The organism is Prevotella herbatica, from assembly GCF_017347605.1.
GTDB lineage: Bacteria > Bacteroidota > Bacteroidia > Bacteroidales > Bacteroidaceae > Prevotella > Prevotella herbatica.
Map to the genome: position 1 here is coordinate 2,699,217 of NZ_AP024484.1, position 57,671 is coordinate 2,756,887.

48 protein-coding genes, 1 pseudogene and 1 CRISPR repeat array (2 of these 50 cut by a window edge) are annotated in these 57,671 nt (G+C 38.5%); of the genes and pseudogenes, 19 read left to right on the forward strand and 30 right to left on the reverse strand.

Features of this window, described 5'->3' with window-relative positions:
• On the forward strand, positions 1-267 hold the 3' portion of the coding sequence (locus prwr041_RS10070) for a hypothetical protein (RefSeq protein ID WP_207153661.1). The gene continues 189 nt to the left of window position 1, outside the view; the window shows 267 of its 456 coding nt (coding positions 190-456); the start codon falls outside the window, past its left edge; the stop codon is at positions 265-267.
• A 236-nt stretch (positions 268-503) separates the two neighbouring features.
• On the opposite strand, the gene thiL is transcribed toward prwr041_RS10070, so the two are convergent.
• The 4 genes from thiL to sppA are packed head-to-tail and all read right to left on the reverse strand — an operon-like array spanning position 504 to position 5,296.
• Entirely contained in the window at positions 504-1,622 is a 1,119-nt protein-coding gene (gene thiL / locus prwr041_RS10075; RefSeq protein ID WP_207153662.1) for a thiamine-phosphate kinase, read from the reverse strand.
• 32 nt (positions 1,623-1,654) lie between these two features.
• Entirely contained in the window at positions 1,655-2,464 is an 810-nt protein-coding gene (locus prwr041_RS10080) for a purine-nucleoside phosphorylase (protein ID WP_207153663.1), read from the reverse strand.
• On the reverse strand, positions 2,346-3,524 hold the full coding sequence (lpxK, locus tag prwr041_RS10085) for a tetraacyldisaccharide 4'-kinase (RefSeq protein ID WP_207153664.1): 1,179 nt from the start codon (positions 3,522-3,524) through the stop codon (positions 2,346-2,348). The genes prwr041_RS10080 and lpxK overlap by 119 nt, the downstream gene beginning before the upstream one ends.
• Positions 3,525-3,529: 5 nt before the next feature.
• On the reverse strand, positions 3,530-5,296 hold the full coding sequence (gene sppA / locus prwr041_RS10090) for a signal peptide peptidase SppA (RefSeq protein WP_207153665.1): 1,767 nt from the start codon (positions 5,294-5,296) through the stop codon (positions 3,530-3,532).
• A gap of 118 nt (positions 5,297-5,414) precedes the next feature.
• Here sppA and axeA1 point away from each other — a divergent pair, with 118 nt between their 5' ends.
• The gene (gene axeA1, locus prwr041_RS10095; protein ID WP_207153666.1) at positions 5,415-6,854 is read left to right on the forward strand and encodes an acetylxylan esterase AxeA1; all 1,440 of its coding nucleotides are present in this window, start codon (positions 5,415-5,417) and stop codon (positions 6,852-6,854) included.
• Here the strand turns inward: axeA1 and prwr041_RS10100 are convergent.
• Entirely contained in the window at positions 6,799-8,130 is a 1,332-nt protein-coding gene (locus tag prwr041_RS10100; RefSeq protein ID WP_207153667.1) for a threonine/serine exporter family protein, read from the reverse strand. The genes axeA1 and prwr041_RS10100 overlap by 56 nt on opposite strands.
• Positions 8,131-8,299: 169 nt before the next feature.
• Here prwr041_RS10100 and prwr041_RS10105 point away from each other — a divergent pair, with 169 nt between their 5' ends.
• The 5 genes from prwr041_RS10105 to guaA all read left to right on the forward strand — a co-directional run bounded on the left by prwr041_RS10105 (position 8,300) and on the right by guaA (position 14,936).
• Positions 8,300-8,572, forward strand: a complete 273-nt coding sequence (locus prwr041_RS10105) for a co-chaperone GroES (protein ID WP_207153668.1) — start codon at positions 8,300-8,302, stop codon at positions 8,570-8,572.
• A 30-nt stretch (positions 8,573-8,602) separates the two neighbouring features.
• Positions 8,603-10,231, forward strand: a complete 1,629-nt coding sequence (gene groL / locus prwr041_RS10110; protein ID WP_207153669.1) for a chaperonin GroEL — start codon at positions 8,603-8,605, stop codon at positions 10,229-10,231.
• 490 nt (positions 10,232-10,721) lie between these two features.
• A complete protein-coding gene (locus prwr041_RS10115; RefSeq protein WP_207153670.1) occupies positions 10,722-12,263 on the forward strand; it encodes a RapZ C-terminal domain-containing protein in 1,542 nt (513 codons plus the stop codon).
• A 303-nt stretch (positions 12,264-12,566) separates the two neighbouring features.
• Positions 12,567-13,361, forward strand: a complete 795-nt coding sequence (locus prwr041_RS10120) for a sugar phosphate nucleotidyltransferase (RefSeq protein WP_207153671.1) — start codon at positions 12,567-12,569, stop codon at positions 13,359-13,361.
• 30 nt (positions 13,362-13,391) lie between these two features.
• Positions 13,392-14,936, forward strand: a complete 1,545-nt coding sequence (gene guaA / locus prwr041_RS10125) for a glutamine-hydrolyzing GMP synthase (protein WP_207153672.1) — start codon at positions 13,392-13,394, stop codon at positions 14,934-14,936.
• Positions 14,937-15,005: 69 nt separating this feature from the next.
• On the opposite strand, the gene prwr041_RS10130 is transcribed toward guaA, so the two are convergent.
• On the reverse strand, positions 15,006-15,659 hold the full coding sequence (locus prwr041_RS10130; RefSeq protein ID WP_207153673.1) for an outer membrane beta-barrel protein: 654 nt from the start codon (positions 15,657-15,659) through the stop codon (positions 15,006-15,008).
• A gap of 44 nt (positions 15,660-15,703) precedes the next feature.
• Positions 15,704-16,135, reverse strand: a complete 432-nt coding sequence (mscL, locus tag prwr041_RS10135) for a large-conductance mechanosensitive channel protein MscL (RefSeq protein WP_207153674.1) — start codon at positions 16,133-16,135, stop codon at positions 15,704-15,706.
• A 302-nt stretch (positions 16,136-16,437) separates the two neighbouring features.
• On the opposite strand from mscL, the gene gap reads away from it, so the two are divergent.
• The 3 genes from gap to prwr041_RS10150 all read left to right on the forward strand — a co-directional run bounded on the left by gap (position 16,438) and on the right by prwr041_RS10150 (position 19,395).
• Positions 16,438-17,457 (forward strand): type I glyceraldehyde-3-phosphate dehydrogenase, encoded by a 1,020-nt coding sequence (gene gap / locus prwr041_RS10140; RefSeq protein WP_018463749.1) that lies wholly within the window; start codon positions 16,438-16,440, stop codon positions 17,455-17,457.
• Positions 17,458-17,536: 79 nt separating this feature from the next.
• Positions 17,537-18,463, forward strand: coding sequence for a tRNA (adenosine(37)-N6)-dimethylallyltransferase MiaA (gene miaA / locus prwr041_RS10145; protein WP_207153675.1), 927 nt, complete (start codon positions 17,537-17,539; stop codon positions 18,461-18,463).
• A complete protein-coding gene (locus prwr041_RS10150; protein ID WP_207153676.1) occupies positions 18,460-19,395 on the forward strand; it encodes a diacylglycerol/lipid kinase family protein in 936 nt (311 codons plus the stop codon). The genes miaA and prwr041_RS10150 overlap by 4 nt, the downstream gene beginning before the upstream one ends.
• A gap of 9 nt (positions 19,396-19,404) precedes the next feature.
• Here the strand turns inward: prwr041_RS10150 and prwr041_RS10155 are convergent, their stop codons facing one another.
• Positions 19,405-20,109 (reverse strand): Crp/Fnr family transcriptional regulator, encoded by a 705-nt coding sequence (locus prwr041_RS10155; protein WP_207153677.1) that lies wholly within the window; start codon positions 20,107-20,109, stop codon positions 19,405-19,407.
• 250 nt (positions 20,110-20,359) lie between these two features.
• Here prwr041_RS10155 and prwr041_RS10160 point away from each other — a divergent pair, with 250 nt between their 5' ends.
• From prwr041_RS10160 to cas2, 9 genes and pseudogenes are all read left to right on the forward strand, one after another.
• Positions 20,360-22,306: a glycogen debranching enzyme N-terminal domain-containing protein gene (locus prwr041_RS10160; RefSeq protein ID WP_207153678.1), complete on the forward strand. Its 1,947-nt coding sequence runs from the start codon at positions 20,360-20,362 to the stop codon at positions 22,304-22,306.
• A gap of 17 nt (positions 22,307-22,323) precedes the next feature.
• On the forward strand, positions 22,324-23,592 hold the full coding sequence (locus prwr041_RS10165) for a glycosyltransferase family 4 protein (protein WP_207153679.1): 1,269 nt from the start codon (positions 22,324-22,326) through the stop codon (positions 23,590-23,592).
• A 37-nt stretch (positions 23,593-23,629) separates the two neighbouring features.
• Complete coding sequence (locus prwr041_RS10170) at positions 23,630-25,093, forward strand: glycoside hydrolase family 57 protein (RefSeq protein ID WP_207153680.1); 1,464 nt, start codon at positions 23,630-23,632, stop codon at positions 25,091-25,093.
• A 136-nt stretch (positions 25,094-25,229) separates the two neighbouring features.
• A pseudogene (locus prwr041_RS13665) lies at positions 25,230-25,367 on the forward strand (type II toxin-antitoxin system RelE/ParE family toxin); the annotation flags it as partial.
• A 7-nt stretch (positions 25,368-25,374) separates the two neighbouring features.
• On the forward strand, positions 25,375-25,719 hold the full coding sequence (locus prwr041_RS10175) for a HigA family addiction module antitoxin (RefSeq protein ID WP_207153681.1): 345 nt from the start codon (positions 25,375-25,377) through the stop codon (positions 25,717-25,719).
• Positions 25,720-25,919: 200 nt separating this feature from the next.
• On the forward strand, positions 25,920-26,033 hold the full coding sequence (locus tag prwr041_RS13795) for a Panacea domain-containing protein (protein ID WP_394370818.1): 114 nt from the start codon (positions 25,920-25,922) through the stop codon (positions 26,031-26,033).
• A 426-nt stretch (positions 26,034-26,459) separates the two neighbouring features.
• Entirely contained in the window at positions 26,460-30,932 is a 4,473-nt protein-coding gene (gene cas9 / locus prwr041_RS10185) for a type II CRISPR RNA-guided endonuclease Cas9 (RefSeq protein ID WP_207153682.1), read from the forward strand.
• The gene (cas1, locus tag prwr041_RS10190; RefSeq protein WP_207153683.1) at positions 30,929-31,879 is read left to right on the forward strand and encodes a type II CRISPR-associated endonuclease Cas1; all 951 of its coding nucleotides are present in this window, start codon (positions 30,929-30,931) and stop codon (positions 31,877-31,879) included. The genes cas9 and cas1 overlap by 4 nt, the downstream gene beginning before the upstream one ends.
• Positions 31,857-32,198 carry a CRISPR-associated endonuclease Cas2 gene (gene cas2, locus prwr041_RS10195; RefSeq protein WP_207153684.1) on the forward strand — a complete coding sequence of 114 codons (342 nt, stop codon included), beginning with the start codon at positions 31,857-31,859 and terminating at the stop codon, positions 32,196-32,198. The genes cas1 and cas2 overlap by 23 nt, the downstream gene beginning before the upstream one ends.
• Positions 32,199-32,306: 108 nt before the next feature.
• Positions 32,307-33,809: direct repeats of the CRISPR family, unit length 47 nt; unit sequence GTTGTCAATGCACTTGCAAAGATATGAAAAATTTAGCTAATCACAAC.
• 269 nt (positions 33,810-34,078) lie between these two features.
• On the opposite strand, the gene prwr041_RS13670 is transcribed toward cas2, so the two are convergent.
• From prwr041_RS13670 to prwr041_RS10305, 22 genes are all read right to left on the reverse strand, one after another.
• Positions 34,079-34,186, reverse strand: coding sequence for a DUF6486 family protein (locus prwr041_RS13670; protein ID WP_237072209.1), 108 nt, complete (start codon positions 34,184-34,186; stop codon positions 34,079-34,081).
• Positions 34,187-34,259: 73 nt separating this feature from the next.
• Complete coding sequence (locus prwr041_RS10200; protein WP_237072210.1) at positions 34,260-34,709, reverse strand: HU family DNA-binding protein; 450 nt, start codon at positions 34,707-34,709, stop codon at positions 34,260-34,262.
• Positions 34,710-35,456: 747 nt separating this feature from the next.
• Entirely contained in the window at positions 35,457-35,747 is a 291-nt protein-coding gene (locus tag prwr041_RS10210; RefSeq protein ID WP_207153686.1) for a helix-turn-helix domain-containing protein, read from the reverse strand.
• 1 nt (position 35,748) lies between these two features.
• Complete coding sequence (locus tag prwr041_RS10215) at positions 35,749-36,087, reverse strand: type II toxin-antitoxin system RelE/ParE family toxin (protein ID WP_207153687.1); 339 nt, start codon at positions 36,085-36,087, stop codon at positions 35,749-35,751.
• A gap of 564 nt (positions 36,088-36,651) precedes the next feature.
• Positions 36,652-37,155, reverse strand: coding sequence for a DUF2335 domain-containing protein (locus prwr041_RS10220; RefSeq protein WP_207153688.1), 504 nt, complete (start codon positions 37,153-37,155; stop codon positions 36,652-36,654).
• 10 nt (positions 37,156-37,165) lie between these two features.
• The gene (locus prwr041_RS10225; RefSeq protein ID WP_207153689.1) at positions 37,166-37,435 is read right to left on the reverse strand and encodes a hypothetical protein; all 270 of its coding nucleotides are present in this window, start codon (positions 37,433-37,435) and stop codon (positions 37,166-37,168) included.
• Between the two features lie 358 nt (positions 37,436-37,793).
• A complete protein-coding gene (locus tag prwr041_RS10230) occupies positions 37,794-39,875 on the reverse strand; it encodes a VapE domain-containing protein (protein ID WP_207153690.1) in 2,082 nt (693 codons plus the stop codon).
• A 465-nt stretch (positions 39,876-40,340) separates the two neighbouring features.
• Positions 40,341-42,206, reverse strand: coding sequence for a bifunctional DNA primase/helicase (locus prwr041_RS10235; RefSeq protein WP_207153691.1), 1,866 nt, complete (start codon positions 42,204-42,206; stop codon positions 40,341-40,343).
• 1 nt (position 42,207) lies between these two features.
• On the reverse strand, positions 42,208-43,359 hold the full coding sequence (locus prwr041_RS10240) for a Lin1244/Lin1753 domain-containing protein (RefSeq protein WP_207153692.1): 1,152 nt from the start codon (positions 43,357-43,359) through the stop codon (positions 42,208-42,210).
• 8 nt (positions 43,360-43,367) lie between these two features.
• Entirely contained in the window at positions 43,368-43,820 is a 453-nt protein-coding gene (locus prwr041_RS10245) for a D-Ala-D-Ala carboxypeptidase family metallohydrolase (RefSeq protein ID WP_207153693.1), read from the reverse strand.
• 303 nt (positions 43,821-44,123) lie between these two features.
• Positions 44,124-44,384: an RteC domain-containing protein gene (locus tag prwr041_RS10250; protein ID WP_207153694.1), complete on the reverse strand. Its 261-nt coding sequence runs from the start codon at positions 44,382-44,384 to the stop codon at positions 44,124-44,126.
• Positions 44,385-45,648: 1,264 nt separating this feature from the next.
• A complete protein-coding gene (locus prwr041_RS10255) occupies positions 45,649-47,325 on the reverse strand; it encodes a DUF4906 domain-containing protein (protein WP_394370793.1) in 1,677 nt (558 codons plus the stop codon).
• A gap of 22 nt (positions 47,326-47,347) precedes the next feature.
• Positions 47,348-48,253, reverse strand: coding sequence for a FimB/Mfa2 family fimbrial subunit (locus prwr041_RS10260; RefSeq protein WP_237072211.1), 906 nt, complete (start codon positions 48,251-48,253; stop codon positions 47,348-47,350).
• Between the two features lie 32 nt (positions 48,254-48,285).
• The gene (locus prwr041_RS10265; protein ID WP_207153695.1) at positions 48,286-49,377 is read right to left on the reverse strand and encodes a hypothetical protein; all 1,092 of its coding nucleotides are present in this window, start codon (positions 49,375-49,377) and stop codon (positions 48,286-48,288) included.
• 79 nt (positions 49,378-49,456) lie between these two features.
• Positions 49,457-51,259 carry a hypothetical protein gene (locus prwr041_RS10270; RefSeq protein ID WP_237072212.1) on the reverse strand — a complete coding sequence of 601 codons (1,803 nt, stop codon included), beginning with the start codon at positions 51,257-51,259 and terminating at the stop codon, positions 49,457-49,459.
• A gap of 57 nt (positions 51,260-51,316) precedes the next feature.
• A complete protein-coding gene (locus prwr041_RS10275; protein ID WP_207153696.1) occupies positions 51,317-52,786 on the reverse strand; it encodes a tetratricopeptide repeat protein in 1,470 nt (489 codons plus the stop codon).
• 27 nt (positions 52,787-52,813) lie between these two features.
• Positions 52,814-53,377: a DUF3575 domain-containing protein gene (locus tag prwr041_RS10280; protein WP_207153697.1), complete on the reverse strand. Its 564-nt coding sequence runs from the start codon at positions 53,375-53,377 to the stop codon at positions 52,814-52,816.
• Positions 53,378-53,785: 408 nt separating this feature from the next.
• Positions 53,786-54,664, reverse strand: a complete 879-nt coding sequence (locus prwr041_RS10285) for a tyrosine-type recombinase/integrase (protein WP_207153698.1) — start codon at positions 54,662-54,664, stop codon at positions 53,786-53,788.
• A gap of 528 nt (positions 54,665-55,192) precedes the next feature.
• Positions 55,193-55,549, reverse strand: coding sequence for a MarR family winged helix-turn-helix transcriptional regulator (locus tag prwr041_RS10290; RefSeq protein ID WP_207153699.1), 357 nt, complete (start codon positions 55,547-55,549; stop codon positions 55,193-55,195).
• A 142-nt stretch (positions 55,550-55,691) separates the two neighbouring features.
• On the reverse strand, positions 55,692-55,874 hold the full coding sequence (locus prwr041_RS10295) for a YgaP family membrane protein (RefSeq protein WP_317194513.1): 183 nt from the start codon (positions 55,872-55,874) through the stop codon (positions 55,692-55,694).
• A 9-nt stretch (positions 55,875-55,883) separates the two neighbouring features.
• Positions 55,884-56,201: a hypothetical protein gene (locus prwr041_RS10300; protein WP_207153700.1), complete on the reverse strand. Its 318-nt coding sequence runs from the start codon at positions 56,199-56,201 to the stop codon at positions 55,884-55,886.
• Positions 56,202-56,208: 7 nt separating this feature from the next.
• Positions 56,209-57,671 carry the 3' portion of an efflux RND transporter permease subunit gene (locus prwr041_RS10305; protein WP_207153701.1) on the reverse strand. Its footprint extends 1,744 nt past the window's final position, so only the last 1,463 of its 3,207 coding nucleotides appear in the window; its start codon lies beyond the right edge, outside the window; it ends in the stop codon at positions 56,209-56,211.

The following is a 57,671-nucleotide window of genomic DNA, read 5'->3' on the forward strand; positions in this document are numbered from 1 at the left end:
AGAAACGGAGAATACTTTGATGAAAATAATCATCTAAAAATGTCCTTAAAAGACACTACTTATGTTTATTATCAGAAAGAGAATGATATTGATCGTGCAAAACTATTTACAACAATCAGTGTAAAGAATGACAGTCTTTATTCCTCAACAACAAAATATATATGGAAAAATTGCTATGATGAATTAAAGCTTGTTGTTTACTATGATAAATCTTATCGAATAAAGAAAATACAGGCTAGAGGATTATATGAATTTAGTAATGAATAATTCTTTATAATGGATATCAGTGTGAACTGCTTTATCCCCCCGCAGATTTCTGTGATTCACGCAGATTAAATACAGCAGCGAGAGAATAGCATGTTTTGCAGATAATACAGATACATGAAAGGGAATGATATAAGACTCCCGCTGATTTCACAGAGTAATGCAGAGAAAATACATCTGCGTGAATCAGTGAAATCAGCGGGAGAAATATGTAAGTCTTTTATTTATATCTTATAATACTATTTTTCGTCACGAATAGGATTCCATCCTTGTGCTTCTAGCTGGAATTCATTGTCGTCACGAGTAGACAGCATGCAGCCTAGACTTTCTTTTGTGATGTAGCCTATTTGGCGTATGCCTTTGATATTCTTAATCTTCTCGTGATCTCCGATAGGAACCGTGAATAGTAGTTCGTAATCTTCACCACCATTTAATGCACAGGTAGTGAGGTTCATGTTGAACTGTTCGGCAGCAACTGCAGTTTGGTAGTCAATAGGTATTTCTTTTTCATACACACGACAACCGCAATGACTTTGGTTACAGATATGAAGAAGTTCGCTGCTAAGTCCGTCAGAAATGTCAATCATTGCAGTAGGTTTGATATTTGCTTTGCGCAATTCGTCTACAATGTCGCCACGTGCTTCTGGCTTAAGTTGTCTGTCGAGAAGATATTCCTTTCCGGCAAAGTCTGGTTGGAAGTCTTCTACGGTTTGTCTCTGTGCTCTTAGAGCAGCAAGTTTTGCTTCGTCATTAGCTGCTTGCGCATCGCGTACCTTTTTATTATACTCTTCTATCTGTGAATAGTACACAGCTTTTTCTCTTTCGAGAATCTGAAGTCCCATGTAGGATGCACCAAGATCACCTGAAACGCAAATGAGGTCAGTCTCTTTGGCTCCGTTTCTGTAAACGACATCCTCGCTAGCAGCCTCACCAATACAAGTGATGCTGATGGCAAGACCTGTTCTTGATGAAGTGGTGTCACCACCAACTACATCAATGTCCCATTTTGCGCATGCTTCACGTAGTCCCGCATAGAATTCGTCTAGGTCTTCTACTTTGAATCGTTTTCCAAGAGCAATGCTTACCAAAATTTGATGAGGAGTTCCGTTCATGGCGAATATGTCGCTGATGTTTACCATTGCAGACTTATAGCCAAGAGTGCGCATGTCGATATATGTTAAATCGAAATGTATTCCCTCCATTAGCATGTCGCTAGTGACAAGAACTTCCTTTTGGGGATAATGAAGTACGGCGCAGTCATCACCTACGCCATACTTTGTACTTGTATTCTTTGGTTCTATATCTTTGGTGAGTCGGTGAATAAGTCCGAACTCTCCAAGTTTAGAAATATCAGTCATTTAATATTCTTATTCAATAATATTATAATAGTTTATGAGCGACGAATCATCTCACGCATAATCTCAGTCATCTTTGGCTGTGCTGCATTGGCTGCTTTCTGCACATCCTCGTGACTAACCTCTACAGGAACATCGAAGCCTCCAAGGTCGGTGATGATGCTGATACCAAATACTTTTATGCCACAATGATGTGCGACGATAACCTCAGGAACGGTACTCATACCAACTGCATCGGCACCAAGCAAGTGGTACATTCTGTATTCAGCAGGAGTCTCGAAAGTAGGTCCCTGAACTCCCATGTAAATACCATGCATAAGGCGAATATCTTTCTCCTTTGCAATCTCGTTAGCCAGTTCAATAAGTGTATGGTCGTAAGCCTCGTGCATATCAGGGAAGCGTGGACCAGTAGGGAAGTTCTTTCCGTGAAGTGGATGCTCAGGGAAGAAATTGATATGATCGTTGATAACCATGAGGTCACCAATCTTGAAATCAGGGTTCATACCTCCAGATGCGTTGCTTACGAAGAGGGTGTCGATGCCCAATTCATACATTACACGCTCAGGGAAGGTTACTTCTTTCATGTTGTAGCCCTCATAGAAATGGAAACGTCCCTCCATAGCCATGATGTCTTTGCCACCAAGTTTACCGAATATCAGTTTGCCTGCATGGCCTTCGACTGTAGAAACAGGGAAATTAGGAATTTCACTATATGGGAATTCGTAACTATCGGTTATTTCTGAAGCTAATTGTCCCAGGCCTGTTCCCAGAATTATCGCTGTCTTTGGACTTGTTGTCATCCTTTCCTTTAGCCAGGATGCTGTTTCTTGAATTTTTTCGTACATAGTCTATGATTTTATCATTAAAAACATTTTCTTGGTTGAGCATGAACCTTACTTTGATAGGTAGAACATAAATATGACTTTTCACGTCATCGTCAATTCCCTCGATATCTTCAAGTCGGGTTGCATCTTTTTCCGTTGTTATAATAATCTTGTTTCCCTTGATGTTTGCGAAAGCTTGATTTATTCTTTCTGCATCTTTTGCCGAAAACTGATGGTGATCGGCAAAAGACAAAGGAGTTATGCTTGTGACATATTTTTGAATGTCGACAATTATCTGCTTTGGTGAAGCTATTCCCGAAACAAGCAGTACGTTTTTACCTTTCAACTGCTGCTTCGTGATTTTATTTTCTTCTTTATTGAATAATGGATACGGCGTATCATAATCAATCGTAGAGAAGAACAGACTTTGGTATGGATAAAGGTCCATTGACTTTGTCAGGACTCTGAATTCCATAGGCTTCAAGTCTTTTGGGCACTTCGTGATGATAACGATGTCGGCACGGTTCTTTCCTGATAATGGTTCACGCAGTCTTCCGGCAGGCAACAACTTGTCATAGATGATGAGTCGATGATAGTCTACTAGAAGAATGTTGATACCAGGTTTAACATATCTGTGCTGAAAAGCATCATCAAGCAATATCACATCGGTATCCTTACGATCATGGATGATATTCTCGATGCCTCTTGTTCTCTTGTGGTCAACTGCAACATTTATGCCAGAAAATTTCTTCTTCATCTGAAATGGTTCATCGCCAATATCTTTCATCGTACTGTTTTCGTCAGCCAAGATGTATCCATGTGTCTTTCTTTTGTAGCCTCGTGAAAGAACAGCAATTTTAGCTTCATCTTGAAGAAGTCTTATCAAATATTCCACATGAGGAGTCTTACCAGATCCCCCAACAGTGATGTTGCCAACTGATATAATAGGTGTTTCGTAGGAGTGCTGTTTTAGCACTCCAATTTCAAATAGTTTATTGCGAAAGCCGACTCCTATTCCATAGAGCCAACTAAGTGGCAACAACCAATCGTAGATGTGAATAAAATCTCCTTCAGTTCTCATAATTATTATTTAATCTTGATGATATATGGCAGGCGTGCCTGAACTTTGTCCATGTGTTCAAAATCGCTAATGATTTTAAATGGCTCATAATATTCGCCAAGCAACATCTGCAAATGTTCGTCCAGATTATTATAATTGTTTTGTTCTGTATTTAATATTTGTTCGAAAATACTTTTTGGTGCAGGATAAGAACATGTCTTATAATCAGTATCCTTTGCTAGTTTGGCAGCTTTAGCAACAGCTTTGTCAAGTCCGCCCAACTCATCAACAAGTTTAATCTTTACAGCATCTTCGCCAAGCCAAACTCTACCTTGTGCAATCTTTTCAACTTGGTCTAAAGTCATGTGTCTGCCTTCAGCAACTCTTTTCTTAAAGATCATGTATCCATGATTTACATTATTCTGCAATAGTCCCAACTGTTCTGGTGTGAATGGATGACCACTTGCTCCAAAAACAGAATTACGGTTGGTCTTTACTTCAGCATAGTTTATTCCGAGCTTCTTGGTGTATAGTTCGCTCATATCTTCAAACAAACCGAAGATACCAATGCTACCAGTAATCGTTGAAGGGTCGGCAACAATCCAGTTTGCATCGCTGCTGATATAATATCCTCCAGATGCAGCAGCACCACTCATGGAAACTACTACAGGTTTAACTTTCTTAAGTTCTGCAATCTGATGCCATATCTGTTCTGAAGCGTAAGCAGAACCACCGCCAGAATTGATACGTATGACAACAGCCTCTACATCATCATTGTTAGCAAGGTCTTGTAGATCCTTACACATATCTTTTCCTACAATCTGATGTCCATTACTGAAAACGCTTTGAGGAGAAGCCTCGTCAACGATGTCACCATAAGCATAATACACAGCAATATGTTTACCTGTTGTCGCATCATCGCTTCCAGCCATATCGTCTACGCTAACCTGATTGACAGTCTCGTCTTGGTCAATAGACAGCATCTTCTTGATTTTTGATTTTACCTCATCGTTATACATCAGGCCATCAACCATCTTGTATTTTACAATGTTTTCTGCGTCTTCAAGCACAATAGCTCTGTCGGCATAAGCATTAAGAGAGTCTTTGTTTATATCTCTGTTTTTTGAAACTGTGTTCAGAATAGTGCTCCACCATCCATTAAGATATCTTTCGGTCTGTTCGCGGTCAGCAGCGCTCATGTTATCAGCGGTGAGGGTCTCGACAGCACTCTTGTATTTACCAACTTTAGTCGTAACAAACTTAATTCCGAATTTAGCCAAAAGGTTCTTGTAGTAAACCTTTTCGCCACCGATACCAATCCAGTTTACCATGCCCTCTTTGTTCATGTAAACTTTATCAGCAGCAGAAGATATATAATAACTCAAAGTGCTGAATTGTTCTCCGTAGGCAACAATCCATTTTCCTGATTTCTTGAAATCAAGTAACGTGTTTTGTATTTCTTCAGCTTGTGCCAAATCAGCACCTAGTTGTCCAGCCTCGATATATATACCTTTGATGTTTTTGTCGTCTTTAGCCTTACGTATAGCTTTCACGGTGTTTTCAAAACTCAGTCCTGATATACCATTGATTTTGTTCATGATATTGTCTTCTGACTGTTCTGTCATCTGACCATCAAGTTTTATGACCAATACCGAGTTGTTTTTAATGTCATTCGTGGCAGTAGAAGCAACGCCGATACCAATAATACATAATATTCCAAAGAAAGACATTACAACTCCAAAGAGAAACATGCCTAGCATAGTGGCAAAGACGTTTTTAAAGAAATCTTTCATACGTTTTATTTTTTCCAGTTTAAATTAGTTATTATATAATATGTGCAAAGATAAATAAATTAATTTATAAATTACAATTAGTTATGTTTATTTTAATAAAAATCATTATCTTTGCGCTATGGAAACAAACAAAAAAATACTATTTACATTGTCATTATTGTTGTATTTTGTGTGTTGTAATGCTCAAAATACGACTCGTAGTTTTGTGTTGAAAATATCTGAAGATGGCGAGTCTACACTTACCGCTTATCTTCCGACTAAACCATCTGGTAGGGCGGTAGTTTGTTTGCCTGGTGGTGGATACACTCACCTTGCAATAGATAACGAGGGACATAACTGGGCTGATTTTTTTAATCGTAAAGGAATCGCTCTTTTTGTGTTGAAATATAGAATGCCTAAGGGTGATAGAAGCATCCCTATATCAGATGCTGTGAAATCAATGGAGACTGTAAGAGACAGTGCTGCATGTTGGAATATAAACCCTTATGATGTGGGTATCATGGGTTCTTCAGCAGGTGGTCATTTAGCATCAGTTATCTCAACAAAGGCTGATTTCTATGCACGTCCAAATTTCAGTATTCTGTTTTATCCTGTTATTACGATGGATAAGAGGAAATCGCATGTAGGTTCATGTGATAATTTTTTGGGTAGTGGTGTGAATAATAAAGAACTGGTAAATGAGTACTCAACTGATATGCAGGTACGTGCTCATCTTACTCCAGAGGCTGTGATATTCTTGGCTAATGATGATGGCGGAGTTCCACCATTGACAAATGGACTTGCTTATTATGCTGCTATGCGAAGAAACGGTAATAAATGTTCGCTTCATATTTACCCTATAGGAGGACACGGATTTGGATTCAAAAAGGAATTTGCATATCATGAACAATTGCTAAATGATCTTTCAACATGGTTGGATAATCATAAATCTCCGTCAAAGGATGCCATAAGAGTGGCATGTATCGGAAACAGCATAACAGATGGTTATGGAATAGACATGGCAGAAGAAAAAGGATATCCAGCTATGCTTCAGAATCAACTTGGTGATAACTATAATGTGAAGAACTATGGAGTAAGTGCACGCACACTGATGAAGAAGGGTGACTTGCCTTATGTTAAAGAACTTGCTTGGCGTGATGCAAAAGCTTTCAATCCAAATATCGTGATTATTAAACTGGGAACTAATGACAGTAAACCAGAAAACTGGCAGTTTAATTCTACTTATCAAAAGGATTTGGAAGCGATGGTAGATACATTGAAATCACTTCCTGCAAAGCCTCTGGTGTATTTGGCAACTCCAATACCTGCTTTTAAAGGAACATGGAATATCAATGACTCTGTGATTGTGAATGGAATTATTCCTATTATAAAGAAAGTCGCTAAGAAAAAGAGATGCAAAATAATAGACCTCCACACTGAATTTTCTCAATATGGAGGTCTGGTTCAGGCAGACGGAATACATCCGAATGCCAAGGGTGCAGCCAAAATGGCTGACATAATATTTAATACCCTCTCTTGCGAGTCACAGAGAAAGATTGTCTGCGGAAAACAAAAATAGGAATAACGCAGCCGGCAACCATTCCGAACATTACCAATATAGTGAGCGTAGAGTTATGGAAGAAATCACCAACATTTTTGATTGTGAATTCTGAAGATTGTCTTACTATATTGATAGTGTTTATCACAGCTTTATAAGCAAATAAACCTGGAACCATAGGAAGAAGGGCAGGGAAAGCAAAACCTTCGGCAGGGTAGTGTAGATGCATTGCAAAAGGAATTGCTAGAAGTCCGATTGCGAAACCTGCTATAGTAGATGCTGAAACCTGATCAAGCATCAATGATGGTGAGTGCATCAGAAAATATCTTATGCCATGACCTACACATGCTAAGAATGCTGAATAGGCAAGAGCTTTGCGTGGTGGATTTGATATTACTGCAAATCCCAAACCGGCAATAGCAGCATACAATCCATCAGCGATAGCTGCCATTACTACATTCGGTCTGACGACCTTAGTAAATATACTTGCATCAATATTTAAAAGCATGACTGTTATCGAGATTCCCAACGCTATGCAAATAATAAGGAGAGTGGCGTTGGTGATTCTGGCTATTCCATTCAGAGCGTTATGGTCAATTATATCCATAACACCATTGATGAGTGGAACTCCTGGGACAAGGTATAACATTGATGTTCCGAGAGAAATATCTTCAGTACCTCCATGTATAAACAGAAAATCAGTTGCTCCAATCAAAGTACTGATAAATGAACAAATGGTGAATATTGCGAGAACATTCCATTTTCGTTTAGTGAGTTGTTGTCTGACGAAGAATCCTATAAATGTAGCAATCCAGACGATAGCCATAGACGTATAATTTCCGTCGAAAAGTCTACAGAAACATGCGTTAGCAAATGAAACAAGTATTAATACCGTCCATGGACTTTCACGTGGTTCACTAATCACTTTATTGAATTTTTTCCATAATTCAGAAAGTGATAGTTTTTTATCAACAGCTTCCCATGATAAATGTGATAGCTTCATGTTGATTTTGAAGTTCAGTCCCATAGACGGAGTCTTCTTCACGTAAGTGTATGAATGTTCGCGCCCTTCGTCATGCAAAGTTATGCTGATGGTTTTAGGGAACATCATTATGTTACACCAATATCCAAAAGACTTTGCGATACGTATCGTGTTGGCCTGGATACGTGATGTCTGAACTCCTACAGCTTCCAGAGTGGATGCGTACTCTGCAAGGAATATTGTTGTTTCTTTTAGACATTTGTGAGCTTCATTACTGATTTCAGTAGGCTCGCTTGATTGTGGAAAATTACTCATGAAAGTTTAATACCTATGTTATATATTATAATTCGCTGCAAAATTAGTAAAAATCTGCCAATTATGACATATAAATTACTGCCAATTTTGGCATATATGCTAATTGGCACATTTTTAGCATATAGTATGGCATATAAATATTAGTTTAAAATTTAAAAACATAAGAATTATGAACATTAAACCATTATCAGACAGAGTGCTGGTACTTCCTGAACCAGCTGAAGAAAAAGTAGGTGGAATCATCATTCCTGACACAGCTAAAGAAAAGCCACAACGTGGTAAAGTAGTAGCTGCAGGTTCTGGTACAAAGGACGAACCTATGATTCTAAAAGAGAATGATGTCGTGCTTTATGGAAAGTATGCTGGAACAGAATTGGAATATCAGGGTGAAAAGTATCTTATGATGCGTCAGAGTGATATACTTGCAGTTCTTGCAGAATAATTTAATGTGTAATTTTAATTTATAATAATCATGGCAAAAGATATTAAGTTTGATGTAGAGGCACGTGACCTCTTGAAGCAGGGTGTTGATCAATTAGCTGATGCAGTAAAAGTAACATTAGGTCCTAAAGGACGCAACGTAGTAATCGAAAAGAAGTTTGGTGCTCCTCAGATCACAAAGGATGGTGTTACCGTTGCAAAGGAAATTGAACTTGAAAATCATTTTGAGAATACTGGTGCACAGCTTGTAAAGAGTGTAGCCAGCAAGACTGGTGATGATGCAGGTGACGGAACAACAACTGCAACAATACTTACTCAGGCTATTGTAGCTGAAGGCTTGAAAAATGTAACCGCAGGTGCTAATCCAATGGATTTGAAGCGTGGTATTGACAAGGCTGTTAAGGCTGTTGTTGAATTCATTAAGAATAATGCAGAACTTGTTGGTGATAACTATGACAAAATTGAGCAGGTAGCAACAGTTTCAGCAAACAATGATCCTGAAATAGGTAAGCTTCTTGCTGATGCAATGCGCAAAGTTTCTAAAGATGGTGTTATCACTATTGAGGAAAGCAAGAGCCGTGATACTCATATCGACGTTGTTGAAGGTATGCAGTTTGATCGTGGTTATCTTTCTGGATATTTCGTAACAGACGCAGACAAGATGGAGTGTGTTATGGAAAACCCATACATCCTTATTTATGATAAGAAGATCAGTAACCTTAAAGATTTCTTGCCAATTCTACAGCCAGCTGCAGAAAGTGGACGTCCATTGATGGTTATTGCTGAAGATGTAGATTCTGAGGCTCTTACTACATTGGTTGTGAACCGTCTTCGTGGTGGTTTGAAGATTTGTGCTGTTAAGGCTCCTGGATTCGGTGATCGTCGCAAAGCAATGCTTGAGGACATCGCAGTTCTTACGGGTGGTGTAGTTATCAGTGAGGATAAGGGCTTGAAGCTTGAGCAAGCTACTCTTGAAATGCTTGGAAGCGCAGAGAAAGTTACTGTCACAAAGGATAACACAACGATCGTTAGTGGTCATGGTGTAAAAGAAAATATACAGGAGCGTGTAGCTCAGATTAAGAATGAAATTGCTAACACAACAAGTTCTTATGATAAGGAGAAACTTCAGGAGCGTCTTGCTAAACTTTCAGGTGGTGTAGCTGTACTCTATGTTGGTGCTAACTCTGAGGTAGAGATGAAGGAAAAGAAAGATCGTGTAGACGATGCACTTTGTGCAACACGTGCTGCAATGGAAGAAGGTGTTGTTGCCGGTGGTGGTACAACATATATCCGTGCTCTTACTGCGTTGAAAGACCTTAAGGGTGACAGCGCTGATGAGCAGACCGGTATTAACATTGTTGAGCGTGCTATCACATCTCCTCTTCGTCAGATTGTTGCAAATGCAGGTGGTGAAGGCTCAGTTGTTGTTAACAAAGTAGCTGAAGGCGAGGGCGATTTCGGTTATAACGCACGTACTGATGAGTATGAGGATATGCGTAAGGCTGGTATCATTGATCCTGCTAAAGTGGCTCGTGTTGCACTTGAAAATGCAGCTTCAATAGCTGGATTATTCCTTACAACAGAATGCCTGATTACAGATAAGCCAGAACCTAAGTCTGCTGCTCCTGCAGTACAACCAGGTATGGGTGGAATGATGTAATTAAATTTGTAAACTCAATATAACATAAAAGGGGCTAATCTTTAAAGATTAAGTCCCTTTTTTTTATTTATTTGCTAATAATTATAAAAAAAAGCCACAAACCTTTTGAATGTATTGAAAAAAAATATATCTTTGCAATAGTTAAGATAAAAAAGTATCGGATTAAATCCGAAAAAGATATTTTTTTGATTTGTTTTAGTAGATTAGTTTTTAAGTAGTTTGTTTTTGAAAATCGGTTGTCGTGATGACATCCGATTTTTTTTTGTATCTTTGCAGAATGAAAATGAATATCAATTGGAAACGGTGGGCTATAATGGCAATAGTTGCCTTTTTGCTTATAATATTAACAAGGTCATTCTTTATGTCCTTAGGTATATTTATGGTATTGTTGCTAATAGACAATTTGTTAGAACAGTGGGAGGAAAAACGCAAGAACAAAGATAAAGAATGATGTTCTTGTATCTGTTGATGAATAAACAAAATATCACTTATGCAAAAGTTAACGAAGTTATATGCTGATTATAAAGGAGAGGAACCTGTAGAGATAGAAAAACTTCCTGGAGCTGGAAGTAACAGACAATACTATCGTTTTGTGGATAAGGATGGCGGTACTATTATCGGCGTTGTTGGTACGAGTAGAGATGAGAACCATGCTTTTATATATTTGGATAATCATTTCTCAATGAGAAAACTTCCTGTACCAAACGTTTTGGCTGTTAGCAATGATGAGTTGCGCTATTTGCAGACCGACTTAGGAAATTCATCTTTGTTTGATGCAATAAAAGGTGGAAGGGAAGCAGACGGAAGATATAATCAAAAGGAACAACAACTGTTGGTGAAGACCATCAGGGAATTGCCTAAGATTCAGATTGAAGGCGCAAGAGAACTGGATTGGACTAATTGCTATCCACAACCTGAATTTGATAAAGAAGGCGTACTCTTTGATTTAAACTATTTCAAGTATTGTTTTCTCAAAGCTACAGGACTAGACTTTCATGAGCTTAAACTTGAAGCTAATTTTAGAATGTTTGCCAAAGATTTGACTTCTGAAGATTGTGACAGTTTTCTTTATCGTGATTTTCAGGCGCGCAATATAATGCTAGATGAAAATGACAATCCATACTTTATTGACTTTCAAGGTGGACGAAAAGGACCTTATTATTATGATGTAGCTTCTTTCTTATGGCAAGCTTCAGCAAAGTATTCGTTCAAACTTCGTCGCAAACTTGTCTATGAGTATTATAATTCGTTGAAGAATTATGTAGAGGTTCCTTCTGAACGCCATTTCGTTGAAAGATTGAGCTTGTTTGTTTTGTTTCGTACTCTTCAGGTTTTAGGAGCGTATGGTTTCAGAGGATATTTTGAGCGTAAAAAGCATTTCTTGGATTCAATACCTCCGGCAATGGATAATCTTCGTGAACTTCTGAAGCTTAATCCTGATATATTCCCTTATCCTTATATGATGGATATGTTGAAGAAACTTACTGAAATGCCCATGTTCTCACATATTGAAGAACCTGCACACAGCAGAGCTGACGGATATAAGATAACAGACAGTAACGTTTATGTAGCACATTCACAAGACGGCCCTGCTACATTCTCAAGTTATGACGCTAAAGGACCTTTGGTTGTAAATGTGAACAGTTTCTCATTTAGAAAAGGAATCCCTGATGATCCTTCTGGAAACGGTGGCGGTTATGTGTTTGATTGCCGTAGCACTCACAACCCGGGTCGTTATGAACCATATAAGAAACTTACCGGACTTGACGAACCCGTTATTCGATTCCTTGAAGATGATGGTGAGATATTGACGTTTCTTGATGAAGTGTATAAACTCGCTGATCATCATGTCATGAGATATATCCAACGTGGATTCACTAATTTGATGTTTTCTTTTGGTTGTACAGGTGGTCAGCATAGATCAGTGTATAGTGCACAGCATCTGGCAGAGCATATTCATGAGAAATTTGGAATTGAAGTACATGTGAATCATCGTGAACAGAATATACAGCAGATATTACTGAAAAAGTAAAGTGAGGTCTGCCCAACATATTTGTTATTATAGATTCAGCATTTTCATCTTTGAAACAACGCAAATAGAATTATTTTCCAAAAGGAAAAAATCTTGTATACGTAAATGATATTAATCAGTATATCCGTACATAATATGGCGGATATACTGATTATCGTATATATACATCATGTAGTTCTTAAAAGAATAATGTCATCGCGCATATTGACCAATGATGTAGTGATAGGGATAAAATCAATTACTTTTCAATAAATTTTGTCATCTCGTGAAAAATGGTTATATTTGCACGCATTAAAAAAGAAAATGATGCAAGCAATGATTTTCGCAGCAGGATTGGGTACTCGCCTAAAACCTCTTACCGATAGTATGCCAAAGGCGTTGGTAAGAGTTGGAGGAGAGCCGCTGCTCAAACGCGTGATCTTTCGATTGAAAGATGCCGGATTCAATTCAATAATAATTAATGTACATCATTTTGCAAGTCAGATAATAGATTATTTAAAGGAGAATGATAATTTCGGACTTGATATAAAAATCAGTGATGAAACTTCAGGATTGCTTGAAACTGGTGGTGGTATAAAGAAAGCCATACCTTTATTTAATCCTAATGATCAGATACTCATCCATAATGTAGACATCTTGAGTAATGTAGATTTAAAGAAATTCTATCATGTAGATCGTCGTGTCATGTGTAAGTCTTGCGGAGTTCCGCATCGTCAAGCTGGGGCAGTATTGCTTGTAAGCTGGCGAAAGACAAAGAGATATCTGATGTTTAATGATGACATGCTTCTTGTCGGTTGGGTTAATATAGAAACCGGTGAGATAAAAAGTCCTTATGCGGAAGTTAAATCTTCTACAATAGATAAGCTTCGTGAAAATTATAAGATGTATGCTTTTTCGGGTATACATTCTTTCTCTCCTCAACTGTTTCCATTCATGTCTGATTATCCAGATAAGTTCCCTATCATGGACTTCTATCTGCAAAACTGCGATAAGATAGCTATTAAGGGATATGTGAAAGAAGACTTGAAACTGATGGATGTCGGAAAACTCGATACGATTGATAATGCGGAAACTTTTCTTGAGGAGTTGAATCAATAAAGAAACTATATATTTAATCAAACAATTAATATGCAACAGAAGATTATTATTCTTGACTTCGGTTCACAGACAACACAACTTATTGGTCGTCGTGTACGTGAATTGGACACCTTCTGCGAAATCTTACCTTACAACAAATTTCCAAAGAATGATCCAAATATCATTGGTGTGATTCTTAGTGGAAGTCCTTATTCAGTTCATGATAAGGAGGCGTTTACGGTTGATTTGAGCCAATTTATAGGTAAGTATCCTGTTTTGGGTATATGCTATGGCGCTCAGTTCATCTCATTTGCCAATGGTGGAAAGGTTGAGCAGACCGGTACCCGTGAGTACGGCCGTGCAAATCTTGAGACAATAGACTTGGAAACTCCTATTTTCAAGGATTTCAAGAAAGGTTCACAGGTTTGGATGAGTCATGGTGACACGATCACCGCTATTCCAGAAGGTTTTCATATCACTGGTTCTACAGCCGACGTGAAATATGCAGCTTTTGCCAATGAAGAGAAACGTGTATGGTGTGTACAGTTTCATCCAGAAGTGTTCCATTCTACTCAGGGCACACAGTTGCTGAAAAATTTCGTTGTTGACATCTGTAAGAGTAAGCAGGAATGGAGCCCAGCTTCATTTGTTGAAAGCACTGTTGAGGAGCTGAAAGCACAATTAGGTAATGATCGTGTTATTCTTGGTCTTTCAGGAGGTGTAGACTCTTCTGTTTGTGCTACATTGCTCAATAAGGCTATAGGCAAGAATCTTACTTGTATATTCGTTGATCATGGTATGCTTCGCAAGAACGAGTTTGCTAAGGTTATGGAAGCATATAGCGGACTTGGTTTGAATGTAATTGGTGTTGATGCTAGCGAGAAGTTCTTTAAAGATCTCGAAGGCGTTTCTGATCCAGAAACAAAGCGCAAGATTATAGGACGTGACTTCGTTGAGGTGTTCAACGCTGAAGCTAAAAAGATTGTTGACGCTAAATGGTTGGCACAGGGTACAATATATCCAGACCGTATAGAGAGTCTAAGTATTACTGGTATGGTTATCAAGAGCCATCATAATGTTGGCGGACTTCCTAAAGAAATGAAACTTCAACTTTGTGAGCCATTGCAATGGCTGTTTAAGGATGAGGTTCGTAGAGTTGGTCGCCAGTTGCAGATGCCAGAACGCTTGATCAATCGTCATCCTTTCCCAGGGCCAGGACTTGCTGTTCGTATTCTTGGTGATATTACACGCGAAAAAGTGCGTATTCTTCAGGATGCTGACGATATATATATTGAAGAAATGCACAACTATGTATGCGAAGACGGAGATGCTTTGTATAATAAGGTTTGGCAGGCAGGAACAGTTCTTCTCTCTACTATCCGTAGCGTAGGAGTTATGGGCGATGAGCGAACATACGAACATCCTGTAGCATTGCGTGCTGTTACTAGTATGGATGCAATGACAGCAGATTGGGCTCACCTTCCTTATGATTTCATGGCCAAAGTGTCAAATGAGATTATTAATAAGGTTAAGGGTGTGAACAGAGTATGCTATGACATCTCTTCAAAACCACCATCTACAATAGAATGGGAATAAAATTCTTCTATAAATAAAAAATAGCCTCAATCTTTTGGTTGAGGCTATTTTGTTTATTAATATGTTTTATTAGAACTGATATCCTACAATAATTCCGGCAGTGATATTAATCGTATTTATTTTAAAAAGTTCATCAAGAACCTTTCCTAAATCGTTGTCAGACTGATACAATTTCTTGAAACCGCTTTCCATAAAAGCTCCAAGTTTGATCTTGTTTTTGTAAGTGTATTGTATTTCTGAATCAAATCCGTAATCCCAACGGCTTGTTACCATACCGTTAATTTCAAACGGACTATACTTTGTCTGACTCCTAATGCCATTCTCTATTTTTGTCATAGTTCCACTTCCGTTAGTTCCGTAAGCGATATAAGGACCTACAAGAATCTGCCATTTGCTGTTGACGGCATTAAGTCTGCCAATCCTAATGCCTAGTCTTAATGGCAAAGTGATGTAATTTGCATGGAAAGAAGACTCTTTGGAATATGTATGTCGTGTTTCTCCCTCTTCATAACTATAATTTTCTTTTGTTACTCTGTGTCTGTTTGATAAATACAATCCTGGCACAACAGATAACCTGCTTGATATAGGAATGTCTGCATTACCACCTATGCGCCATGAAAAATCTGGTGAATACTGTGGTCCTGCTTCAACGCTAAATTTAGTTTGTGAGTTCATGTCTGTAGTTGCCATTATCATCAATAATGCAATAATTACTTTTTTCATTTGGTTATTTATTTGTTATAATCTCACAAAGTTAGTAATTATTTTCAATTATCTTTGTCTGTATTCTGTTTTTCTTTCAATAGGTCGCGTATTTCAGATAGCAACTGTTCTTCTTTTGAAGGAGCTGCTGGCTTCTTGACTTTATTGTTATTAGTGATTTTATTTATTGTCTTAACGATTAAGAACACACAGAATGCGACTATGACAAAGTTAAGCATAGCTTGTAGAAAATGCCCATAGTTGATAGTTACAGAAGGAATCTTTTCCATTCCGGGAATGTATACAGAAGGCAATTTGAATTTTAAGTCAGAGAAGTTTACTCCTTTGATAAGCCAACCAATAGGTGGCATGATGATGTCATCAACAATGCTACTTACTATTTTGCCGAAAGCTGCACCGATGATGATACCGATAGCCATGTCTACAGCATTGCCTTTGACGGCAAACTCTTTGAATTCACTGATGAATTTACCCATAAATATACTTTTTAAATTAATTACTAAATGTTTTTTTGTAATATAGAGTTGTCACTTTTGGATACAACAAAACTAAAGTTTGTTATAAGGTCTAATGAACTCGCCTTTTTTATATAAATTAATATAGCTTTGAAGTGCAAATATAGAAATAATTTTGTATCTTTGCGCTCGGAAATACGAAAAAAAGCAATGCGGTGTTATATTTTTGATGTTTCGACAATAACAAGTTTCGCTGCTATTTGCTTAAATAGGTATTAAGTTTAAGGATATATATTTTTAACCCTTTAAAATATAAAAGTAAAATGATTAAAATTGGTATTAACGGTTTCGGTCGTATTGGCCGTTTCGTTTTCCGTGCAACTCTTGAAGAGGCAAACGCAAAAGATGTAGTAGTTGTAGGTATCAACGACCTTTGTCCTGTTGATTACTTGGCTTACATGCTTAAGTACGATACAATGCACGGTCAGTTCCAGGGAACTATCGAGGCTAATGTTGAGAAGTCTCAGCTAATCGTAAACGGTAACGTTATCCGTGTAACTGCAGAGCGCAACCCAGCTGACTTGAAGTGGGACGCTGTTGGTGCTGAATACGTTGTTGAGTCTACAGGTCTTTTCCTTACAAAGGAGAAGAGCCAGGGTCACATCGACGCAGGTGCTAAGTATGTAGTTATGTCAGCTCCTTCTAAGGATGATACTCCAATGTTTGTTTGTGGTGTAAACTTCGACAAATATGTTAAGGGTGCTAAGTTCGTTTCTAACGCTTCTTGTACTACTAACTGTCTTGCTCCTATCGCTAAGGTTCTTAACGATAAGTTCGGTATCGCTGATGGTTTGATGACAACTGTTCACTCTACAACAGCTACTCAGAAGACTGTTGATGGTCCTTCTGTAAAGGATTGGCGTGGTGGTCGTGCTGCTTCTGGCAACATCATCCCTTCTTCTACTGGTGCTGCTAAGGCTGTAGGTAAGGTTATCCCTGAGCTTAACGGTAAGTTGACTGGTATGTCTATGCGTGTTCCTACTCTTGACGTATCTGTTGTTGACCTTACAGTTAACTTGGTTAAGCCTGCTACATACGCAGAGATTTGTGCTGCAATGAAGGCTGCTTCTGAGAAAGAGCTTGCTGGCGTTCTTGGTTATACTGAAGAGGCTGTAGTTTCTTCTGATTTCCTTGGTTGCCCATTGACATCTATCTTCGACGCTAAGGCTGGTATCGCTCTTACTGATACATTCGTAAAGGTTGTATCTTGGTATGACAACGAGATTGGTTATAGCCACAAGGTTGTTGAGCTTATCAAGCACATGGCTAAGGTTAACGGTTAATTCTCGGTTAATCCTATCCAAAAATAAAATTACTGCCGTTCAGCATTGCTGAACGGCTTTTTTTTTATAATTTTGTACCATGAATAAAATGATTACCATTCTAGGACCTACTGCCAGTGGAAAGACAAGTCTTGCCGCAGCTCTTGCTTTTGACCTTGATGCCGAGATTATAAGTGCTGATAGCAGACAGGTATATAAAGGTATGGATATAGGCACAGGAAAGGATTTAGATGACTATGTTGTGAATGGTCGCCACATTCCTTACCATCTTATAGATATATGTGAACCTGGTAGCAAATATAATTTATTCAGATATCAGGAAGATTTTATGAGTGCCTATAATGACATAACGGGTAGGGGAGTGACTCCTATCCTATGTGGAGGCACAGGACTTTATATAGAATCGGTATTAAAAGGGTACAGCTTGTCACCTGTCCCGCAGAATGAAGAACTACGTAAGAGTCTTGTTGGTAAGTCTCTTGATGAACTAACCTTGATGTTGAGTGAATTGAAGAATCATAATCATAGCGTAATGCACAACAAGACGGATGTTGATTCTTGTCAAAGAGCTATAAGGGCAATTGAGATTGAAACTTATAATCTTGAAAATCCAACGCCTAGGAGGGTTTGCCTGCCAATAGATTCAGTGATTATTGGTGTTAATATAGACCGTGAAGTGCGTCGCGCCAAAATATCAGATAGACTTGTAAAGCGTCTGGATGAAGGTATGGTTGATGAAATAAAAAGTATTCTTGCAAGTGGAGTCCCTGCTGAAAACCTTATTTATTATGGTCTGGAATATAAGTATGTTACAGAGTATGTGATAGGTAAGACTAGTTACGACGAAATGTTGCATGGTTTGGAAATCGCAATTCATCAATTTGCTAAACGGCAGATGACATGGTTTCGCGGTATGGAGCGAAGGGGATTTGTCATTAATTGGATTGATGCCCTTTTGCCTATGGACGAGAAAGTTAATACGATAAAGAAAATAATGAGTTTATGATGACAGAAAACCGTTGGGGAGTGCTTTATTGCCCAAAGCATGAAGGGCTTTCAAATCCATCAAATCGATGGGAAAAGATCGAGAAGGCATTGCACGATAACAATGTTGATTATGATTTCGTGCAGAGTGAGAACTCAAAGAGTGTCGAGCGTCTTGTGAAGATGATGATCAATAATGGTTACAAAACTATTGTTATTGTTGGTGGTGACTCTGCTCTGAATGATTCCGTGAATTGTTTGATGGATGTAGAGAAAGATGTGCGCGACCAGATTTCACTGGGCGTTATTCCAAATGGTTTGATGAATGATTTTGCTCATTTCTGGGGATTCTCCGAAAGTGAGTATGACCAGTCAATAAAATGGATTAAGCAACATCGTGTGCGTAAGATTGATCTTGGGTGCATTCGATATTATAATAAGAGTGGTGAACCATGTCATCGTTATTTCCTTAATTGCGTTAACATAGGGCTTATTGCTGCTATCATGAACTTGCGTCGTAAGACTCGTCATTTCTTTGGATCACGCACTTTGTCTTTCATGTTTTCTTTTGCCATGATGATATTCCAGCGTTTGGAATATAAAATGCACATGAAGATCAATACTGATGAATTGCAGCGTAAGATGATGACTGTCTGTGTGGGCAATTCTACAGGTTATGGTCAGACTCCTAATGCTGTGCCTTATAATGGTATGCTTGATATTTCTGTAGTCTATCATTCAGAGTTGACCCAGATGTTGGAAGGATTGTATTTATTCTTGCGTGGTAAGTTCCTTAATCACAAGAGCGTGCATCCGTATAGAACACGAGAGATAGAAGTCTTTGATGTTCAAAGAGCTATGGTTGGTATTGACGGGCGATTAATGAATACACCTGTTGGTCCATTCAAAATTAATGTAGAACAAGAAGTGATAAACTTCCTTATTCCGGAATAATAGTATACATTATCCCAATTGACTTATTCTTAATATCTCGTCGCTGTTAATGAGTTTGATTTTTCTACCATCAATAGCGATCAGTTTTTCATTGGCGAAAGCTGAAAGTGTACGGATAGCATTACTGGTAGTCATGTTTGACAGATTTGCCAAATCTTCACGACTTAAGTATATACTTAATGTATATCCGTCTTCCTCAATGCCATAACTGTCTCTGAGGAATATAAGTGATTCTGCAAGGCGGCCACGTATGTGCTTTTGGGTTAGATTCACTGTGCGGTCGTCGCTATATCCCAATTGCTTTGATAAGTATTTAATGAAGAACAGACTGATGTTAAAGTTGCTCTTCATTAGTTTCATCATTACAGGCATTGAAAAGAATGCAACAATTGAAGGCTCAAATGCCATAGCTGCAGTTTTGTAGTCTTCGTCTGCGAAATAGGCTCTGAATCCAAAAAACTCTATTGGCTTTATGATTCTTAAAATCTGATTGCGTCCGCCTATGCCAACCTTGAATATCTTTACCTTGCCCTGCACAAGACACATCATTCTTGTTGGACCATCAAAGTCTTTGTAAATTAGTTGGTTTCTCTTGAATTTTTGGACATAAATATCATCGGAGAGAATTTTTATCTCTTCGTCGGTAAGCGGTTGCCATAGCTCAGAAATGGCTCGAACTATAGCAGAATTATTGTTGTCCTTTTTAAAAGCCATATATATCTAGAGAGATGTAATATAAATATTACTTGGGCAAAAGTAATAAAAAAACTTAGAAATGAACATTTATTTTGACTAAAAATATATCGTATAACATAAAATTTAGCGTTTTTACAAAAAAAGTTTGACACTAAATTTGTAGACTGAACATTTTTTGTTAACTTTGAACTCATGTAGAGTTTATCTAATGTAAAGGTAAATACTCGCAAAACACAATATAAAACATTTTAAACCTTAATAGAGAACTATGAGTTATTTAAAATTTGAAAAAGCTCTGATGACGAATCTCCAAGAGTCATTACCAAGAGAGTTGCTTCGCACCAACCGCTCTGGAGCTTACTCTTGTTCCACTATTGTTGACTGTAATACCCGAAAGTATCATGGTCTGCTTGTCGTTCCGGTTCCAGAACTGGATGATGACAATCATGTATTACTTTCATCATTGGATGTTACAGTGGTTCAGCATGGCGCTGAATTTAATATGGGACTTCATAAGTATCAGGGTAATAACTACAGTCCAAAGGGACATAAGTATATTAAAGAGTTTGATTGCAATAAGGTTCCTACTACAATTTATCGTGTAGGTGGAGTTATATTGAAAAAGGAAGTCGTGTTTCAGCATTATGAAGACAGAATTCTGATTCGTTATACGCTTGTTGATGCCCATTCTATCACTACATTAAGAATACGTCCATTCCTAGCCTTTCGCAGTGTCAGGCAGTTTACTCATGAGAATTCTGTTGCTAGCAGAGATTATCAGCCTGTAGACAATGGAATAAAGACTTGTATGTATCCGGGTTATCCTGAATTGTTTATGCAGTTTAGCACGGAAAACAAGTTCATGTTTAAGCCTGATTGGTATCGCGGTGTGGAATATCCAAAAGAACAGGAACGTGGATATGCCTCTGATGAGGATCTTTATGTTCCAGGATATTTCGAACTAGACATAAAGAAAGGCGAAAGCATTGTCTTTGCTGCTTCTATTTCTGAAAGTTCTACGGATAGCTTGAATGAACTGTTTGATACTGAGGTCGGCAAACGTACGCCAAGAGATAACTTTTTTCATTGTTTAGTCAATGCCGCTCATCAATTTCATATTCATGAGAACAATGATGATCGGTATATTCTTGCTGGTTATCCATGGTTCAAATGTCGTGCCCGTGACATGTTTATCGCATTGCCAGGTCTCACTCTTTCTATAGAAGAACAGTATTATTTTGAACTTGTGATGAAGACGGCTCAAAAGGGACTTGATGAGTTTATGGAAGGCAAACCGCTTTCGGTAAAGATTTATGAAATGGAACAGCCTGATGTACCGTTGTGGGTTATATGGTGTCTGCAACAGTATGCAAAGGAAGCCGGAATGCAGAAATGCTTAGAGATGTACGGACCTTTCATGAAACGTATAATGACGTTTATAGAAAAAGGTAATCATCCTAATCTTAAAGTTATGGATAACGCTCTTGTCTATACCAATGGTACTGATAAGGCCGTAACTTGGATGAACTCTACCGTAAATGGCAAACCTGTTGTGCCTCGTACGGGGTATATTGTTGAGTTCAATGCTTTATGGTATAATGCACTCAAGTTTTGCGCGTCAATAGCCCAGCTTGATAAAAAGAATAAGGAAGCTGAACACTTGGAAAAGACGGCTGAAAAATGCCGCAAGTCTTTCCTTGATATGTTCATGAATGAATATGGTTATCTGTTTGATTATGTAGGTGGAAATGACAAGGATTGGAGCGTAAGACCAAATATGATTTTCGCTGTTGCCTTGGATTATTCTCCTTTAGATCAAGACCAGAAAAAGAGCGTTTTGGATGTCTGTACACGTGAACTTCTTACTCCTAAGGGATTGCGTTCGCTGTCTCCAAAGAGTGGTGGATATAATCCTATGTATATAGGTCCGCAGACACAGCGCGATTATGCTTATCATCAAGGCACAGCGTGGCCTTGGCTTGGAGGTTTCTATATGGAAGCCTGCCTTAAACTCTATAAACGTACCAGACTGAGCTTCATAGAGCGTCAGATGGTTGGATATGAAGATGAAATGCTTAATCACTGCATAGGTACTATTCCTGAACTCTTTGATGGCAATCCACCTTTCAATGGTCGAGGGGCAATATCATTCGCAATGAATGTGGCAGAGATACTTCGTACGCTCGAGCTTCTTGAAAAGTATAACTTTAAATAAATGGGAGGAGATACAATATGAAAGTATTAATGTTCGGATGGGAATATCCTCCTCACGTATATGGTGGACTGGCAACAGCTAATTATGGAATTACTGAGGGACTGCATGCTCAAGGTGATGTTGATATAACTTTATGTCTTCCTAAGCCTTGGGGAGACGAGGATAAGACACCTGCAAACATTGTGGCAATGAACTGCGTGCCGATTGCTTGGCGTGATGTTGATTATGATTACGTTAAGAACAAAATCGGCAACATAATGTCACCGGAGCTTTATTATAAACTTCGTGATCATATCTATGGCGACTTCAATTATATGGGTGTCAATAATTTGGGTGCTATGGATTTCGCTGGTGGATATCCAGCTAACCTTCATGACGAGATAAACAATTATTCTGTAATTGCCGGAGTCGTGGCTAGAACAATGGATTTTGACATTATTCATGCTCACGACTGGCTTACTTATCCTGCTGGCATACATGCAAAATATGCTAGTGGCAAACCATTGTGCATACATGTTCACGCCACAGACTTTGATCGTAGCCGTGGACATGTCAATCCTACAGTGTATGGAATCGAGAAGAATGGTATGGACAATGCCGACTGCATCATGTGTGTGAGCGAACTCACACGCCAGACGGTTATAAATCAATACCATCAGGACCCACGCAAAGTGTTTACGGTTCATAATGCGGTGTATCCATTAGAGAAAGAATTGCAGGATATTCCACGCCCAGATCATAAGGGTAAGGAGAAAGTAGTAACTTTCCTGGGACGACTTACAATGCAGAAAGGACCAGAGTATTTTGTCGAGGCAGCCAATATGGTTCTTCACCGCACTCGCAATGTACGTTTCTGTATGGCTGGTTCGGGTGATATGATGGATCAGATGATCTATCTTGCTGCAGAAAGAGGTATTGCAGATCGTTTCCACTTCCCAGGCTTTATGCGTGGAAAACAAGTCTATGAATGTCTTAAGGATTCTGATGTTTATGTAATGCCTTCTGTGAGTGAGCCTTTTGGTATCTCTCCGCTTGAAGCTATGCAATGCGGAACACCTACAATCATATCAAAGCAGAGTGGCTGTGCCGAGATTCTTACCAACTGTATAAAGGTAGACTACTGGGACATCAATTCGCTTGCCGATGCCATTTATAGCATCTGTCACAACGAGAGTCTGTTTGATTATCTTTCTGTTCAAGGAAAGAATGAAGTAGATCAGATTACTTGGGAAAAGGTAGGCTTGTGGATACGTGAACTCTATGAACGCACTTTGGGGTGGCGCTAGATAAACTGAATAAAGTAAAATAGTAAAAGTATATAGCATGAAGACAATTTGTTTATATTTCGAAATACATCAGATTCTACATCTGAAGAGATATCGTTTCTTTGATATCGGTACTGATCATTATTATTATGATGATTACGAGAATGAAAGAAGTACGATTGATATTACCGAGCGTTCTTATATGCCTGCGCTCAATGCGTTGCTTGATATGATCAAGGCTAATGGTGATTATTTCAAGGTAGCTTTCTCTCTTAGCGGTGTCGGTGTAGAACAGTTAGAGATGCATGCTCCGCAAGTGTTGGAAAAGTTACAGGAACTCAATAATACAGGCTGTGTGGAATTTCTTGCCGAACCTTATTCGCATGGTCTATCTTCACTTGTTAACGAGGACGGATTTGATGAGGAGGTGAAGCGCCAGTGCTCAAAGATGAATGAGTACTTTGGACAGTATCCAAAGGTATTGCGCAACTCGTCTCTCATATATAGTGATGATATCGGACTGAAGGTTTCTCAGATGGGATTCAAGGGTATGCTCACTGAGGGTGCAAAACATGTATTAGGTTGGAAGTCTCCACATTATTTATATACTAGTGAGTTGGCTCCAAACTTGAAACTCCTGTTGCGTGATATAAATCTCAGCGATGACATTTCACTTCGTTTCAGCAATAAGGACTGGAGCGGATATCCATTGTTTGCTGATACTTACATCAATCGTATTGCAGGATTGCCTCAAGAGGAACAGGTAGTAAACATATTTATGGAACTTTCTGCTCTTGGCATCGCTCAGCCTTTGTCAAGCAATATTCTTGAATTCTTTAAGGCTTTGCCTGCTTGTGCCAAAGCTAAAAATATAACATTCTCTACGCCGACAGAGATTTGTGAGAATGTAAAGGCTGTCGATTCGCTAAATGTGCCAGACACGCTTAGTTGGATAGACGAAGAGCGTGATGTAAGTTCATGGCTAGGTAATCCTATGCAGCGTGAGGCTTTCAATAAGTTGTATAGTGTTGCCGATCGTGTACGTATAGCTAACGATCCTCGTATAAATCAGGATTGGGATTATTTGCAGGCTAGCAACAACTTCCGTTTTATGACAACGAAGCCAGCTGTTGTTGGTGTTGATCGTGGCATCTATAGCAGTCCTTTTGATGCTTTCACAAACTATATGAATATCCTTGGTGATTTCATCAATCGTGTCAACAATCTTTATTCTACCGACATTGATAATGACGAACTTGAAGGCTTGCTCACAACGATCAAGAATCAAGGTGATGAAATTGAGATGAAGGATAAGGAGATTTCTCGTCTTCAGGCTAAGATTGAAAAGATTGAGACTGAAAGCGATAAGTTCCGTGAACAGGTAGAAGTAAAGTGTACTACAAAGAAAGAAACTCCAAAAAAGTCTGTTGCAAAGAAAGAGACTATCAAGAAATCTGTTGCAAAGAAATCTGCAACGAAGAAAGTAGGGGAGGAGCCTGTTACGAATTCTTCTAAAGAGTAATATATATAATTACCCTGATGTGATGATTTAGTCGTAGCTCATTTGGGCTTATTCCCAATATGAGTTTATTATTTTATAGTGATAATTATTTTGAGTAGGGAAGTCAGTAAAGACTGACTTCCCTTTTTTGTTCGCCCTGCATGGTGACAAGAAAGCTAAATCTTCTATCAGAGCCAATGACAAATATCGTATTGAGTTCACTATAGATGAGAATTTAGAAACGCCTGTTCTCACGGTATGCAACATTATAGAATTGTCGAACCATTATAAATAATGAAGATATGATCACATTAAGAGGCATTGACCCAAAAATGATCGCCAACAACCTGGAATCATCAATGTTGATTCATCCAGGAGAAATGATAAAGGATGAAATTGAGAGTCGTGGCATGACCCAAAAGAAACTCGCTAACATGACTGGCATTGCTCCATCGGTGCTCAACGAGGTGCTTAATGGCAAGCGCTCTGTTACCACAGAATATGCCCTGCTGATAGAAGCTGCCCTTGACATTGATGCAGACATGTGGATTGGTCTTCAGGCAGACTACGATAAGCAGAAAGCTCGTAACGACAAATCCTTCATCAAAAGGCTGGAAGAGATTAGAAAATATGCGGTGATGCTTTAAGCACACTCTATAAGATGCACTATACCCTAAGTAAGCATAATGATAATGTAAGACAAGGGGAAAAATAAGAGTATAATAAATATATTATTCCTGAGGACTTTTTTGTTCGCCCTGCATGAGTATATTCTAATATGGCTTGACGTATAGAAACTTGATATAAAGCTGGAATACTGAATATTATCATTGATAAATTCAAAGATATATCTTCAGCAGAAATATCAGCAATGAGTCACAAAGAAGATCCATGGAAAAAATATCATGACTGCGACAATCTCATTTCATATAATGAAGCATTCAAATTGAGTACTGTCTGACTATTGAATGAATATACCGTTCCCGCTAATTCCCGCAGATATTCTTTTCTTTGTAGGTAACTATAGCATCTGCTAAAGCAGATGTATTCTCCCATAGATATCTTTCCTTACTTTCATTTCCGAAACAACATAGATTACTTTTCACCTGTGGCAGTTGTCAAGTAATCCTTGACAACTGAGTTTCATTCTAACTCTTTATCCTTTAGTACATTAACAATATACATACTAGCATAAAGAATAGAGGTGATAAAAAATTTAAGCAAAAAAATGGGTGACTCTCGCCACCCTAAATGTTTTCACAACGGAATAATCCTTATTGTGATTAGCTAAATTTTATGCAAATATCATGATTATTTTTGTAAATTGCAAATTTTAAGACATTTTTTTTATAACTTTGCTAATACTTTAACCAAAACAACACTAATTATGGCAAAAATTCTAGGTTTGGACTTAGGAACCAATAGTATAGGATGGGCATTAGTTGATAATACCAGTAAACAAATTATCAAAGCAGGAAGTAGAATTATTCCCATGGATGCAAAAGCTATGTCTGACTTTGAATCAGGTAATCTCCAATCTTCAGCAGCAGCAAGGACTGAATTCAGAGGCATTCGTAGATTAAATGAACGTGCAGAACTCAGAAGACAAAGATTACTCCGAGTGCTGAATGTACTTAATTTCTTACCTGCTCACTTTCAAAAACAAATTGATTTCGATAAGCATCCCGGACAATTTATTAACCATGGTGAACCCCTTTTGCCATATCGAAAGGATAGCAATAATAAAAATGAATTTATATTTATGGATTCATTTAAGGAGATGCTTGAAGAATTTAGAGAGATTCATCCTGATATGTTGGCTGAAGGTCGCAAGATACCTTACGACTGGACTATATATTATTTGAGAAAGAAGGCTCTTATTCAGCCAATTAAACGAGAAGAATTGGCGTGGATATTGCTCAACTTTAATACAAAACGTGGTTACTATCAACTGCGTGGTGAAGAGGATGATATATCAACTTCTAAGAATGAAGAATACAAGGTGCTTAATGTTGTTAATGTAGAAAAACTGGATGCAGTAAAAAATAAAAAAGGATTGTATTGGTACGATATTACTTACGATAATGGTGCCAAACAACGCAAAACTGGTATCATTGATCCTAGAAATATAGGTGACCAAGTTGAAGTTATTGTCACTACAACTTTAGATAAAGAGGGAAATATAGCTTTAGATAAAGAGGGAAATCCTAAGATTAAACTGCGCGATCCTCAAGAAGGCGATTGGACTCTGATGAAAAAACGAACTGAGGCGGATCTGAATAATAGAAATATTACTGTAGGTGAATATATATATGATTCAATTCTTGCAGACCCTACAATTAAAGTTAGAGGTAAACTTGTTAAAACCATTGAACGCAAGTATTATAAAGAAGAATTGATTAAAATTCTCAATAAGCAATGTGAATTTATACCAGAGTTAAGCGACTCAAATATTTATGAAAAGTGTGTAAGAGAATTATATCATAATAATGAGGCACATATTCAATCTCTGTATCAATCTAGTTTTACGAGTTTCTTTGTAGATGATATTATTTTTTACCAGCGCCCACTTAAAAGTAAGAAAAGCGAAATAGCTAACTGCCCTTATGAACATTATCAGTTTGTAAATAAAGACACTGGGGAAATCGTAAAGCAACCTATAAAGGTTATACCTAAGTCACATCCCATTTATCAGGATTTCAGACTATGGCAGTTTATTTCAAATCTGCGAGTGATTCAGAAAGAAAAAAATGAAAATGGGAAATTGAAAACAGACGTAGATGTTACAGATGAATTTATAAATACAGCAGAGAAACGTTGTAAACTCTACGAACAACTTAACGTACGCAAAGATATTAACAATAATCAGTTTGTTAAGTTGATTTGCAAAGAGAACGCTTCTCTGTATAGATGGAATTATGTTGAGGATGATAAAACTTATCCTTGTAACGAAACTCGATATCTCATAAACCGAGATAACATATTGCAAAGTGATGAGCGATATAATAAGAAAGAAATTGAATTATGGCATATATTATATTCTGTAAATGATCCTATTTTGCTAAGAAAAGCACTCAATACTTTTGCAACTAAAAATGGTCTTGATGTGGAGACTTTTGTAGAGGATCATATCCATATTAAGCCATTCAATGCTGATTATGGTGCATATTCAGAAAAAGCTTTAAAACGATTACTACCACTTATGCGTATAGGTAAATACTGGCATGAGGAGGATATTGATGCAAAGACTAGAAGTAAGATTGATATTATAATAGCTGGAGATGCTGATGATGCAATCTATGATGTAGCTGCAAAAAATCATATTAACTTGTCTTCAATTGACTCATTTCAAGGATTACCACTATTTCTAGCTGAGATGATTGTTTACGGCAAACGTAAAGAAGTGGGTATTTGGAAATCTCCAGATGACATAACGTATTATCTCAAATATGATTTTAAACAGCATGCGCTACGTAATCCGGTTGTAGAAACTGTGTTAGGAGAAACATTGCGTGTTGTCAGGGATATATGGGCTAAATATGGCAAAATAGACGAAATACATGTTGAGATGGGACGCAATTTAAAGCAGTCTAAAGATAAGAGGATAAAGGACATGCAGCGTAATTCAAATAATGAACATACAAACTTGAGAATACGAAGACTACTTCAAGAGTTTGTAAACCCTGACTGTGAAATAGATAATGTGCGCCCATATTCTCCATCTCAGATGGAACTCTTTAAAATTTACGAAACAGATGTGCTTAATTCAAATGAACCTGATGATGATATTTTGTCTATAATCAAAGACCTTGGAGACACATCTAAACATGTATCTCATCAAGAAATTATTAAATATAGATTGTGGCTTGAACAGAGATACACATCTCCATATACTGGTGATATGATACCATTGTCAAAGCTCTTCACCCCAGCCTATGAAATAGAACATGTAATACCTCAATCTAGATATTTCGATGACTCACTTAGTAATAAAGTAATCTGCGAAAGCGAAGTCAATAAGCTGAAAGATAATAGATTGGGATACGAGTTTATTGTTGCTGAGCATGGTCACATCATTGGTAAGCATCGTGTATTTGATAAAATACAATACGAGGAATATGTGAGGGAGCACTATGCCAATGACAGACTTAAGATGAAAAAATTATTAATGGAGGACATTCCTGATTCGTTCATCCAGAAGCAACTTAATGATAGTAGATATATTGCTCGTAAGACCATCGAGATCTTGTCTAGTGTCGTTAGAGTAACTGATGAGAGCGGAGAAATAGCTGATAATGATAAGGCAGCAACAGCTATAAATGTAATAGCTACAAATGGCTCAATTACAGATCATCTTAAAAAAGATTGGGGCGTTAAGCAAGTATGGAATCATATTATAGCACCTAGATTTGAGCGATTAAATAAAATTACATCAACGGAGCAGTTTGGTAAATGGATTGAGAAAAATGGAAAAAGGTATTTCCAAACTGAAGTTCCGATTGATCTGTCCCCTGGTTTCAATAAGAAACGTATAGATCATCGTCACCACGCAATGGATGCAATCGTTATAGCTTGTGCTACTCGCAACCATGTTAACTATTTGAATAACAGTGCTGCTATTGACAAGAAGGCTGATTTACGTATGGACTTGCGTAGCAAACTCTGTTTTAAGGATAAGACTGATGGTAATGGCAACTATGTATGGCGACTTAACAAGCCATGGGATACTTTCACACAAGATGTTGAGTCACAACTAGATTCTATTATTGTCAGTTTTAAGCAGAATTTACGTGTAATTAATAAAATGACCAATCACTACTCACATTATGTGAATGGAAAGAAAGAAATCGTTTCCCAGAATAGTACAGAGAGTTGGGCGGTTCGAAAATCTTTGCATAAAGCTACTGTATCTGGTGCTGTACGTCTGCAAACACAAAAGAAGGTTAGCTTAAAAGATGCATTGAACACCGATTGGCATCTCATAGCTGATAAAGAAGTACGCAAAGCCATTAAAGATATAATTGCACAGTATCACAAATTCGATACTAAAATCATACTAAAGTATTTCAAAGATCGAAAAAATGAGTTGAATGGAAAAGATATATCAAAGGTAGTTGTATATTATACCCCTGAAGTTCCTGAACTATCAGCTTCAAGAATAGCTATTGATGATACATTTGATGAGAAAAAAATCAATGCAGTTACAGATAGTGGAATACGTAACATTCTACTTAATCATTACAAAGCAAACGACAGTGATCCTAAATTGGCTTTCTCTCTAGAAGGTATTACCCGAATGAATCAGAATTTTAAAGAACTGAATGGAGGTAAAGACCACAAACCAATTATGAAGGTGAGAAAATTCGAAACGCTAGGAATGAAATTTTCAATAGGTGAAAGAGGTAATAAAAATAAGAAATATGTTGAAGCTGATAAAGGAACAAATTTATTTTTTGCTATTTATGCAGATAAAGATGGAAATCGTTCATTTGAAAGCATACCTTTTAATGAATCTCTGGAATGCATGGAAAATAATTTGCCAGTGGCAAAAGACATCAATGATAAAGGCGAAAAACTTCAGTTTATATTATCTCCTGGAGACTTAGTTGTTGTAACAGATGAAAATGGTACTATTCCAAATGTGGATAATGCTAGGATTTATAAAATGATGTCATCATCTGATAAAGATTGTTTTTTTATCCCCCAATCAATTGCGATGCCTATTGTTAAGACAGCCGAATTAGGCTCAAATAATAAATCTGAGAAATCATGGGATGGCGTGGCTATTAAAAAGAACTGTTTCAAACTAATTGTAGATCGATTAGGGAATGTTGAAAAAATAATCAAAGGGAATGTATGATCAAGAAAACACTATATTTTGGCAATCCAGCATACCTATCTCTAACAAACAAACAACTTGTTGTAAAGCTGCCAGAAGTAGAGAATGCTAACAACCTACCAGAGCCTATACGTAAAGAATCTGTAAGAACAATACCTATAGAAGATATTGGAATTATAATTTTAGATCATCAGCGTATAACGATTACCCAAGGGCTTATAGCTGCTCTTCTTGAAAATAATGCCGCTCTTATTTCTTGCAGTGATAAGCGCATGCCTACTGGCATGCTCTTACCGCTACAAGGCAATACCATACATAGTGAAAGATTCAGGCAACAAATTGACGCTACCGTACCTCTAAAGAAGCAACTTTGGCAACAAACTATCAAAGCAAAAATTGAAAATCAAGCTGCAATATTATCTCAACACACCTTAAAATCAGTGGCTAGAATGTATGTAATGGCTAAAGATGTAAAAAGCGGAGACCCTGATAATTATGAAGCACAAGCAGCAGTGTATTATTGGAGGAACGTTTTTGCAGATATGCCTGATTTTATTAGAGATCCAGATGGAACACCACCTAATAATCTCTTGAATTATGGATACGCTATTTTACGAGCTACCGTTGCGAGAGCACTCGTAGCAAGTGGACTTCTACCAGTTGAGGGAATACACCATCACAATAGATATAACGCTTATTGTTTAGCAGATGACATCATGGAACCTTATAGACCTTATGTTGACAAACTTGTAATAGAAATTATTTCTAAATACGCCGAAATTCCTGATGTACTTACTGTCGATATGAAAAGTGACTTATTGTCTATCCCTATAATAGATGTTATGATTGGTGGAAAGAAACGACCACTAATGGTAGCTATATCTGAGACAACCTCTAGTTTGGCAAAATGTTTTAGTGGTGAACTACGCAAAATTTCTTATCCTAATGCCTTTATCTCAAAGATTTAATGAATACAGAATTATGTGGGTCTTAGTCTTTTACGATTTACCGACAGAAACAATGAAAGAATGTAAAGCTGCTGCTAAGTTCAGAAAAAATATCATGGCAGATGGATTTACAATGTTTCAGTTTTCCATATATGTACGTCATTGTGCAAGTATGGATAATGCTCAGATTCATATTAAAAGGGTGAAGTCATTGCTCCCCGAAAATGGTAATGTTGGTATTTTGTGTATTACTGATAAACAATTTAGTGATATACAGCTTTTTTATTGTAAGAAAGAGCAAAAACCAAATGCCCCATATCAGCAGTTAGAACTATTTTAGAAAACGGGATTTCTATATTAAATAGAATTCCCGCTTTTAATCTTGATTCTTTTTTTATTTCTAATACACAACGTAAAGCATTGATTTACAATTATATATAAAGATCAAGTTGTCAATGCACTTGCAAAGATATGAAAAATTTAGCTAATCACAACATCAAAACGCATGACGAACTGTACTGCCAGTTGTCAATGCACTTGCAAAGATATGAAAAATTTAGCTAATCACAACCTATATTAGTCAAACCCTCTGGTGTAGGCAGTTGTCAATGCACTTGCAAAGATATGAAAAATTTAGCTAATCACAACGGTTGGTAGGTAATTACCTTTCTTGTCAGCGTTGTCAATGCACTTGCAAAGATATGAAAAATTTAGCTAATCACAACAGTGACTTTCTTGGTAAGATAGAAAGCACGTTGTCAATGCACTTGCAAAGATATGAAAAATTTAGCTAATCACAACTAATATCATCGTGTTTTATACCGAACCCTAGTTGTCAATGCACTTGCAAAGATATGAAAAATTTAGCTAATCACAACTGTTGATGGTAGCGAACAAGCTGCCGATTTGTTGTCAATGCACTTGCAAAGATATGAAAAATTTAGCTAATCACAACTAGTGACGGCACGGTTAAAACTATCAGAGAGTTGTCAATGCACTTGCAAAGATATGAAAAATTTAGCTAATCACAACCCTCGTACGATTACACCTATACGGAGAGCGGTTGTCAATGCACTTGCAAAGATATGAAAAATTTAGCTAATCACAACAATTATTCTCTTGAATAATATCATTAACTGTTGTCAATGCACTTGCAAAGATATGAAAAATTTAGCTAATCACAACTTGATAATACCTATTCTTATTGTTCTAAGGTTGTCAATGCACTTGCAAAGATATGAAAAATTTAGCTAATCACAACTTAATACATCTGATATTCGTTTGGCACGTGTTGTCAATGCACTTGCAAAGATATGAAAAATTTAGCTAATCACAACCATAATCAAACAGTCTTTTACATATACCTGTTGTCAATGCACTTGCAAAGATATGAAAAATTTAGCTAATCACAACCCAAGTCCTTCAGTCCTTCTTCTCCGTGCAGTTGTCAATGCACTTGCAAAGATATGAAAAATTTAGCTAATCACAACTACGGTCGTGGCGTTCGTGTTGACGCTAAAGTTGTCAATGCACTTGCAAAGATATGAAAAATTTAGCTAATCACAACCTAGCACAGGGTTACAATTTCAGCAAGGTCGTTGTCAATGCACTTGCAAAGATATGAAAAATTTAGCTAATCACAACTTTGTCAAGGAAGCGTAACGGCACGTAGAAGTTGTCAATGCACTTGCAAAGATATGAAAAATTTAGCTAATCACAACCAGATACCGACAAACTGTAATAGACATTGCGTTGTCAATGCACTTGCAAAGATATGAAAAATTTAGCTAATCACAACAGATGGACTTTCATCAGGATTTTAATTGTGTTGTCAATGCACTTGCAAAGATATGAAAAATTTAGCTAATCACAACACCTTATCATTTGCTTTGGCGTCCGTTCCGGTTGTCAATGCACTTGCAAAGATATGAAAAATTTAGCTAATCACAACCCATGTTCATCTTAGAACGTCCGATTCCGTGTTGTCAATGCACTTGCAAAGGTACACAAAAAATAATACACAAGAATGGTATTATATAAATTTTTCAAAGAACAATTCAAATCTATAAAAACGCAAAAGGGATGCGCTTTAGCACATCCCTCTGTTGTTATCCTGCCATCCATACCGTGCAGCTAAGTAGCGCTGTGAGCGCTGCAATTAACCATATTAAGTTGGTTATGATTTTAATTAAGTCGTTGAAATCGTGATAGCTCACTCGGCTATTCCTGTGTTTCGTTCTGTTGCGTTCCAAGCAACCCCAGAAGACTTGAAGCGATAGCGATTACTATCTTGATTATCCATGAAATGTTTACTTTGTTCTTATCCATTGTTTGTGTTTGTTTTTAATTTGTTGTTTGTTTAAAAGCAATGTCCCCCTGTGCGCATCAGGGGGAACGATGTTTAAGGCTTTACGACTCCGCCGTTTGGATCACCTGTTTTTGGTGCACCCTTGATCTTGTTGTACTCTGCGTACTCCTTGACCTGCGTACCGGTTACCAATGCCTTGGTGCGTGTCTTTGAACCTGCGTCTACATGTGCTTCCGGACTGAAGCGGATGTTGACTTTCTTGATGTTCTTGGCTGGTGTGAACTCCTTGATACTGTCTGCGCCTACACATTTCAGTGTGAGCTTGAATGAACCTAGTCCTGCGATCTTTACGATTTTTGAGTCCTGAAGTTCGGCTGTCATCACCTCTGCAAGTTCTGTGAGTACTGCTAGTACATCACTCTTTTTAACTGAGCAGTTTGCCTGAATCTTTTCTGCCATGTCATCAAGTTGAGCTATTCCGTGATAGACGGCACGAGCGTAAAACTTGTTATAGGTTTTCAGATTCTTTTTGTTTTTGTTCATGTAAATTTTGTAATTCAGCATGTTTCTTTTTCCTTTCGTTTTAAATTGTTTTTTTACTGTTTGAGACTTGCTGAAAGCATCATATATGTGCACCTATAATGTTCCTCCTTTCATTAAGCCCAGTCACCTGATTTTCAAATGACGTTACAAAGGTACTCGTATTTTTTAAGGCTTGCAATGAAATACTCGTTGGGGTGTTAGCCAAAGTAGTATAAGGTCTGTTCTCCCATAGATTCACGCTGATATTCTTTTGTTTTATTACTCGTTCTTTGCATGTGTAAACGGCCTATTCTCTCGCAGATTACGCTGATTCACGCAGAGAAAGACAGATTGGGGCAATAGATCTGCTAAAGCAGATGTCGCAGAGAACGCAGACAAAAGACAGTTTGGGATTGCGTAACACTGTGAGAATATATCACAGCAATTCCTTTCTAAGCTATCTGATATTTACTAAAATCGTGCATATCTATAGTTTAGAATAATACAAAACTAAGATTAATTCATTCTTTGTATCTAAAAAATGCCCAAATACTGAATTGAGTACCTCGTTTGCTCTTTACTTGATACCCTACAGATATAATCACATCAAAGGATTATTAGGTTCAGCATAAAGATTATAAATTATAACTCGCTTTACGTAGGATTCTAATTCAGACATCATCACCAAGCGCATAATAATATTGTGAAGAGCAATCGTAAGACACCTCATTTAATGTTTTACGATTGCTCTTAAATTAAACATTCAAGTTAGAATTGGACATCAATTCGAAGTTTGCCCCCTAATCCTCGTTCAACAATATCAAAAAGCGTTTTCAATGTGATATTTTCACTATCATTCTCAACTTTAGAGATAAAGGAACGTTTCTTGTCAATTTTAGTTGCAAGTTCCAACTGAGTCATTTTTAAACTTTCACGAGCAGCACGAAGTTTTACGCCTATACGAAGTGCTGCCATTTCGCTCTCCAATTTATCTCGCTTTGGAGTGCCAACAGTACCATAATACTTGTCTTTAATCTGATCTAATGTTTTTGTTTCCATATTACACTCCTTTCTTTTTGTCATTATAATATTCTGCCTTTATCCGTTCGGCGCGTTCAATTTCTCTTTTAGGTGTCTTTTTCTGAAATCCACTTAGTAGCACTATTAGTTTATTGCCGTCAAAGAAACAAAATATGCGAAAGATATTTCCATTGAGTATCACTCTAACCTCAAATAGTCCTTCTGTACCTTCAATATACTTAAGATAGGTAACGGGAATCCGTTCAACCTGCTCTATAAGGTCGAGAATCTTAATAATCTTATCTTGGACCTTAGAGGATTGTTCCTTAAAAAAGTCTTCAAAATAGGATTTATAAGTGGTTACTTCTCGATATTTCATGTGTACAAAGGTAATATATAAATTACATTCAAACAAGAATATCTTTAAAAAAATGATGATATATTTTTATCTAATGCTAATTTCCGAATAAAAATCGTTTTAAAAGAATACTCAATCTATTGCCAAAGAAGAAATCCATTTGTCCGATGGTTACAAAAAAGTTTTGTTACCTTCGGACAAATGTTTTGAGAGATTTACCCCAATTAATTATATCAATAAGTAAATTTACCATTTCCAAAAAACACGGTCATATCCTTACCTTTTATTTCGCATGTATGAACGGCCTATTCTCACGCAGATTATGCAGACAAACCACACTAACGACCAGCTGCCTTTCTCTGCGAAATAATGCAGCTTGCTGCATTCATCTGCGTGATCTGCGCTATCTGCGAGAGAATAACACGCAAGAGGACTCAATCTATTTTTGCGCAATGAACCCCCAATGTCTCTCGCTGATTGACGCAGACTACACCCTAAATGAATTTCGTAAAACAAAACTGAACCCTAAAAGTTTTTGTCTAACTTCTGGAGTTCAGTTCAAATTCATATTATCTTATTTTATCCCTAATCTTTTTGAGGATTAGATTCGTCGTCATTTGATTCTTTTGGATTCTTCTTTAACACAAAAACTATCGCTATTGATATTAAAGAAACAATAATAGTCCCAGCCAACCAGTCATGTCCTTTATATCCTAAGAAAAATGCTACAGCTATAAAGATCAAGGCTAAAATGAATCCCATCCACTGCCCAGTCTTGCTTTCTTTTATCCGTGAAGCTATTATTTTCTTTTCGCATTCAACTCTATGAGTTAATTGCTTTTCTGCCATAATCAAAATTCTTTCGGGTGCATCACGAACAACATTTCCATACTTCTTGAAATCATCAGGAGATGGTAAAGGACCACTAAATGAAGTCTCCTGCATAGCAACAAACGCACGAGCTATAACGTCTCGTTTTTCAGGTTCAATTGTTTCTAGAACTTCATTTAAGTCAATTGTTTTTTCGTTTTCTTCAGACTCAGTTAATGTTGGTGTTTCTTCTTTATTTTGTGTTTTTTCCTTATTCATATTAAAGTGGTTATCTTTTACTGAAATTAATCATTGATAATCTAATATCATTTCCAATCGCTTTCCAATCATTTTTTACATCATCGATGTTATTACCTTTCATATAATCAGATAATAAATCCTTTCTATTTATATCAAAAATAGAAGAAAAACCGCTTTGAAAAGATGGTAAATTTCTCATCAATGCAGAATTACGTCGCAACTGACAATTGATTTTATCAACCAATTTATCATTCCTACGAGTTGAATTTATTTGTCTTTCAGTAATCATTCTTTTCATATTATATGATGCAAATATATAAAGAAAATCATTGATAACAATGATTGACATCAAAAATATAGATTTTTGATGTCAGGAATTAACTCTATTTAATCGTTGTTTCGTTCTAAAACAAAAAAACTTAAAATATATTGATGCTAAAACTTAGACAGCCGATCCATTATATTGTTTCTTTCCTTTGCATGTGTGAACGTTCTATTCTCCCGCAGATAATCGCAGACAAACCCCAAAACCACAACATCATTTCTCAGCGAGGAGAATAGGCTCCCCCCTCGCGCACGTACATAGGGTTTTCAAGAAATACTAGCGTCTAAGTGTCTTGTCATTGATTATCAGCATACTACGTTTCAAATCTGCATTAATCAAGTGGCACCATCGTGTCATTTGTAGCGATGTCATAACGGCGAGACTTTCCTCTTGTCAGCTTGAACTTATTCCTCATCAGAATATGTCCTACACGCATGATGTTGCTGTTGTTGATGCTGATGTTACGATACTTCGTTTTCATTTTCTGCACAATCTCCGTTGCCGTGAGACGCATCGCCTTCTCTTCTTTCGCAGGACGATGGAACATCTCGAAGAAGATGTCGTCCATACAGTCAATCTGTAGGAAGTCGGCATTGTCAAGCTGAATCTTATGCTCCGTCTCATTGTCGAAATAGGTCCTTGCTCCCGATTTTATTTCCTCAATTGCCTGAGCATACATCTGTTCGTAGTTCACTGCCGTGGTTGTATCTATGCGTTCCTTTACCCTGATACACATGTATCGGCGTGAACCGGTATAATCTATCAACGGCTGAGGATTGTTGGTCGTGCCGATGAAAGCTGCATATCGCTTGTGCTGCTGCGTGAGGCTCTCATATAGATTTCTAAACTTCACATCAACTGCCTGCAACATGTATTTAAGAAATGCCGTCTGGCGCTTTGAAATACTGTCATATTCATCTATGTTTATCAGTATAAATCGGCTCAATGCCTTCACGGCATCCTCCTTCTTCGTGAAGTCCACACGGTCTGTATAGTAAATCTGCTGTTCTTCAGGGATGATCATTCGGCAAAATGTTGACTTTCCGTCTCCCTGTTCGCCTACCAGCAGCGGAACAAGTGAATTGCCGTGCATGGAATTTCTGCGCATCCACTGGCTCACCATACTGATAAACCACAGATGAAAGTTCTTCACCCAGTCCTGATTATCCGTTTTCACCCTCTGTGCAAACTTGTCTATGCGGTCTTCTTTGTCCCATTTTGGCAGATAAGTTATCCAGTCTGCAATCGGGTCGTAATCTTCTGTGAATGATGATTCTATGAATCGCTTCACGTCCTTGTCCCATGCGTCAATGCCCTCAGACTTTGCGTTGATTGTTATCGTGTTGAGAACCTCTTTTGTAACGGAGTTCCACGAAAATATAAAACTGTCACGTTCCCTGTATTCGCAGTCGTTTGTAATCTCATTCTTGCGGAAAGCATATCTCACGGCAAGAAACGTGCGCAGCCTTTCCATGTCGATAGTCATCTTTGATACCGCACAGTCCGATTTTGGCGCACTCGTGTCATAGACATTGCGGAAGCAGTTGCGCACGATATAATCAAAATTACAATATGGGGCATGTCGCATCAGTCTTTTTATACAGAATTCTTCCGCAAGACCGTTGCGCTGACAGTTTTTCGCAAGTTCCGTCACAATCTCGTCCATATCCATGTCCACGGCACTATTGATTAGATTCAGAAATATTGTCTGAAACTTCGCCATTGCCATGTGCTGCTTTTCATAAAAAGGAATCACACCACTTTCCCTGCCTGCATGATAGCTTGTCTTCTTCATCTGATAGCGAATCTCACTTTTCACCCTCTTCTCAACGCCTTCATGTGGCTGCTGAAGAATCATCGGTATAGCACTGGCATTAAGAAAAACGTGCTCGTCCGTGCTTATTCTGCATACAGTCTGAGGCTTTGGCACTGTTCGCTCGCATTTAATGCCCAGTTCCGCCTCATAGAATTTTGCACATGTGAAATAGGCATGCTGATGAAAGAAGCAGATATCCTGTTCTGTCTGTGGCAGTGTACCGTCTGGTAGTGTAAATGCCACTACAATTTTCAGTGACTTTGCCGATGCTCCAGTAAAGCACATCAATGTCTGCGGAAGTCCCTCTGCAAGAAACTTCAGATTGTTCAGCCAACCGTCTTCTGCCTTGAACGACAGCAAAATATAGCCCGTGTACTGTTTTCTGCACAAAGAAAACTGTATCTGTGGCAGTTCTGCCGTCTCAGTCAGCTTCATACCCGCAATATTCGGGTATGAGTTGAGGGCATATCGCAGTTTATTACACTGCTTTTGGTATTTTTCACCCCGAATCATGACAAACAAATCATCAAGACTCGTCAATTTTTGTTTGATTTCCTGTTTTGTCTTATACAAGACGTTGATTTTAGCTATATTCATTCTGTTTTTTCGTTTTTATGAGTTAAAATTCCGTTCTACGAAGCATTGTTTGCCGTTTTACGAAGCAACGTTTCTGTTGCTACGACATAAAGTTTGCGTTTCATCGATCAAACGTTTCCGTTTCTACGTAGAAACGTTTTTGTTATTTGCCATTTTACCGACAGTATGTTTTTGAAAAACAGCATCTAATACGTTGATTATCAGCAAATAGACGTTTCGACGCTTATTAATTTGCAAAACCTATGTATCGTTTTCCAGTTCCCTGAGTATGCGCCTTACCCTAGATGGTTTGATGTAGTACTCATATTTGCACTGGTTGCATACCTGTCGATACGTTCCAGACTTCATGCGTTCTAACTTCTGTTTAGGAAGTTCACGCCCGCATTTCTGGCATTTGATTGTTTCGGGGAGGGTTCCCCGATTGATAAATTTGACATAATCGTTGTTTGTTTTAAAAGTTAATATTTAGAACGGACATTCAGGCAGAGTAACTGGGTTGAAGTCAATCTCCTGCGACATGGCTTCATGCTTCGTCCAGTCAGCCGTATCCTCACTGATGGGACTATACGTCTTATCGAAGTTCTGATTGCAGCCAGCATACCGCATGGTGTCCGTGGAGTACTTCAGCGCAACGGTACCCGTCTTTCCTATCTCATTCCAACGGCATTTGATACAGTTCCAGTACGTTACTTCCTTCAGCGGGTCCTCGTCCTTCTTGCGGTCAAGCCAGAACACATAATCACTCTTGTTTCCGAAGTCACTACTACCGAAGATGTCGTTGATGGTGAGCTTCGTCTTGTCGTCAAACTTGCGGGGATGGTGCATCATGAACACGGGCACTTTATATTGATGAGCGAACTGTACAATCTTCATCAGCAGCATCGTGTACTTCATCGTGTCCGTGATGCCAGTCTGCTCAGGTAGCTGAATCCAGTTAAAAGGGTCTATTATCAGCATGTCGCACAGTCCCTGGTAATACTCCTGCTGCGCTATATGCAGGATGCCGTCGATGTCGTTAGTCACGTTGGCATCAATCTCACGTATATACTCCCTACAGATGTCCTTTGCCCGCTGATAGGCAGGCTCAATCAACTTGCCCTTGCTGAACTCCCTGCCCGTCATCACGTTGATCATCTCAGAATAGTGACGAGCCGTAGGATATTTCTCAGGACTGTAAACGAGGATGTGCGTGCCGTAAAGATGCACCATACTCATCATGATGAAGTTCATCATCGTTGACTTTCCGCTGCCCGGAGCGGCAAAACCAAGATAAATCAGTCCGTCCTCAATCCTGAAGATGTTGTTCAGCTTCGCCACGTGCAGGTCCTTCGCCTTTGGAAGTCCGTTCTCGTAAAGGTCATCAAGCTGCGATTCCACCGTGTCGAGTTCCACGAGTCCCGCAATGTTCATCTTCTTTGCGTGCTCAATGCACCATACCACGGCATCCCTGCCTTTCTCCATGAGCATCTGGTTGGCATCCTTGGCACAGTGCATGTTGTCCTCGCCCTCGTCATCCTTCCATCTGTAAGTCCAGTCAACACTCTTCATCCGTGACTCCCCGAAGTAAGAAGCCACCTTGTTGCGTGCCTCAATACCAGGTTCATCCGTATCTCCTGCATAGATGATCGTTGCACCGCTGAAATAGTCCTTGTACTTGTCGAAACATCGCAGGTCGCTCTGTGCACCGTTGGGCAGACTCACCACCGCCTCATAGCCACATTCGGTGCAGGCTGCCGTGTCCATCATGCCCTCTGTGATGAGTATCTGCGAGGCACCTATGGCACTGTTTACGTTGTAGGGAATCTTCTCGCAGCCCTGTTCAAAGAAAAACTTCTTTTCGGTCTTTGAAGCCAGTTTAAACTGCACGTCAACGGTGTTGCTGCCGTCGATGAAGGGGAATCCGATATATTCCTCCTTTGTCGCTCCGTGCTCAATCACCCTTGTTTTGATGCCGAGTTTATGTGCCGTCTCCGTGCTGATGCATCTGTATTTGAGATACTCCATCGTCTTTGTACCGAAGTTGGGCATGAAATAATCAGCCGTTGGCAGGTTGTATTTCTTTTTGGCATACCGCTTTTCCTGTCCCTCCTTCCATGTCTTGAAATGGCTTTCAAGCAGAAACACCGTTCCGCATCTGAAGCAGTGTCCCCAACCAGTGTCAAGGTCAATACTCACGCAGTCGGAATTGGGCTTGTTGCCCTCGTGGCTGCTGCATTCTGGGCACTTGCATCTGATCTTTCCACTCGTCTTTGCGCTTGTTGAGCGTGATATCTGTAAATCCTCCTTTGCTACAACTTTGTGACCGTAGCCGTCATCATAAGTCTGTGCCATGTCATTTCATGTTATGAATTCGGCGGTACTCGTCGTAATACTTAGACCGTGCATCCATTTCGGGGTCCATTTTGAAATCACCAACTGGAATGAATTCAAGTTTTATCCAGCTCCATATCGTGTTTGGATCAATCTGCCGTGGAGCATCAGGCGGTATAATCTGGTGGTGTGAATCATATCGTCTGCCATTTTCCTTGTAGTCGTAATAATCGTCCTCGCAGCATTCCATGGCGGTCTTCCTCACCATTTCGTCGTATTTGTATTGCTTGTAGTATTCATCAAACGACTCCCTTGTCTTGCGTCCCTGTTGCAGCAGATTACAGAAATACCATCTTGCGTTTTCGTCCGTGTCAAAGGTCTTTCCCTTTGCCTTACACTGCATGCCGAACCATTCCATACAGGCATCAGCAACAGTCTTGTCGGTAAGGTCAAGAGCCGTGACTCCCGAAATAGACTTCACCCAGTCGGCGTCAGCAAATGATTTTTTGATAGAATCAGAAGAAGAACCAACGTTTGCGTTTACGTCATCGCTTTTAATATTCGTAGTCGTAGACGAAGAATATCTTTTATCTTTATCTATATCTATATCTATATCTATATCTTCGCGCGGTTGCGCATGCGTGTACGTATTATGCTTATTGCCGTTTCGTTGATTTCGAATTGATTCATGATTCAATCTAGATTCATTTTGAATTGATTTATGATTCAATTTAGATTCATTTTCAATTGAATTTGAATTCAATTCATTCGCATCTTTTTTTGAAGTTTTGCGCTTTGAATTTGAACGATATTTGGGTTCAGGTTCATCTTCTGAAGAAGAAGAATTCACGGTGAAATCAATATTCAGTGTTTGACAGAGTTCCTGACTATAAAATACTTTATCCTCAACAACAAACAAGCCGTAGTTGTTGATGATATTGCGGATGTAACTTGAAGACTTGTGAGCTTCAGCAGACAAAGAGCGCAAGGTGCTTTTATTGTAAAGTCCCACACAGTTGTTGCACTTAGTGAGATAAATCAATATCATCATGTAAGTGCCGAAGCCAGTACTGCCTTCTTCATTGAGTAAATCTGCCATTTCGGGCATTGAGGTGATGTTACGGCGCACTTTAAGGAAAGGCGAATTCTTAGTTTGTTTTGATGTATAACTCATGATTCTTATTAATGTTTAGCTGGATAATTTTCTATTCTCATTTTACGATTCTTTCCGTTACGTTTAAGTGAAACGTGAATCCAGAAAGAACCACCTCTTCGGTATTCGAAAAGCAGTTGATCATACTGGCAATGATTCGTAATAAAGTCAAAATATTTTCTGGCTATATATACGTTGTAGCAATGTATATCAGCAGCTTCACCAAAAAGGTGTTGAGAGTTTCCAACTCCATTAACTCGCAGGTTAAGTACAGGGCAGCGGAAACCGCTGTTAATTTTGATTACGCCAAAATTACGGCGTAAAGGTTCTAGGATTTTTTCACACAGATATTTTAAGTTTTCAATCTGTGTTGCGTCGGGGGTATTGTCGATGTTGTGGTTTTCAGCAGTCTCGGAACGCATCATTTCATAAAGAGTAAAATGCTCAGTAAGTCTTTTCTCTTTTGCTTGTTCAAGTGTCATAATCTTGTTAAAAAAAAGGACAAAGCTACCGCTAAGAGTGATTGTTCGTCATCCTTTAAATAGTGGTTAAAACTTAGTCGTTAGTTATACTAATATTTACATACCATATAATAATAAAATAGGAATTTCTTTATTTGCCCCTACCTTTTGCAGTAGGGGCAAATGTAATTTAATGTGAGTTGTCGTTTCAGTCATACTAAACATATTTGATTGATTATTTCATATACAAATTTACGAAATATACAAGCGATATAATGCGAAATGTTGAAAACTTGAAAAATACTATAGCGTTTTTAGCTCGATTTAACAATCAAATGTTTTTTTGTATGATTTATACAACCAACTGCTTGCTTCTTTCTTCTTTCTTCTCCTCATCTGCGAGATGCGTAAACAAGGATTAGTCGGACTTTCTAGCCCAAACATATCAAAGACCAATTTGCATATCTTTATAAAACTTTGAGACTTCCCATCAAAGTCTTCAATACATTTACTAGAATAAAGAGCATAGCACATTTCAATCAGTTCTGACTTTGTACCGCTCCAATATATTTTTTGGTTATTCATCTTATGAATATTTTTTTGTTGTTAATAATATTGTTTGTTTACCAAAGCAAAACTGGCATCAGGCTTGTGTTCATGTTAAGGGACATGAATATAGTAATTCATGGACTCACCCCGTCTAATCACATAGTGTTCTGACACGGCATTTATTTTTGGTATGAGATCGTACACATTGCCACATCAAACTTATTGAGTCGTTCATACATGAGGCAGGCATACTGGTTCCCATACAGAATATTCTTCTGTATCACAAAGGTATAAAAATATATTTTAACAACAAAATATTAAACAATGTATATACAATAAAAATCGATATTTTCGTGCATTATAATCAGGTACAAATACATTATAAATGGGAAATATAGGAATAATGTCACACTTTAATCAACTTTATTATTTTCGTTTGTTCATTAGCGAAAATATAATACATACCATATAGTTACTATATGGTATATTTTTCTCGTTTGCTTGCTTTTTCATTATTCTAAACTGTAATATAATCTGCGAGAGACATTGGGGTTTCTGCTTTGGCTATAGATTGAGTACGCTTGCATGATTATTCTCTCGCAGATTACGCAGATTCTCGCAGATAAACAGCAAACAGCATGAGCAACATTGTCTCCACAATGTGGTAATTGTCTTTGTCAGCGTTCTCTGCGGCATCTGCTTTAGCAGATCCATTTCCCCTAACTGTCTTTTGTCTGCGTAATCTGCGCTATCTGCGAGAGAATAAGCCGTTCACATATACAAAGAACGAGCAATAAAACAAAAAGAAAAAATAAAGAATCTGCGGAAAATCACTACGAAAAAGAAACTCTGCGGGAATCAAAAAGAGCCCCCACACTCGCGTGTGAAGGCTCTCCAATACATCCCCACTGGGATATACTCTTCTTAGACTAAATAGCCTTAGAAGAAAATGAATAGAACTAACTATCCATTAATTATTTATAGTGATAATTGTTTAGACGTCCTTCGATTCTCACGAACCTACTCTTCACATGAACTAGTCATCAGGGACATCGTAGAATTGAGTTTTCTTTTGAATCCAATGCGATAAAGCATTGTTATTATATTTTAATTAGAAGTTTAAACATCATGCTTTTTCGTAACTGCTGTTTGCTCTATAGATCAGAGACAACATATCCAGATTGATATTCATATAATTTAACTAACCTACGGTGATAAAAACCAGATAGCATTTCGTATTATCATTAAATTCAATAATTTATTTAAATTGCGTTAAAATGGAAATTAATTAGATCAATAGTTAAAAGGTCAAAACTGACCGCACATAACAATACCCATAATCCTTACCAATGTAGCCTACACCAGCGCGGGAACTATCAAAACTAAATATGCCAACGTAACCAGTAGTACTATGCTCAGACGAAGACCAATAGTTACTATTAATCATCAGTGCTGCACCACCAGCTGCTATTATTGCATTATTTACATTAGTTGTAGCTGTACTACCTTCATAAATAATAAGACTTTTAGACGTATTTGTTTGCATGCTAGTCAAATCAACTTTGCCAAGATTAGCACAAATATCCCAGAATTGCCCCATACTTAAAAGGTACCAACCACTATTAGGAAATTTAGAGACATCCACATTGTAATTATTAGCAGCTTGCCATGCAGGATAACTACTATTTGTTTTATTGTAACCTTTAGTAAATGTTCCATCATAACCTGAACTAATATCGTTATAATAATCAGCTGCAGTGGTAACTTTGGTTAAGCCAGCATCAGCATTAGGTCCCCAAGTAAGTCCTATACCACTAGCATCTGCTAATGCTAAAGCATAACCATGTTTATAGCCTGCATTATATTCAGCAGAACTTAATTGGTTAGAGAAGACAATGCCGACTACGGTTTTGCCGGCAGTTGTTGTCCCTGTTGTGCCGTCACTATAAAGATAAGTACCAGGAGTTGCATCACCGAAATAAACATTCGATCTTGTACTTGTTGTTGGAGAATATGAGACTCTAACATCGGTAGCACCACTACCAGTAATCGCTATATTGCATTGATAATTAAAATTTCTATTTATATTGAAGTTAGTGTAATCTAAAACAGGACTTGCAGCATTAGTAACTCCTCCCAAATATACTCTGTATGATGATGTCCACCCCGCATTATATCCTGTTCCTCTTGCTGTTATCAGTAAATACGAAGAACCTATTGGAGCATTAACACTAGTCCTTTGTTCTGCAGTAGTTAACGTATTATTTGTACCTGCTAAGTTCTCATAGATATAATATGGCGGTACTGTTATTACAGTACCAGCATAGACTGGAGTTGCAACAGCATCATAATTCAATCCTCCAAATCCTGTTGTTGGATTATTGGTATTTCCACTAGCTATGTAACATTCATTAGGAACATTACAAAGCTGATAACCAGTTATTGCGATATTACTGGAAGGAGTTATCGTGAATGTGTATTTACTATATAATCGTTTTAAAATAACTGCCTGAGTATTTGCTCCGCTACTTAAAGTTACATTTGTTGCTTCACCATATAATATTTCATTGCTTTTCGATGACAATGCTGTAGCTAATGTTATTGCTGGTGTTACAACTGACTTTAACTCTTTAAGTGTACTTATTCCATCAAAGTATGTACCGCTACCTGTATTGGCTATAGCGCAGACAGTACAACCACTGCTAACCCTTACAGGAACTGATACTGACGTAGGACTGCTTGAGGCGTATGCACTACCAATCAAATGCCCCTGTGCATCAAACACAAGTACATTCACATTTTCGATGGCATCACTGATTGCACGTGTCACTGTTGTAGGATCCTGCTGCGCTATTTTTACCGTAAGCGTAGCAGTATCCTGCTTTTCATCAAGCATTTCGTCCATCGTGTTGCACGAAGAAAGTAATGTCAGTGATAATAATATATAGAGCGTATATGATATTCTTCTAATCATCATTGTATCATGAATAATATATAAATTACGGTATTACAACATGCTGTAAGTACTCACTCCAAGGCATGACATTCAAAATTAGCTGCTTGCTGCTGCAGTCAACGATGATAACCTTGTCGTCACCTGAATTCAGAGTCACCCTATTGCCATAACTGTCACGATTGGTACTCCAGATAAGCTGAGACAGTGAAGAACGGGACTTGGCAGAGTTGTCTGAATTACTGAACACGGATACTGTCACGTATTCATTCCGCATTGTTGGAAAAGCATGTATGCTGCTTGTCACCAATTGATCAGATGCATCAAAATTTGCTGACGGGGAGTATTTTATTGAATCTCCTGTTATCTGTCCGGCAAAGGTCATGGTACTGCGGAATCCTGACAGGACAACCTTATAATCCCTGTCTCCAAAATACTCCTTAAGCTGTCTTATAATGACATGAACAGTTGCAGGTTTCTTCTTCATCACAATATTACCGTATGCGGCACTCATACCTGCTGTTTGAGAACTGATGGCATAAGTGCCGTAATACAGTGAAGACGGGAGTATATATTCACCCGTAACAGGATCGCGCTTTACGCTTACAGATATGGAATTCATATCTGATCCGTATGCTGGGGTGAATATCTGCGCACTGTCTTTATCCGAACTGCCTATCGCCACGAGGGATGCGTTGCCGCCTCTGCCGTCATAGCTTATCTTATAGCTACCATCTGGATCTGATGTAACGATACGGTCAAACTTACCGTCTATGAAGAGATATGCCATCATATTGCCCTTCACTTCCGTCACCAAAGCATTGCCAACGCTGTCTGTCTGTGACACGATCAACGAGCATTGCACGCAGTTGGAATAGTCATCGTTGATGCATGAGGCAAGCAGCGATAATAGTGGAAGTAACAGCAGATGATGATAATATCTTAACTTCATAATACGATTTCGTTTTATTGTATTCTATATCTTTACTTAACAGTTACCTCCTGAGTATAGTCCGTCCAGTCCTTCACATTCATTGTGATTGTTGCCGAAGAAGGGGTTATGTTATCTCCCGGAGTTTTAACACCCTTACCACTGATAGTGATGCTTATGCCATAGCTTGTACTGTTTACAATCTTTGAGTCGTTTGCATCAGCTTCAGTTAGTTCAGTTGAACCCTTTTTAATCGTTGTACCAGTCTGGAATTTGTTTATTGTGATTGGATAATAAACATATTCAGCAGTACCACCACTAGGAGTAAATGCACCCTTTATGACAATCTTTGTAGGAGTAGTTGCGCTTGTGTTAGGGAATGTATAGAAGGTATAGGGAGTAGGAGTAGTCTCATTATAGGTTGAAATTGGACCAGAACTCAGATAATAGTAATCAGTAGGACTTGTAACTGCATAACTTGCGTTATCAGTATTCTCACCACTCTGTGGAGAAGAACCAGTACCGCCGAATGTGCTGACGGTGTTGGCGTTATAAAGGAAAACTTCCTTCGGGATAAATGTAGCACCTGCATAACCCGTTCCGGTAAAGTTTGTTTTGATGGAACTCAACGTTATCTTTCCTACAAGGTTGTACATATCAACTGATTGATTGATAGTAGGATTAGTACTGAAATTCACAGAGGTATTGCCGTATTTTGGAAGCTTTGTCGCGTCTTGACTATTTGGGGCAGTAGCAGAGGTAGCAGTACTTGCCAAGTCCGTAGTCACTGCTTCCAGGTTGGCCTTGTTTACAATACTCGTAAATGTAGAAGTAGAACCAGGATTGGCAACAACACTAACCTGAGTAGCCTGTGTCGTGGTACTGATAGTCGGAGTGCTTGTTGAAAAACTCTGTACGGTTCCTACTATGGCACCTGAACCATCAAAGGCTGCAGCCTGACCTGCAGAAATATGGGCTTCATCAGTTGAAGGGGCTGAACGGGTCATAGACTTTCCGTTAAGTTGCAAGTTGACAACTGCTGGACTACCTTTCATTATAGTTCCTTCTTCCGTGTCGGAAGAAGAACAGGATGTCATCAATAATACTGATAACATTGCTGATAAAAGCAAATAATTTTTATTCATAATCTAATTCTTTTAATTGTATTCTTAATTCTATGTATTTGTTATTTTATGCATTACTATGGAGTTGTGTCGTTGAGACTTAGAAAGCCAGAAAAGGGCGAACGTACCAATTTGTATTATCTTTACTTCCACTACATAATAAGTAATCTGTACTGACAAAATTATATCGCCATATATCACCATTCATTTCTGAGCTACACCAATAAAAGCTACTGATCAGTGCCGTATAATTAGCACCAGAATTATTCATCAATGTATTCAACGAGCTATATGCCTGATTTGTTTCTGTACTATTAAGATATGCTATACCTGTATTATTATGCTGATTCAACAAATCAGCAGTATAACCATATTTTTTCTCTGCTTTTTCTATAACATCCCACCATTGCCCTGCACTTGGTAAGAACCATCCACTACTACTAGCAGGGGCAGCGACATTACTTTTATATGCGACATAAGCATAATAAAAAGCTGGATAACCTGTTTGTACTGTACTAGATAACGTATGAGCACTTGCTATAGCTTTTGTATTTGTTAATCCACTGTTATCGGTATAAGCTACATTTAAAGTGGGGTTATCCCTTAGCACACTTTCATTAACGCTTGCATCTCCCCATGAACAGCCACTACTAATTGCTTCAGTTAGCGCCATTACAAGTCCATGCCCATATCCACTTGTAGCCTCACAATAAACAGAATTGGTACTAACGATTATACCGATTGGCGTCTTGCTGGCATAATAATTATTGCTATATGTTCCATCAGAATAATATATATCACCTACAGCTGGACCAAAATGTTCCGCTATTGTGGCATTTGTATAACTGTCTACACTGGTGGTAACGGTCACATTGGTCGCTGTTAGTTCATCTGATACGCTGTTAACGCCTGTTCCGGATATCGTTACTGCAAGACCGTATGTGGTGTTGCTCAGAATCTTTGAGTCACCAGTTCCACCTGTAACAGTGGAAATAATGTTGCCTGTGGCTGAACTGTTTACCGTGATCGGATAATATGTGGTGTATGTGGTACCGCTGTTTGTCTTGAACGTTCCCTTGATGACCAGTTTTGTAGGACTGGTGCTGCCATGAGGAAACACATAGAAATAATAAGGAGCACTGTAGGTGCTGATCGTACCGCTGCCCAGATAGGCTGTATTGACATTGCCCGCGATATTCTCTCCGCTTACATTACCGGAAACAGTCTTTGTATTCCAGTTGGTAAGCTGGTTGCTGGCATTATACATGAACACTTCCGTGGGAGTAAAGCTGCAGCCATTGTATGAACCAGTGAAGCTGTAGGTTATATTTGTCAGTGCAACGCGCGCTACCATGCGGTTCAGGGTTACAGTCGGGCTCAGGGTTGTACCTGATCCCCAGTTTAATGTCTGTACATCGGACATCATCGGTAGCGACTTCATGCTCTGAGAGTTTGCCATGGTAACACCGGTATTACTCTTGCCATTCACTGATGTGGTATAGCCTAAGTCCTGAGCCACTGTATAAAAGTCACTCAGAATATATTTACCTGCAAATGCACCGACAGGCACATTGGCGAAGATAAGCATCTGTACAGCATCTGTACGGGTTGAAATATTTTCATCTCCGCTATAATCATACTCATGCAGGGTAACCAGCTTATTGTTGGCATCAAAGAGAGCCACACATATATGGTTAAGCGTTCCCTCATTACTCCCCACAACGGCGCCATTATCCGTCGGCAGTGCTCCGTTGGCACGAGTCACAGCACCTGTTGAGAGTGAGAGATTCACCACGGCAGACTTAGAGGAGCCGTTCTCCGGTACGACGGTGTTGTCCGACGCACAGGAGAATAGAAGCATACATGCCGCCAATAGTGATGATATGTATAATGTATGTTTCATAAGGCTTTATTTACTATATTAATTATCAATCGTTTTACTTACTTTGTTGATTATGCTTTATTTAATCTTCATCAGCTCGGTCAGGGCTTTGTCTGCCTGTACAACTCCAGCAGCCTTTGCCATCTTCAGGTAAACCTCTGCCTTATCACGATTGCCCTCGCTAAGATAAAGGAGTCCCATATTGCAGTAGGCTCTTGGATCAGTCTCCCAGCGCTTAAGATACTTATGCGCAAGGGTTACGTCGTTACGTGTCAGAGCTACACCGGCTGCATTGATATTAGCCTCTGGATTATCAGGGAAAAGACGGGCTGTCAGATCCAAGATGTCGTTGTATTCGCGTGAGCCCTTCTTATAGAATCCAGCTGTGGCATAGAGCTCACCCAGCGTCATTGTTGCAGGGTTTGAACCAAGGTGCTGCATAGCAGAGTTGCTGTCGAAACCATCATGACGGAATGTCAGCGTATATTTGATGCGATAGACCTTTGGAAAGATAAAGCGGTTCATATAAGCATACGGCATACCCAGTCCAAGATTCTCAATTTCACGTTCACGACCGTTGACGACGTCGATATTCTTAATGATGTCAACAACAGCATCACGAAGATTCATGCCGCTACCTGCTACAAGAGAAGAGATGCTGTCCCAGTCCTCAGCAAGCCAGCTTACGTTAAGGTCATTGCGATTGGTGAGCTTCTGCTTCATGAGATACTTCTTCAAATCAAGAGAGCGCTCCATTGCCTCACTCTCGTTGCGACGGTAGTTGCCGATTGGAGCACCGAAACCATTGATACGAAGACCAACAAGGCTTGTTCCGTAACGCTGCAATTCACTTTTCACGTCAGTAGCGATGGTGTTGAACACAGTGTGGTTGAATCTGCTTCCACTAAGTTTGGCAAGAGACTTGTTACCGAATATCTGAATCTCACCGCTGCGGTGGAACTTATCGATATCGGAACCCTGAGGCTGAAGGAACTGTACATAGTCCATCAGATTATAATAGTGAACATTAGGATCGGGATTGTCGTTACTCATGTCGTGAAGATAGATGTTCTTCAACACAAGGTCCTCGTAGACATGACCTTTCCTGCCCTGGCAGTTAAGTTCCTCACTCTCCACATACATGCGGCAGTCCTGCATCCAGTCCTTATAGGGAACTGTTGTGTCATAAACAAAATAGCGCTTAGCGGCATGACTGTCCTTGACAACGATAGGGATATTGCGGCGAACCTCAGAAAGGACCTCAGTACGGTGGGCATCGCGCTCACGCTCACGACCATTGATGACCACTGAGGATAGCACAGAGACGGCACTGTCTGTCTTAAGAACGGGGGTGAATGTCAGCGACTCACAGCTTCCCACAACGCTACTGTCGTAGCTTACCTTCATGCGCACACGGAGAAGGTCGCCCTGACGGGTAAAGTTCTCTGAGTTGACGTAGATCTGACCGCCGTAGACAGTCTGGGCGGATGCTGCGGATACCGTTCCGCTAAAGGCAAGAAGAAAGAATGCAGATTGTAATAGTTTCATTTCTCTATAAATATTATTTCATTGTTATTATCTTATTATATACACCAGTGATACCGAAAGGGAGACTGGACCGACATAGTCGTGACTCTTCGTATATTCGAGGTAGCCGTAGCGTCCCTCACGGTAATGGCGATAGCGCAAGTGCAGGTAGCCAGCAGACAAGGAAGTATCTATGCCCCAGTGAGGAGAGAGGATCCTATGCCAGCCGAAAGTGAGTCCGGCACCGTTGAAGTTACCTTCTGCACGGTGATGGGAAAGATGAAAAAAGGGAAGACGGCTTAAGTTAAAGCCTCCGTGAATGCCGAAGACTCCGATATAGGGACCATTGAAGGATTTGCGGAACCAATGACGGGCTTCATACTGAACTGACCAGTTCTTCCATTTACGGTTATCATTATATGATATTGGACAGTAGGTTGAGGAAACATTCAAGGTAAGGGTACTATCAAGGCGAACCTCGGTACCAAGGGAAGGAATACATAATGCATCATAGAGCAGATTGGATTTCAGCGCGACATACTGCGCATGAAGGCGCAATGATGACAGGGATACCAATAAAAGTAGAAATGACTTTAATATAATATCACTCATCCTACGTTTCGTACTATGAAATTTTAATTTACTCATCCAATTTATCTATTCTATAATTACACGTTCCGTTACTTTGTAAGTAACAGAAAGGACTATAGGATATCATAGGATAAAAATAGACAAAAGGGGGACTGACCAGCGGATAAGGGCTTCCGTTGGATAACAATATATACGTTGAATTGTATTTAAAATGTGTTTAGATCAAACGCATTCAGACTATTTCAGTTCTGCTTATTATGTTTTTTATCGGTTTTTGGTTAATTAAAGTGAATTTATATATAACTTAATAAATTAATGACTACATTTGCCCAACAATTAGTTGTATCTGTTACTTACAAAGTAACGGATATTTTTTATTCTTTATTTCGATGTTAATTAACACCGTTTTTAAAGAAAAGATAGTTCTAATCATCTTACATTCAGACATTTACAGACCTTACTATTTGCCTTACCTATTTCGGCTGCATCAAAACCTTTGAGATATATCTGTGTGGTTCTGATGTCGGAATGGCCAAGAGCAGAACTGATCACCTCCACTGGCACATGATGACGGAGGGCATTCGTAGCCCAAGAATGGCGGAAGGTGTAGGAAGAAATGCTTATTTTTAAGCCGAAGGCATTTGCCAAGCGCTTAAGACCAGCATTGAAATTGCGAAGCAATGACTGATAGCGTTTGTAGCCACTCTCTGTGCTGAGGTCTAAATCTGATATAGGAAGAAGCTTGATGAGGTTGCAAACATTCCTGTTAACAGGAATATTCACACTGCTCCCTGTCTTCTGGCGGTTGTATTTCAGGACACCGTCCATAACCGAATGAATGCCAAGATGCTGCAGGTCGACAAACGGCATTCCACAAAGTCGGTACATGGCTGCAGCCATTAACTGCACCCGTTTCAAAGCTAGGCTTTTCACCTCACCAGTCAAGATCTCCTTCAAATTAGATTCGTCGAGTGCCTTCTTGTGGTTTCTGTCTATGCCCGTGAACACATCATGAAACAGGTTGAACACAAATCGGGCAAGACCCGCCATCACCGCCTTGTTGTAGATGGCACGGAGCATGCGCATATAGGTAGAAATGGTGTTGAAGGAATGGGAAGTACGAATCAAGTATTTCTCATAGAGTTTCAGGGCTTGGGTAGTGATGTCCCCGAAGCGGATGGTGTCACGTCCGAGATACTCACTGAAAGAGTGAGCGGCACAACCATAAAGGTGGGCAGTAGAAAAGCTCCCACAACTTTTTTGTTTGTTAATACATGTCTGTGTAAAAGAAGAGAATGTTACTTTCATAAAAATAATAATAAATTAAAAAGTGAATTACAAAAATACAAATCAATAACCAATAAAAAGAAAGCACAAACTCATTTACAATTAAATAACACACGAATCATTATTATTTAAGTACAGATTATATTATGTTGTTCAAAATAACAGACAAAGGTTGTTTCCCACAGATTTCCTTTTCTGTATATATTTGCAGTATCTGCTAAAGCAGATGTATATTCCCACAGATCTCTTTCTTTGCATGTACAAACGGCATTGTCTCATGCAGATTCACGCAGATAATGCAGAGAAAGAAAGTGTTGACACTGCGGGAGTATATGTAGTTTGTATTTTATTAGCGAATTTGGCCGAGAACGCTAGTAAGTTAAGGCTCGTTTCCATTTCTTATAATACTTGATTCTGCTATGGCAAATACCATAATTAATGAGCATCACGATATTAAAAGAAGCGCTGTCTTTGGACAGCATTAAAACAAAAAAAGTCAGACAGGTATAATTACTCTGTCTGACTCTCTTTATTTGTATGATTTATCTTCTATTCTTTATTTAAAATATCCTTGAGCAAATCAGGTAACTGAATATTCTCACAATTAATTACTGATAGAGCCTTTTTGCCCTTAGGGGTCAATGAGAAATACATTTGTCGCTTGTCTGTATTTCCAATAACACGTTTGATCATGTCTTTATTTTCTATAGACTTAATAACTTTGGATGTGTTAGAGGTTGTCAATCCAAGAGAGTCAGCAATTTCACCAGATGAAAGTTTCGAGGTTTTTGATAGACAACATAATAACATGCCTTCATTGAGACATAAGTTATATGTTTTCTCCATCTCAGCTTCAAACGCTGTTACGGCTCTATTTATTTCTCTTATTTTACATAATGTTTCCATCTCGTTTTTCTATTTTGCGTGCAAAATTACATCTATATGTTGAAAAAAAAGTATCTACATGAAATATTTTCCATTTTTTAACGCCCTGTATATGTAGAGATAACGCTTTGTTTATTGGCTATCTTTAAGGCTTTTTCGTGTATTATTTTTTCTTCTTTAATATCAAATCTAAAGGGCAGAACTTCGTAAACGATGATTGCAATAAATTGATACCTACAAAAAGTGGAAGTAATAACCAATATATAGATACTAGATACGCCAGGACTACACCAACGATAATCATACTCCCGGCTATTCTTCTGATAATATATTCTTTTTCCATCATGATTCTTTTTTATAATAATATTGAATTTTTCTCTACATCAATAACAAATGCGTGAGCAGGAAAGCTAAATCCTGAATCAAGATTGCATTGGTTAACTTTCTCTATGACAAGTGATGATTCCTCTTCTGTAGTAAAACAGAAAAACAGAATGGAATTGGTTTTTGCATTACCAGAATTCTCTCCGAACCAATTTAATAGTTGGGAGCTCTTGTTATTTTTGAATCCGGTTATATCTATGGTGCTAAACCTCTTCACGCCAGCTTGATCGAGTAGCTGTGCTACTCGGTCATGGCTTTCTTTGATACTTAATATGATTGTCAGTTTCATAATTCTGTTACTTTACTTTGTTTTTTAGCATTTTAAAGTATAATAGTGGAACTACAATTAAAGTGAGCACTGTAGATGTGATAGTTCCTCCGATGAGAGATATTGCTAATCCTTGGAAAATAGGATCGAAGAGAATTACAATTGCACCTATCACAACACCACCAGCTGTGAGTAGGATAGGGGTGGTTCTTACTGCTCCTGCTTCTACAATCGCCTGTTTAAGTGGAATACCTTCTTTTAATCGCAGGTCGATGAAGTCAATTAGCAGTATAGAGTTACGCACCATGATACCCGCCAGCGCAATAAAGCCGATCATGGACGGGGCGCTGAAATATGCTCCCATGACCCAGTGTCCCAAGATAATACCAATGAGAGATAGCGGTATAGCCGATAACTGTACTAGAGGCGTTATGAAGTTTTGGAACCATGCCACAATCAGTACATAGATGATAATTAATACGAATAGGAATGCAACTCCTAAATCGCGGAATACGTCGTAGGTAATCTGCCATTCTCCATCCCATTTCAGCGTGAAGTTATCTTCTTTGCTTGGCTGTTTGTTGTACTCTTCGTTTAGCTTATAACCTTCTGGTAATTTTACTTTTGATAGATTTTTTGATACATCAGACATTGCATATATTGGACTTTCCAAGTTTCCAGCCACATCAGTAGTGACATAGACTACTCGTTTCTGATCTTTGCGGTTAATGCTTTTATCTTTTGTTTCTTCTGTTACTTTTACTAAATCTCCAATAGGTATAGCCATGCCTTGCTTGTTTACAACTTTCATGCTGAGGACATCTTCTATACTAGACTTATCTTTTTCTGGCATCTGTAATACGATACCGATTTGGTCTACACTAGATGGACGATGCAATATACCTATCTGCATGCCAGATAGAGCAGCATTGACGTTTTGTAGCACTTGTGCCTCTGGTATTCCCAGTTTCATAGCTTTGTCTTTATCCACTACGAATTTATACTCAGTCTGATTATCTTCTACTGTCCAGTCTACGTCTACAACATTGTTTGTTTTTGACAAGATGTCTTTAACCTGACTGGCAACATTGATTTGCTTCTCATAATCAGGACCATAAATCTCGGCAACGATTGTTGACATAACAGGAGGACCAGGTGGCACTTCTACGACTTTCACATTTGCGTTATATCTTTTACCGATAGCCTGCAAGCCTGCACGCATTGATTTTGCGATGTCGTGACTTTGCTCGCTACGTTTTCCCTTGTCAATCAAGTTGACCTGGATGTCAGCTACATTATCGCCTGAACGCAAATCGTAATGACGTATCAGACCATTAAAGCTTATTGGTGCTGATGTGCCTACATAGGTTTGATAGTTGGTCACCTTGTCGTTTTTGCTTACATATAGTCCAAGTTCTTTGGCTACGGCAGATGTACGTTCCAATGTTGTGCCTTCAGGCATGTCAACAACAATCTGGAATTCATTCTTGT

What these genes read in the sequence shown, in the direction of transcription:
- prwr041_RS10235 (WP_207153691.1), bottom strand. Translation starts at nt 42,206, where the DNA reads ATGGCACAGACTTATGATGACGGCTACGGTCACAAAGTTGTAGCAAAG.
- sppA (WP_207153665.1), bottom strand. Translation starts at nt 5,296, where the DNA reads ATGAAAGATTTCTTTAAAAACGTCTTTGCCACTATGCTAGGCATGTTT.
- miaA (WP_207153675.1), top strand. Translation starts at nt 17,537, where the DNA reads ATGAATAAAATGATTACCATTCTAGGACCTACTGCCAGTGGAAAGACA.
- prwr041_RS10290 (WP_207153699.1), bottom strand. Translation starts at nt 55,549, where the DNA reads ATGGAAACATTATGTAAAATAAGAGAAATAAATAGAGCCGTAACAGCG.
- prwr041_RS10285 (WP_207153698.1), bottom strand. Translation starts at nt 54,664, where the DNA reads ATGAAAGTAACATTCTCTTCTTTTACACAGACATGTATTAACAAACAA.
- prwr041_RS10210 (WP_207153686.1), bottom strand. Translation starts at nt 35,747, where the DNA reads ATGGAAACAAAAACATTAGATCAGATTAAAGACAAGTATTATGGTACT.
- thiL (WP_207153662.1), bottom strand. Translation starts at nt 1,622, where the DNA reads ATGACTGATATTTCTAAACTTGGAGAGTTCGGACTTATTCACCGACTC.
- prwr041_RS10105 (WP_207153668.1), top strand. Translation starts at nt 8,300, where the DNA reads ATGAACATTAAACCATTATCAGACAGAGTGCTGGTACTTCCTGAACCA.
- prwr041_RS10230 (WP_207153690.1), bottom strand. Translation starts at nt 39,875, where the DNA reads ATGAATATAGCTAAAATCAACGTCTTGTATAAGACAAAACAGGAAATC.
- guaA (WP_207153672.1), top strand. Translation starts at nt 13,392, where the DNA reads ATGCAACAGAAGATTATTATTCTTGACTTCGGTTCACAGACAACACAA.
- prwr041_RS10300 (WP_207153700.1), bottom strand. Translation starts at nt 56,201, where the DNA reads ATGAAACTGACAATCATATTAAGTATCAAAGAAAGCCATGACCGAGTA.
- prwr041_RS13670 (WP_237072209.1), bottom strand. Translation starts at nt 34,186, where the DNA reads ATGGATAAGAACAAAGTAAACATTTCATGGATAATCAAGATAGTAATC.
- prwr041_RS10275 (WP_207153696.1), bottom strand. Translation starts at nt 52,786, where the DNA reads ATGAAACTATTACAATCTGCATTCTTTCTTCTTGCCTTTAGCGGAACG.
- prwr041_RS10120 (WP_207153671.1), top strand. Translation starts at nt 12,567, where the DNA reads ATGATGCAAGCAATGATTTTCGCAGCAGGATTGGGTACTCGCCTAAAA.
- prwr041_RS10225 (WP_207153689.1), bottom strand. Translation starts at nt 37,435, where the DNA reads ATGAAAAGAATGATTACTGAAAGACAAATAAATTCAACTCGTAGGAAT.
- prwr041_RS10295 (WP_317194513.1), bottom strand. Translation starts at nt 55,874, where the DNA reads ATGATGGAAAAAGAATATATTATCAGAAGAATAGCCGGGAGTATGATT.
- mscL (WP_207153674.1), bottom strand. Translation starts at nt 16,135, where the DNA reads ATGGGTAAATTCATCAGTGAATTCAAAGAGTTTGCCGTCAAAGGCAAT.
- prwr041_RS10100 (WP_207153667.1), bottom strand. Translation starts at nt 8,130, where the DNA reads ATGAGTAATTTTCCACAATCAAGCGAGCCTACTGAAATCAGTAATGAA.
- prwr041_RS10240 (WP_207153692.1), bottom strand. Translation starts at nt 43,359, where the DNA reads ATGAGTTATACATCAAAACAAACTAAGAATTCGCCTTTCCTTAAAGTG.
- prwr041_RS10220 (WP_207153688.1), bottom strand. Translation starts at nt 37,155, where the DNA reads ATGAATAAGGAAAAAACACAAAATAAAGAAGAAACACCAACATTAACT.
- prwr041_RS10250 (WP_207153694.1), bottom strand. Translation starts at nt 44,384, where the DNA reads ATGAATAACCAAAAAATATATTGGAGCGGTACAAAGTCAGAACTGATT.
- prwr041_RS10245 (WP_207153693.1), bottom strand. Translation starts at nt 43,820, where the DNA reads ATGACACTTGAACAAGCAAAAGAGAAAAGACTTACTGAGCATTTTACT.
- gap (WP_018463749.1), top strand. Translation starts at nt 16,438, where the DNA reads ATGATTAAAATTGGTATTAACGGTTTCGGTCGTATTGGCCGTTTCGTT.
- prwr041_RS10175 (WP_207153681.1), top strand. Translation starts at nt 25,375, where the DNA reads ATGATCACATTAAGAGGCATTGACCCAAAAATGATCGCCAACAACCTG.
- prwr041_RS10165 (WP_207153679.1), top strand. Translation starts at nt 22,324, where the DNA reads ATGAAAGTATTAATGTTCGGATGGGAATATCCTCCTCACGTATATGGT.
- lpxK (WP_207153664.1), bottom strand. Translation starts at nt 3,524, where the DNA reads ATGAGAACTGAAGGAGATTTTATTCACATCTACGATTGGTTGTTGCCA.
- prwr041_RS10260 (WP_237072211.1), bottom strand. Translation starts at nt 48,253, where the DNA reads ATGAAGTTAAGATATTATCATCATCTGCTGTTACTTCCACTATTATCG.
- prwr041_RS10160 (WP_207153678.1), top strand. Translation starts at nt 20,360, where the DNA reads ATGAGTTATTTAAAATTTGAAAAAGCTCTGATGACGAATCTCCAAGAG.
- prwr041_RS10280 (WP_207153697.1), bottom strand. Translation starts at nt 53,377, where the DNA reads ATGAGTGATATTATATTAAAGTCATTTCTACTTTTATTGGTATCCCTG.
- prwr041_RS10270 (WP_237072212.1), bottom strand. Translation starts at nt 51,259, where the DNA reads ATGAAACATACATTATACATATCATCACTATTGGCGGCATGTATGCTT.
- prwr041_RS10215 (WP_207153687.1), bottom strand. Translation starts at nt 36,087, where the DNA reads ATGAAATATCGAGAAGTAACCACTTATAAATCCTATTTTGAAGACTTT.
- prwr041_RS10255 (WP_394370793.1), bottom strand. Translation starts at nt 47,325, where the DNA reads ATGATGATTAGAAGAATATCATATACGCTCTATATATTATTATCACTG.
- prwr041_RS10265 (WP_207153695.1), bottom strand. Translation starts at nt 49,377, where the DNA reads ATGAATAAAAATTATTTGCTTTTATCAGCAATGTTATCAGTATTATTG.
- groL (WP_207153669.1), top strand. Translation starts at nt 8,603, where the DNA reads ATGGCAAAAGATATTAAGTTTGATGTAGAGGCACGTGACCTCTTGAAG.
- cas9 (WP_207153682.1), top strand. Translation starts at nt 26,460, where the DNA reads ATGGCAAAAATTCTAGGTTTGGACTTAGGAACCAATAGTATAGGATGG.
- cas1 (WP_207153683.1), top strand. Translation starts at nt 30,929, where the DNA reads ATGATCAAGAAAACACTATATTTTGGCAATCCAGCATACCTATCTCTA.
- prwr041_RS10200 (WP_237072210.1), bottom strand. Translation starts at nt 34,709, where the DNA reads ATGAACAAAAACAAAAAGAATCTGAAAACCTATAACAAGTTTTACGCT.
- prwr041_RS10130 (WP_207153673.1), bottom strand. Translation starts at nt 15,659, where the DNA reads ATGAAAAAAGTAATTATTGCATTATTGATGATAATGGCAACTACAGAC.
- axeA1 (WP_207153666.1), top strand. Translation starts at nt 5,415, where the DNA reads ATGGAAACAAACAAAAAAATACTATTTACATTGTCATTATTGTTGTAT.
- cas2 (WP_207153684.1), top strand. Translation starts at nt 31,857, where the DNA reads ATGCCTTTATCTCAAAGATTTAATGAATACAGAATTATGTGGGTCTTA.
- prwr041_RS10115 (WP_207153670.1), top strand. Translation starts at nt 10,722, where the DNA reads ATGCAAAAGTTAACGAAGTTATATGCTGATTATAAAGGAGAGGAACCT.
- prwr041_RS10080 (WP_207153663.1), bottom strand. Translation starts at nt 2,464, where the DNA reads ATGTACGAAAAAATTCAAGAAACAGCATCCTGGCTAAAGGAAAGGATG.
- prwr041_RS10155 (WP_207153677.1), bottom strand. Translation starts at nt 20,109, where the DNA reads ATGGCTTTTAAAAAGGACAACAATAATTCTGCTATAGTTCGAGCCATT.
- prwr041_RS10170 (WP_207153680.1), top strand. Translation starts at nt 23,630, where the DNA reads ATGAAGACAATTTGTTTATATTTCGAAATACATCAGATTCTACATCTG.
- prwr041_RS10150 (WP_207153676.1), top strand. Translation starts at nt 18,460, where the DNA reads ATGATGACAGAAAACCGTTGGGGAGTGCTTTATTGCCCAAAGCATGAA.